The organism is Micromonospora sp. NPDC047620, from assembly GCF_043205005.1.
GTDB lineage: Bacteria > Actinomycetota > Actinomycetes > Mycobacteriales > Micromonosporaceae > Micromonospora.
This window is the reverse complement of sequence record NZ_JBIDDG010000005.1, coordinates 1-55760: the sequence shown is the minus strand read 5'-3', so window position 1 is coordinate 55760 and position 55760 is coordinate 1. Positions and strand designations below refer to the sequence as shown.

52 protein-coding genes, 3 pseudogenes and 2 riboswitches (1 of these 57 running past the window's edge) are annotated in these 55760 nt (G+C 72.7%); of the genes and pseudogenes, 35 read left to right on the top strand and 20 right to left on the bottom strand.

What is annotated here, in order from left to right; genetic code table 11:
• From ACGF5C_RS07385 to ACGF5C_RS07365, 5 genes are all read left to right on the top strand, one after another.
• Window positions 1–197, top strand: partial view of a WXG100 family type VII secretion target gene (locus tag ACGF5C_RS07385; RefSeq protein ID WP_091592956.1) — the 3' portion only. The gene continues 112 nt to the left of window position 1, outside the view; the window shows 197 of its 309 coding nt (coding positions 113–309); its start codon lies off the left edge, out of view; the stop codon is at window positions 195–197.
• 28 nt (window positions 198–225) lie between these two features.
• On the top strand, window positions 226–504 hold the full coding sequence (locus ACGF5C_RS07380; protein ID WP_393297776.1) for a WXG100 family type VII secretion target: 279 nt from the start codon (window positions 226–228) through the stop codon (window positions 502–504).
• 82 nt (window positions 505–586) lie between these two features.
• The gene (locus ACGF5C_RS07375) at window positions 587–2170 is read left to right on the top strand and encodes a S8 family serine peptidase (protein WP_393297773.1); all 1584 of its coding nucleotides are present in this window, start codon (window positions 587–589) and stop codon (window positions 2168–2170) included.
• Between the two features lie 33 nt (window positions 2171–2203).
• A complete protein-coding gene (locus ACGF5C_RS07370) occupies window positions 2204–2785 on the top strand; it encodes a hypothetical protein (protein ID WP_393297770.1) in 582 nt (193 codons plus the stop codon).
• Between the two features lie 17 nt (window positions 2786–2802).
• Complete coding sequence (locus tag ACGF5C_RS07365; protein WP_393297767.1) at window positions 2803–4101, top strand: WXG100 family type VII secretion target; 1299 nt, start codon at window positions 2803–2805, stop codon at window positions 4099–4101.
• Between the two features lie 170 nt (window positions 4102–4271).
• Here the strand turns inward: ACGF5C_RS07365 and mycP are convergent, their stop codons facing one another.
• Window positions 4272–5522 (bottom strand): type VII secretion-associated serine protease mycosin, encoded by a 1251-nt coding sequence (gene mycP / locus ACGF5C_RS07360; protein ID WP_393297765.1) that lies wholly within the window; start codon window positions 5520–5522, stop codon window positions 4272–4274.
• Window positions 5523–5572: 50 nt separating this feature from the next.
• The gene (locus ACGF5C_RS07355) at window positions 5573–5899 is read right to left on the bottom strand and encodes a helix-turn-helix transcriptional regulator (RefSeq protein ID WP_393297762.1); all 327 of its coding nucleotides are present in this window, start codon (window positions 5897–5899) and stop codon (window positions 5573–5575) included.
• 206 nt (window positions 5900–6105) lie between these two features.
• Between ACGF5C_RS07355 and ACGF5C_RS07350 the strand changes: the two genes are divergently transcribed.
• On the top strand, window positions 6106–6894 hold the full coding sequence (locus ACGF5C_RS07350; RefSeq protein WP_393297759.1) for a carbonic anhydrase: 789 nt from the start codon (window positions 6106–6108) through the stop codon (window positions 6892–6894).
• A 214-nt stretch (window positions 6895–7108) separates the two neighbouring features.
• Here the strand turns inward: ACGF5C_RS07350 and ACGF5C_RS07345 are convergent, their stop codons facing one another.
• Window positions 7109–8128 carry a coiled-coil domain-containing protein gene (locus tag ACGF5C_RS07345; RefSeq protein ID WP_393297756.1) on the bottom strand — a complete coding sequence of 340 codons (1020 nt, stop codon included), beginning with the start codon at window positions 8126–8128 and terminating at the stop codon, window positions 7109–7111.
• Between the two features lie 3 nt (window positions 8129–8131).
• A riboswitch (cyclic di-AMP (ydaO/yuaA leader) is annotated at window positions 8132–8263 on the bottom strand.
• Between the two features lie 166 nt (window positions 8264–8429).
• Window positions 8430–9782 (bottom strand): YibE/F family protein, encoded by a 1353-nt coding sequence (locus ACGF5C_RS07340; protein WP_393297753.1) that lies wholly within the window; start codon window positions 9780–9782, stop codon window positions 8430–8432.
• Window positions 9783–10217: 435 nt separating this feature from the next.
• Between ACGF5C_RS07340 and ACGF5C_RS07335 the strand changes: the two genes are divergently transcribed.
• Complete coding sequence (locus tag ACGF5C_RS07335; RefSeq protein WP_393297750.1) at window positions 10218–10784, top strand: hypothetical protein; 567 nt, start codon at window positions 10218–10220, stop codon at window positions 10782–10784.
• A gap of 77 nt (window positions 10785–10861) precedes the next feature.
• The gene (locus ACGF5C_RS07330) at window positions 10862–11491 is read left to right on the top strand and encodes a DUF305 domain-containing protein (RefSeq protein ID WP_393297747.1); all 630 of its coding nucleotides are present in this window, start codon (window positions 10862–10864) and stop codon (window positions 11489–11491) included.
• 53 nt (window positions 11492–11544) lie between these two features.
• Here ACGF5C_RS07330 and ACGF5C_RS07325 read toward each other — a convergent pair whose 3' ends face one another.
• Entirely contained in the window at window positions 11545–11847 is a 303-nt protein-coding gene (locus tag ACGF5C_RS07325; protein WP_350681148.1) for a metal-sensitive transcriptional regulator, read from the bottom strand.
• A gap of 146 nt (window positions 11848–11993) precedes the next feature.
• Here ACGF5C_RS07325 and ACGF5C_RS07320 point away from each other — a divergent pair, with 146 nt between their 5' ends.
• The 7 genes from ACGF5C_RS07320 to ACGF5C_RS07290 all read left to right on the top strand — a co-directional run bounded on the left by ACGF5C_RS07320 (window position 11994) and on the right by ACGF5C_RS07290 (window position 18563).
• Window positions 11994–12203, top strand: a complete 210-nt coding sequence (locus ACGF5C_RS07320) for a heavy-metal-associated domain-containing protein (RefSeq protein WP_393297744.1) — start codon at window positions 11994–11996, stop codon at window positions 12201–12203.
• A 29-nt stretch (window positions 12204–12232) separates the two neighbouring features.
• Complete coding sequence (locus ACGF5C_RS07315; protein ID WP_393297741.1) at window positions 12233–13234, top strand: hypothetical protein; 1002 nt, start codon at window positions 12233–12235, stop codon at window positions 13232–13234.
• A gap of 10 nt (window positions 13235–13244) precedes the next feature.
• Window positions 13245–15497 carry a heavy metal translocating P-type ATPase gene (locus ACGF5C_RS07310; protein ID WP_393297738.1) on the top strand — a complete coding sequence of 751 codons (2253 nt, stop codon included), beginning with the start codon at window positions 13245–13247 and terminating at the stop codon, window positions 15495–15497.
• 258 nt (window positions 15498–15755) lie between these two features.
• The gene (locus ACGF5C_RS07305; protein WP_393297735.1) at window positions 15756–15956 is read left to right on the top strand and encodes a hypothetical protein; all 201 of its coding nucleotides are present in this window, start codon (window positions 15756–15758) and stop codon (window positions 15954–15956) included.
• Window positions 15957–16221: 265 nt separating this feature from the next.
• Window positions 16222–16569 carry an ArsR/SmtB family transcription factor gene (locus ACGF5C_RS07300; RefSeq protein WP_393297732.1) on the top strand — a complete coding sequence of 116 codons (348 nt, stop codon included), beginning with the start codon at window positions 16222–16224 and terminating at the stop codon, window positions 16567–16569.
• A 5-nt stretch (window positions 16570–16574) separates the two neighbouring features.
• Window positions 16575–16844 carry a hypothetical protein gene (locus ACGF5C_RS07295; protein WP_393297729.1) on the top strand — a complete coding sequence of 90 codons (270 nt, stop codon included), beginning with the start codon at window positions 16575–16577 and terminating at the stop codon, window positions 16842–16844.
• 282 nt (window positions 16845–17126) lie between these two features.
• A complete protein-coding gene (locus tag ACGF5C_RS07290) occupies window positions 17127–18563 on the top strand; it encodes an alpha/beta hydrolase (RefSeq protein ID WP_393298389.1) in 1437 nt (478 codons plus the stop codon).
• A 53-nt stretch (window positions 18564–18616) separates the two neighbouring features.
• On the opposite strand, the gene ACGF5C_RS07285 is transcribed toward ACGF5C_RS07290, so the two are convergent.
• The 3 genes from ACGF5C_RS07285 to ACGF5C_RS07275 all read right to left on the bottom strand — a co-directional run bounded on the left by ACGF5C_RS07285 (window position 18617) and on the right by ACGF5C_RS07275 (window position 21593).
• The gene (locus tag ACGF5C_RS07285; RefSeq protein WP_393297726.1) at window positions 18617–19891 is read right to left on the bottom strand and encodes an RNA polymerase sigma factor; all 1275 of its coding nucleotides are present in this window, start codon (window positions 19889–19891) and stop codon (window positions 18617–18619) included.
• A complete protein-coding gene (locus tag ACGF5C_RS07280; protein WP_393297723.1) occupies window positions 19888–20256 on the bottom strand; it encodes a YciI family protein in 369 nt (122 codons plus the stop codon). Before ACGF5C_RS07280 ends, ACGF5C_RS07285 begins: the two co-directional genes overlap by 4 nt.
• 98 nt (window positions 20257–20354) lie before the next feature.
• Entirely contained in the window at window positions 20355–21593 is a 1239-nt protein-coding gene (locus tag ACGF5C_RS07275; RefSeq protein ID WP_393297720.1) for a DUF2786 domain-containing protein, read from the bottom strand.
• 240 nt (window positions 21594–21833) lie between these two features.
• Here ACGF5C_RS07275 and ACGF5C_RS07270 point away from each other — a divergent pair.
• Window positions 21834–22058, top strand: a pseudogene (locus tag ACGF5C_RS07270) (RNA polymerase sigma factor); the annotation flags it as partial.
• A gap of 170 nt (window positions 22059–22228) precedes the next feature.
• Here ACGF5C_RS07270 and ACGF5C_RS07265 read toward each other — a convergent pair.
• Window positions 22229–22684 carry an ATP-binding protein gene (locus ACGF5C_RS07265; RefSeq protein WP_393297717.1) on the bottom strand — a complete coding sequence of 152 codons (456 nt, stop codon included), beginning with the start codon at window positions 22682–22684 and terminating at the stop codon, window positions 22229–22231.
• Between the two features lie 46 nt (window positions 22685–22730).
• Window positions 22731–22868, bottom strand: a pseudogene (locus ACGF5C_RS07260) (membrane protein insertion efficiency factor YidD); the annotation flags it as partial.
• A gap of 476 nt (window positions 22869–23344) precedes the next feature.
• Between ACGF5C_RS07260 and ACGF5C_RS07255 the strand changes: the two are divergent.
• The 11 genes from ACGF5C_RS07255 to ACGF5C_RS07205 all read left to right on the top strand — a co-directional run bounded on the left by ACGF5C_RS07255 (window position 23345) and on the right by ACGF5C_RS07205 (window position 35634).
• Window positions 23345–24586, top strand: a complete 1242-nt coding sequence (locus tag ACGF5C_RS07255; protein WP_393297714.1) for a hypothetical protein — start codon at window positions 23345–23347, stop codon at window positions 24584–24586.
• A 457-nt stretch (window positions 24587–25043) separates the two neighbouring features.
• Window positions 25044–26636 carry an ABC transporter substrate-binding protein gene (locus ACGF5C_RS07250; RefSeq protein WP_393297711.1) on the top strand — a complete coding sequence of 531 codons (1593 nt, stop codon included), beginning with the start codon at window positions 25044–25046 and terminating at the stop codon, window positions 26634–26636.
• Complete coding sequence (locus tag ACGF5C_RS07245; RefSeq protein ID WP_393297708.1) at window positions 26606–27643, top strand: ABC transporter permease; 1038 nt, start codon at window positions 26606–26608, stop codon at window positions 27641–27643. The genes ACGF5C_RS07250 and ACGF5C_RS07245 overlap by 31 nt, the downstream gene beginning before the upstream one ends.
• Window positions 27636–28505 (top strand): ABC transporter permease, encoded by an 870-nt coding sequence (locus ACGF5C_RS07240; RefSeq protein ID WP_393297705.1) that lies wholly within the window; start codon window positions 27636–27638, stop codon window positions 28503–28505. Before ACGF5C_RS07245 ends, ACGF5C_RS07240 begins: the two co-directional genes overlap by 8 nt.
• Entirely contained in the window at window positions 28502–29560 is a 1059-nt protein-coding gene (locus ACGF5C_RS07235; protein ID WP_393297702.1) for an ABC transporter ATP-binding protein, read from the top strand. Before ACGF5C_RS07240 ends, ACGF5C_RS07235 begins: the two co-directional genes overlap by 4 nt.
• Window positions 29557–30270 carry an ABC transporter ATP-binding protein gene (locus tag ACGF5C_RS07230; protein WP_393297699.1) on the top strand — a complete coding sequence of 238 codons (714 nt, stop codon included), beginning with the start codon at window positions 29557–29559 and terminating at the stop codon, window positions 30268–30270. The genes ACGF5C_RS07235 and ACGF5C_RS07230 overlap by 4 nt, the downstream gene beginning before the upstream one ends.
• Window positions 30271–30355: 85 nt before the next feature.
• Window positions 30356–30539, top strand: a riboswitch (cobalamin riboswitch).
• Between the two features lie 28 nt (window positions 30540–30567).
• Window positions 30568–31578, top strand: coding sequence for an ABC transporter substrate-binding protein (locus tag ACGF5C_RS07225; RefSeq protein ID WP_393297696.1), 1011 nt, complete (start codon window positions 30568–30570; stop codon window positions 31576–31578).
• Between the two features lie 5 nt (window positions 31579–31583).
• Window positions 31584–32768: a FecCD family ABC transporter permease gene (locus ACGF5C_RS07220; protein WP_393297693.1), complete on the top strand. Its 1185-nt coding sequence runs from the start codon at window positions 31584–31586 to the stop codon at window positions 32766–32768.
• Entirely contained in the window at window positions 32768–33535 is a 768-nt protein-coding gene (locus tag ACGF5C_RS07215; protein WP_393297690.1) for an ABC transporter ATP-binding protein, read from the top strand. Before ACGF5C_RS07220 ends, ACGF5C_RS07215 begins: the two co-directional genes overlap by 1 nt.
• A 44-nt stretch (window positions 33536–33579) precedes the next feature.
• Complete coding sequence (locus ACGF5C_RS07210) at window positions 33580–33945, top strand: hypothetical protein (RefSeq protein ID WP_393297687.1); 366 nt, start codon at window positions 33580–33582, stop codon at window positions 33943–33945.
• An 87-nt stretch (window positions 33946–34032) separates the two neighbouring features.
• The gene (locus ACGF5C_RS07205; RefSeq protein ID WP_393297685.1) at window positions 34033–35634 is read left to right on the top strand and encodes a sensor histidine kinase; all 1602 of its coding nucleotides are present in this window, start codon (window positions 34033–34035) and stop codon (window positions 35632–35634) included.
• Window positions 35635–35857: 223 nt separating this feature from the next.
• Here the strand turns inward: ACGF5C_RS07205 and ACGF5C_RS07200 are convergent, their stop codons facing one another.
• A complete protein-coding gene (locus tag ACGF5C_RS07200) occupies window positions 35858–36685 on the bottom strand; it encodes an ABC transporter permease (protein ID WP_393297682.1) in 828 nt (275 codons plus the stop codon).
• Window positions 36682–37620, bottom strand: a complete 939-nt coding sequence (locus ACGF5C_RS07195) for an ATP-binding cassette domain-containing protein (RefSeq protein ID WP_393297679.1) — start codon at window positions 37618–37620, stop codon at window positions 36682–36684. The genes ACGF5C_RS07200 and ACGF5C_RS07195 overlap by 4 nt, the downstream gene beginning before the upstream one ends.
• A 278-nt stretch (window positions 37621–37898) precedes the next feature.
• On the opposite strand from ACGF5C_RS07195, the gene ACGF5C_RS07190 reads away from it, so the two are divergent.
• A complete protein-coding gene (locus tag ACGF5C_RS07190; protein WP_393297676.1) occupies window positions 37899–39188 on the top strand; it encodes an alpha/beta hydrolase family protein in 1290 nt (429 codons plus the stop codon).
• A 338-nt stretch (window positions 39189–39526) separates the two neighbouring features.
• On the opposite strand, the gene ACGF5C_RS07185 is transcribed toward ACGF5C_RS07190, so the two are convergent.
• From ACGF5C_RS07185 to ACGF5C_RS07175, 3 genes are read right to left on the bottom strand one after another with little or no spacing between them, the layout of a single operon-like run.
• Entirely contained in the window at window positions 39527–40708 is a 1182-nt protein-coding gene (locus ACGF5C_RS07185; protein ID WP_393298386.1) for an RNA polymerase sigma factor, read from the bottom strand.
• 56 nt (window positions 40709–40764) lie between these two features.
• The gene (locus ACGF5C_RS07180) at window positions 40765–41091 is read right to left on the bottom strand and encodes a YciI family protein (protein ID WP_393297673.1); all 327 of its coding nucleotides are present in this window, start codon (window positions 41089–41091) and stop codon (window positions 40765–40767) included.
• A gap of 22 nt (window positions 41092–41113) precedes the next feature.
• Window positions 41114–41764 carry a dihydrofolate reductase family protein gene (locus tag ACGF5C_RS07175; RefSeq protein WP_393297670.1) on the bottom strand — a complete coding sequence of 217 codons (651 nt, stop codon included), beginning with the start codon at window positions 41762–41764 and terminating at the stop codon, window positions 41114–41116.
• Window positions 41765–42245: 481 nt separating this feature from the next.
• On the opposite strand from ACGF5C_RS07175, the gene ACGF5C_RS07170 reads away from it, so the two are divergent.
• From ACGF5C_RS07170 to ACGF5C_RS07160, 3 genes are all read left to right on the top strand, one after another.
• Window positions 42246–45005 carry an ATP-binding protein gene (locus ACGF5C_RS07170; RefSeq protein ID WP_393297667.1) on the top strand — a complete coding sequence of 920 codons (2760 nt, stop codon included), beginning with the start codon at window positions 42246–42248 and terminating at the stop codon, window positions 45003–45005.
• Window positions 45002–45589, top strand: a complete 588-nt coding sequence (locus ACGF5C_RS07165; protein WP_393297664.1) for a hypothetical protein — start codon at window positions 45002–45004, stop codon at window positions 45587–45589. The genes ACGF5C_RS07170 and ACGF5C_RS07165 overlap by 4 nt, the downstream gene beginning before the upstream one ends.
• Window positions 45590–46047: 458 nt before the next feature.
• Window positions 46048–46203: a hypothetical protein gene (locus ACGF5C_RS07160; protein ID WP_393297661.1), complete on the top strand. Its 156-nt coding sequence runs from the start codon at window positions 46048–46050 to the stop codon at window positions 46201–46203.
• Window positions 46204–46372: 169 nt separating this feature from the next.
• Here ACGF5C_RS07160 and ACGF5C_RS07155 read toward each other — a convergent pair whose 3' ends face one another.
• Window positions 46373–46804 (bottom strand): HIT family protein, encoded by a 432-nt coding sequence (locus ACGF5C_RS07155; protein ID WP_393297658.1) that lies wholly within the window; start codon window positions 46802–46804, stop codon window positions 46373–46375.
• A 1006-nt stretch (window positions 46805–47810) separates the two neighbouring features.
• Here ACGF5C_RS07155 and ACGF5C_RS07150 point away from each other — a divergent pair.
• Window positions 47811–48108 (top strand): annotated as a pseudogene (locus ACGF5C_RS07150) (helix-turn-helix domain-containing protein).
• A gap of 832 nt (window positions 48109–48940) precedes the next feature.
• The gene (locus tag ACGF5C_RS07145; protein ID WP_393297655.1) at window positions 48941–49984 is read left to right on the top strand and encodes a fatty acid desaturase family protein; all 1044 of its coding nucleotides are present in this window, start codon (window positions 48941–48943) and stop codon (window positions 49982–49984) included.
• 51 nt (window positions 49985–50035) lie between these two features.
• Here ACGF5C_RS07145 and ACGF5C_RS07140 read toward each other — a convergent pair whose 3' ends face one another.
• Window positions 50036–50389, bottom strand: coding sequence for an AI-2E family transporter (locus tag ACGF5C_RS07140; RefSeq protein WP_393297652.1), 354 nt, complete (start codon window positions 50387–50389; stop codon window positions 50036–50038).
• A 40-nt stretch (window positions 50390–50429) separates the two neighbouring features.
• Complete coding sequence (locus ACGF5C_RS07135) at window positions 50430–50684, bottom strand: hypothetical protein (RefSeq protein WP_393297649.1); 255 nt, start codon at window positions 50682–50684, stop codon at window positions 50430–50432.
• A 421-nt stretch (window positions 50685–51105) separates the two neighbouring features.
• On the opposite strand from ACGF5C_RS07135, the gene ACGF5C_RS07130 reads away from it, so the two are divergent.
• Window positions 51106–51885: a transposase family protein gene (locus ACGF5C_RS07130; protein WP_393297646.1), complete on the top strand. Its 780-nt coding sequence runs from the start codon at window positions 51106–51108 to the stop codon at window positions 51883–51885.
• 27 nt (window positions 51886–51912) lie between these two features.
• On the opposite strand, the gene ACGF5C_RS07125 is transcribed toward ACGF5C_RS07130, so the two are convergent.
• Complete coding sequence (locus ACGF5C_RS07125) at window positions 51913–52380, bottom strand: alpha/beta fold hydrolase (RefSeq protein ID WP_393297643.1); 468 nt, start codon at window positions 52378–52380, stop codon at window positions 51913–51915.
• 361 nt (window positions 52381–52741) lie between these two features.
• Here ACGF5C_RS07125 and ACGF5C_RS07120 point away from each other — a divergent pair, with 361 nt between their 5' ends.
• A complete protein-coding gene (locus ACGF5C_RS07120) occupies window positions 52742–54508 on the top strand; it encodes a bifunctional metallophosphatase/5'-nucleotidase (protein WP_393297640.1) in 1767 nt (588 codons plus the stop codon).
• A gap of 426 nt (window positions 54509–54934) precedes the next feature.
• Here ACGF5C_RS07120 and ACGF5C_RS07115 read toward each other — a convergent pair whose 3' ends face one another.
• Window positions 54935–55411, bottom strand: coding sequence for a hypothetical protein (locus ACGF5C_RS07115; protein ID WP_393297638.1), 477 nt, complete (start codon window positions 55409–55411; stop codon window positions 54935–54937).
• Between the last annotated feature and the right edge of the window lie 349 nt (window positions 55412–55760).

Below are 55760 nucleotides of genomic sequence, written 5' to 3'. Positions count from 1 at the left end.
TGGCCATCGCCTGGAAGGGGCAGGCGTCCACCGGCTTCCAGTCGCTCATGCAGCGCTGGAACGAGGACACGGCCAAGCTGCTGACGGCGATGGACAACATCGCCGACCTGCTCGACAAGTCGGGTACGACGCACCAGGTCAACGACGAAGAGCAGCAGCAGATGCTGGACAAGTTCCACTCTGCACTCAACCCGTGATCCGCCGACACGAGCAGGGGAGGAACTCATGAGCATCAAGGTTGATTACGCCGTTCTCGAGAGCAGCAACCAGCAGATGCAGGCCATCTCGCGGACCATCGACGAGAAGCTGGACACGCTGCGTTCGATGCTGTCGAAGCTCCAGTGGGACGGTGAGGACCGTGCCGCCTACGAGCAGCACCAGTCGCAGTGGGATGCCGCCGTTCGGGACATCAACAAGATCCTGAACGAGATCGGTGGCGCGGTGGGCATCGCCCGCGAGAACTACGTCAGCACCGAGATGAGCAACGCCAAGGCGTGGAACTGACACGAACGCCGACGCGGCTCCGGTCCGGTTCGACCGGGCCGGAGCCGCGACGCGTTGTGCGCCGAGAGGTCCTGGGAGAGTCATGCGTACGGGGAAGCCTTCGCGGCCGTTGCTCAGGGTGGCCGTCGCCGCGGTGGCGTTGGCCGTCGGTGCCGGGACCGGTCCGCTGGTCGCGCCGGCTCCGGCACACGCCAACACCGTGCGCGGCCTCCAGTGGTACCTCGACTTTCTGAAGATCCCGCAGGCCCACAAGATCACCAAGGGCAAGGGTGTCACCGTCGCCGTCATCGACACCGGCGTCAACGCGAATTTGCCCGATCTGCGCGGCCAGGTCCTCCCAGGCAAGGGCGTGACGGCCGGCGCGGCCCCCGATGGCCGCCGCGACGACGATGCCAAGGTGGCCCACGGCTCGGCGATGGCGGGGATCATCGCGTCCAAGGGCGGTGGCGCGATGCGTCACCTGGGCATCGCCCCGGAGGCGAAGATTCTGCCCGTCTCCATGGGCGCCTCCTTCAACTCGGGTGACCTCGCGGAGGGCATCCGCTGGGCGGCCGACGCCGGTGCGGACGTGATCAACATGTCCGTCGGCTCCGACTCGCAGCCCACCCCGGCCGAGGTCGCGGCCGTCCGGTACGCCCTGGACAAGGACGTCGTGCTGGTCTCCTCGGCCGGCAACCGGAAGCAGGGCGCGCGTAGTGTCGGCAGCCCGGCGAACATTCCCGGCGTCATCGCGGTGACCGGCCTGGCGAAGGACGGCGGGCACTTCGCCGATAGCATCGGCGGGCCGGAGGCGGTGCTCGCCTCGCCGATGGAGGACATCATCTCCCCCCGGCCGAAGTCGGTCTCGCACAACGGCTACGGCCTCGGCAGTGGCACCAGCGACGCCGCCGCCATCACGTCCGGTGTGGCGGCGCTGGTCCGCGCGAAGTACCCGGACCTCGACGCGGCCAACGTGGTGAACCGGCTGATCCGTACCGCCCGCGACAAGGGCCCGGCCGGCCGCGACAGCCAGTACGGCTTCGGCGTGGTCGACCCGCTCGCCGCGCTGTCCAGGTCCGTGCCGGCGGTGGACGCGCACCCGCTGCTCGCCGGCGCCGCGACCCCTGCCGGTCCGTCCGCCGGCGCGACCAACCCGGCCGTGGACGACCATCCCGCCGTGGAGATCAGTATGAAGAAGGGACCGGGTGCGCTGATCCAGGCGGCGCTCTGCCTGGCCGTGCCCCTCGTCCTGCTGATCGTCGTGATCGTGCTGGTGCGCCGGTCCCGGCGGAAGACGACGCCCGCCGGCCCGCCCGGGTTCCCGCCACCCGCCGGCCCGCCCGGGTTCCCGCCACCCGCCGGCCCGCCCGGGTTCCCGCCACCCGGCGGCCCGCAGGCCGGCCCGCCCGGGTACCCGCCGCCCCCCGGTTACCCGCCGGCCGGCGGCGCACCGGGGATGCCACCCACCAACCCGCAGGTCGGCCCGCCTGGGTATCCGCCGCCTGGCGGCGTGCCGACGGGGATGCCGACCCAGGCGGGCCCCCCGTCCGGGTACGGCCCGACGCCGCCCGGCGGGCCTCACCCGTACGGCGTGCCTTCGGCACCCCAGACCGGTGCCTGGGCGCCGCCGGGTGCCGCACCGACGGCACCGCCACCTCCGCCGGCTCCCGGCGGGCACCAGCAATAAGCCAGATTGTCAGTCGGCGACGGGGAGGAACCGATGACGGAAGACCGGACGAGCCCACGGGTGGACAGGACGGAGCAGCCGGACGAGATCCGGGTGGACACCCCCTACATGCCCATCACGCCGCTGGCACCCACGGTGCACGTCAGTGGCATCACGATGGACAACGTCAACCGGGCGCAGACGCCCTCCGGCCTGGTGCCGGGGGCGGGCGAGAGCGGCGACAACACCGAGTGGGACGCGTCCAGCCTGGACAGCGCCATCGAGTGGCTCGAGTCGCACGCCTCGTTCCTGAACAAGCAGTCGTACACGATGGTCGAGATCCAGGACAAGATGGGCGGCACCGCCGGCGCCGCCGGCGTGAATGCCGTGGGTGGCGGTGGGTCGAGCCCGCTCGGCGGCTTCGACCGGGCCGGGGACCTCGCCCGCAAGCACTCCAGCCTGTTCACGACCACGCAGCAGAACGTCCGCAAGCTCGCCCAGGACCTCTACAAGGCGGCGAACGCGCTGCGTGAGGTCAAGGAGAACTACGAGACGGCGGAGAAGGCCAACGCCATGTCCGCGGCCGAGATGGAGCGCGCCTTCAGCGAAGCCTCCACCAGCGGATCCAACGGCTGAACGGGGAGGGTGACAGGATGCCGAGCTGGGAAGAGATGTGCCAGCAGGTCGTCATTGCGGGCCGGCCGGGCGACGTCGCCAGTGCCGCGCTGGGCTGGGACCAACTGCTGAAGAACCTGAACTCCGTCAAGGAGAGCCTGGAGAAGAACGTCAAGGATCTGGGTGAGGTGTGGAAGGGGCCGGCGTACGACTCCTTCAAGACCCACGTCGAGCAGATCGCGAAGGACACCGGCCGGATCGTCGAGGACGCCCAGAGCCAGAACGGCATCGTCCAGTCGCTCAACGACGCGGCCGACAAGCTGAGCGCCGCGCAGGCCGAGTTCCCGATCCCCGCCAGCTGCGTCAACGACGTGCTGGAGGCGCGCAACGGCCGCCTCGTGATCAGCACCGGCTTCTTCGAGATGAAGGTCAAGCCCGACTTCCTCGGCCTGCTCGACCCGCTCACCTCGCTCGCGGACTGGATCAACGACAGGTCGGACGAGGCGGCCAAGGTCTACAACCAGGTCAGCGGCGAGTACACGTCGATCGACTCCGGCACGCCCGGCCAGACCACGCCGCTCGGCGTCGAGACCCCGGGGGTGGAGACCCCGAACCTCAACGGTGGGCCCGGTGCCGGCAGCACCGGCAACGTGCCGAGCATGAGCGGGATGCCCTCCACCGGCAGCATGCCGGGCATGGGCGGCACGCCGTCGCTCAACTCGGCCGACATGCCCGGCACGGGGAACCCGGACATCGGCTCCAGCACGCACCCCGACCTCACCGGCGGCGGTTACGACCCGAGCGACGGCTACACGCCGAGCACCGACAGCCTCGCCGACGACTACGGCAGCGGTCTGGCCGGTGCCGCCCCGAGCACGTCCGGCCTCGGCGGCGGCGGGCTGCCGGGGACCTCGGGCCTCGGCGGCGGTGGGCTCGGCGGCAGCGGTGGCGGTGGGCTGGGTGGCGGCGGGGGCGTAATCCCCGGCGGTGGCTCGCTCGGCCGGCCCGTGACCCCCAACATGATGCCCATGATGGGCGGCGGCGCGGCCGGCGCCAACCGGGGCGGCGGCGGCCGGGGCGGCAAGCTCGGCATGGGCGGCATGGGCCCGATGATGGGCGGCGGCGCGGCCGGCAACGCCGGCCGGGGCGGCGCGCGCGCGGGCGCGGCGGGTGCGGGCGCCAAGGGCGCCGGCGTACGCGGTGGCGGCATCGCCGGGATGGGCGGCGCCGGTGGCGCCGGCTACGGCGACGAGGATCTGTCCCGCAACACCTGGCTGGAGGAGGACGAGGACGTCTGGGGCGCGGACAGCGGCGGCGCGCCCGGTATCCTGCGCTGACATCGTCCTACCGAGCGCCGTCCACCTGACGTGGTGGGCGGCGCTCGGCGCTGTCCGGCGTCCTGCGCGCCGTCGACCGGTGACGCAGGCTTCGCCCAGTCTCCACTGCCGCCGTGCTTCGGCCCGGCCTTCGTTTCCGCCGGCGTGGGTGCGGTGCGTCGGCGTGGGCGTCAGGCGGTGGGGGCGGTGTCGGGCCCGGCCGGGCGGCGACCCGGGCGCCAGCCCCGGCGCCGGCCGCGGATCAGGATCGGCTTGACGGCCAGCAGCAGCGTGGCGAGGAGCGCGCCGACAGCGGCGACCCAGAGCGCGACGGTGCCCTGCCAGGCCAGCGGGTCCGTGGTGGGGGGCGGCGCCGGCAGAGCGCCGGCTGGCGGGTCGGTGCGGGTGCCGAGCAGGCTCGTCACCGCCCGGTACGGGTTCACCACGCCGTGGCCGACCTCGGCGTTCCGCCCCTCGGGCGGGCTGTCGGCCGTCCGGATCAGCCGGTCCTTCACCTGAGCCGGAGTGAGGTTCGGGTGGGCGGACCGGACCAGCGCGGCCACCCCGGAGACGTACGCGGCGGCGAAGCTGGTGCCGCCCTCTGGCAGGAACAGGTAGCCCGTGCCGCCGGGCGCGGGACCGAGGATGTTCAGCCCGGGCGCCGCGATGGTGACGTAGTCCCCGGCCACCGAGCTGCCCACGTGCCCGCCCTGCTCGTCCACCCCGGCGACCGCGATCACGCCCTCGTACGCGGCCGGGAACGCGTCGCGGTCCTGCTGGTTCTCCTGCCGGTTGCCGGCGGCGGCCACCACGACGACACCCTCGCCGAGGGCGTAGTCGACGGCCGACTTGAGTCGCTCCGTGTCCAGGGTCACCAGCGACAGGTTGATGACGTCGGCGCCGTTCCGCACCGCGTATTCGATGGCCTCCGCGATCTGCTCGGGCAGGTCCTCGTCGCGGGTGGTCTTGGTGTCCTGCAGGACGCGTATCGGAAGGATCTTGGCCTGCGGTGCGACGCCGGTGAACGGCCCGCCGGTGTCCTCCCGCCCGGCGATGATGCCGGCGATGATCGTGCCGTGCCCGGCCAGGTCGCAGCGGCCCTGCTGCTGCGACAGGCCGTTGAAGTCCTGGCCCACCTTGACCTGGCCCTGCAGGACGGGGTGGCTGGCCGAGACGCCGGAGTCGATGACCGCGACGGTGACGCCGGCGCCCCGGGAGAGCCGCCAGGCCGATTCCGGTTCGAGCCGGTGCATCGGCCACGGTTTCTCGGCGGGAGCGGCCACGCCGGCAGGGCCACAGCGGGGGACCGCCGCCGAGGCGGGCGACGGAGCGACGACGGCGGTGCCGAGCAGGACCACGGCCGCTCCACAGAGGACGGCGCGGGCACCGCGCCCAGGACGGCGGGCCGGCTCGGTCCCGCCCGGTCGGAAACTGTCGCGCACGCGGTGAGATTACCGTCGCGCGTCGACGGCGGGGGCCGCCGCCTCCGGCGTCAGGGGTGCTCGGCGCTCTCGGTCGCCTCGTCGGTGAAGAGGGCGAGCAGGTCACCGACCTGCCGGTCGGCCTCGGCGGGGTGCCGGAACCGCCCGGCCGGGTTGATCGTGTACTCGTTGCGCCGGCCCACCCGGGTGCGGTTCAGGTAGCCGCCGGCCTCCAGGTCGGCGACGATCGCCTGGGCGGCTCGTTCGGTGACGCCCACCTCGTCCGCGACGTCGCGCAGCCGGGCGGTGGGGTTGCGGGCGATGGCGAGCAGCACGTGCCCGTGGTTCGTGAGGAACGTCCAGTTCCGGGTGCTCCCGTTCTCCCCTGTCGTCGCCATGTCGTCATCGTATGGCGCGCCTTTCGGGTTTTCCGCCGCGCCCTCGCGCGGGAGGCCCGCCCGGCGTCCGCAGCCGGGCGCGAACATATGAAATGCATATCACGCATCCCTTGACGTATCTTCGGGTGCGTGTGACCGTGGGGCTGCCCGCGTCCAGCGTCGGCCGGGATGACCAGGTCGTTCACGTGAGGGACGAGGTGAGGGAGATGAGTCGTCCCGGATCCCCCGGCGCGCAGCCGGGCCCGGAGCGGAAGTCGTCGGAGCCGGCACCGGGAGGCTCGACCGCCGTGCGGGACGCGCTCCCCACTCCGGGCGATCCGGAGCAGGCGTTCGCCGAGTTGCAGGCCGGCAACCGCCGGTTCGTCACCGGCACCCCACGCCACCCCAACCAGGACGCCGGGCACCGTGCCGCGGTCGCGGACGGGCAGCACCCGTTCGCGGTGATCGTCGGCTGCTCCGACTCCCGGCTCGCCGCGGAGATCATCTTCGACCGCGGCCTCGGCGACCTTTTCGTGGTGCGCACCGCCGGGCACACGGTCGGCCCCGAGGTGCTGGGCAGCGTCGAGTACGCCGTGACGGTCCTGCGCACGCCGCTGGTGGTGGTCCTCGGGCACGACTCCTGCGGGGCCGTCCAGGCGGCCCGTACGGCGGACGCCACCGGCACGCCCCCGGCCGGGCACCTGCGCGCCGTGGTGGACGCCGTGGTGCCCAGTCTGCGCCGCGCCGCCGCCGAGGGCGTGGACGACATCGACCGGATCGTCGACATCCACATCGCGCAGACGGTCGAGGCGATGCTGGACAGGTCGGCCGTGCTCGCCGCCGAGGTGGCCGCCGGGCGCTGCGGCGTCGTGGGCATGTCGTACCGGCTGGCCGCCGGCGAGGCGCGGGCGGTCACCGCCGTGCCAACCGGCGAGGCGCGGGAGATCGCCGCCGCGCCCACCGGGCCGGGCGCGGTCGACGGGGCACAGCCGGCCGCCAGCGCCGCCCTCGCCTGACCGGTTCCCGCGCTCGCCCGGCCCGGACGCCCTACGCCCCGGCGGCGAGAGCCACAGACGCCGGCAGGGCCGCGGGCAACCACAGGCCACAGACGCCGGCAGGGCCGCGGGCAACCACAGGCCATGGACGCGGCAGGGCCACGGACGCCGACACGGCGACAGACGCCGACAGGGCCGCCCCGCAGACGCGAGGCGGCCCTGTCGTTGGCTGCCGTCAGAGCAACGACACGTGCACGTGGTCCGTATGGTTCGACGGGCCGCTGTAGGACTTCCAGCCGGTCGCCGGGAACCAGATCTGCCGGTTCCAGATCACGTAGTAGATGCCGAGCCGGTCGGCGTTGCGGACCAGGAAAGCGGTCAGGTTGTTGCCGTACATGTAGGTGTCGTCGTTGTGCCAGGGGGAGAAGCCGCTCCTCTGCAGCGACCAGTCGCAGGCCCGGCCCTTCGGATGTTCGTACGGCCCGCCGGAGCGGTAACAGCCGACGAAGCGGTTGAAGCCGGCCCGTTTGACCTCCTTGTACATGTGCAGGGTGCGCGCGGTGATACAGCCGGAGGTGGTGGGGTCGTTCTCGGTGCAGGACAGGGGCTTCCAGTCGCCGTCGGCGGTACGACCCGGTGCCATCCGGGCCACCGGCGAGGTGGCGACCACCTTGCCGCCAGTCAGCCCCCTGCCGCCGACCAGGGCGAGCGCCTTCTCCGCCTCGCGCTTGCCGCGGGCCATCTCGTTGGTCAGCTTCGTCTGCTCGCGAACCTCGGCGTCGAGCGCCAGCTTGGCCTGCTCGGCGCGGTTCTTGACCGCGTTCACCTCGGCGAGCTTCTTGGAGTTGACCAGGTTCAGCTCGTCGAGGGCGGCGGCGCGCTTGACGAACGAGTCGGGGCTGGTGGTGTCCAGCAGCATCGACACCGCGCCGATCCGCCCGGTCCGGTAGGACTGGGCGGCGATCTGGCTCACCTGTGGGGCCAGCGCGGCCAGGTCGGCCTGCGCCCGGTCGACCTCCAGGGCCAGTTCCAGTTGGCGCTTCTTCGACTTCGCGAGCTTCGCCTTGGCTTGGACGTAGCTGCGGTTCCGCGTCTCGATCAGGTCGTTGAGCAGCTTGGGCTCGTCGTCCCCGTGGCCGGAGGGTTGGGCCGGTGGGGTGGGTGCGGCCGCCGCCGGGAGGGGCCCGGCGAAGACGGCCAGGGCGGCGATCACGGCCACCACAGGTGTCAACCAGCGGCGTAGGGGTGCCGTCACAGTTTTCCCTTCCGTCGACCGCCGACCGGGTTAGCTGACGGGTTCGGGGCGGAAGTGGCCCCTACCGCTGTCGCGGATTCACCCCATGTACCTGGGTCCCCGGCTCGCCTGGCGGCGATTGGGCGGCGGCACCGCAGGCGCCGCTGCGCGCCTTCGGCGGTGACCGGCAGCGAGGTTACCCGAGAGCCCTCCCGGGGATCTACGTCCCTATGCCGACTAAATGCGTTATTTCGTAACGGCGGAGGGTGACCAGTGACGCGTTTATCAGGCGGGACGCCCTGATCGGTCACGCTGAGGAGTTTCACCATGCGGTGTCCGTGCTCCCGTTTCGGTCGGACCACCCGGCGGGGGCGGCGGAGGGGGTGTTTCCGGCGCGCGGCCCGCTGAGGGCCTCCAGCGCCTCGGATCGGTCGGCCGCCGGCCGGGGGGTCGGCGGGGTCGGGGGTGCGCCGCGGTCGGCTGGCTCGCCGCCGCGCCGGCCGGCCGTGGTCACCACGGCCGCGAGCCCGGTGGTCAGCGGCACGGCGGCGATCAGGCCCAGGGTGGCGACCGCGCTGCGGACGATCTCCTGGGCCAGGAACTCGCTGGTCAGGATCTGGCTCACCGCCCGGGAGTCGGCGGTCAGCAGGAGCAGCACCGGCAGCGAGGCCCCGGCGTACGCCAGCACGATGGTGTTCACCGTCGAGGCGATGTGCGCGCGGCCGACCCGGGTGGCCGCCCGGTACAGCTGCATCCGGGACAGCCCCGGGTTGGCGTGCGCCAGCTCGGTGACCGTCGCGGCCTGCGTCACGGTGACGTCGTCGAGCACGCCGAGCGAGCCGATGATGATCCCGGCCAGCAGCAGGCCGTGCAGGTCGACGTCGGCCTGGAACATCGACAACGTGGTGGCGTCCTCGCTGCCGAACCCGGTCAGGTGGGTCGCCGCGGTGGCGATCGTGCCGAGCACGCCCGTCAGCACCAGGCTGCCCAGCGTGCCGAGCACGGCGACCGAGGTCTGCGCGGTCACCCCGTGCGTCAGGTAGAGCACCACGAACATGATCAGTGCCGCGCCGACGACCGCGACCAGCAGCGGTGGGCTGCCGGCGCTGATGCCGGGCAGCACGAAGGTCAGCAGGATGGCGAAGCTCGCCGCCAGGCCGGCCAGCGCCGCGAGCCCCCGCCACCGCCCGAACGCGACGATCGCGGCGGCGAACAGCACCACCAGCCAGAGCAGCGGCTTGCCGCGCTGGTGCTCGGCGATGTTGTAGGCGCTCGTCGAGGGGTCGGCGGGATCGGTGAGCTGGACCAGGATGATCTCGTCGCCGACCGCGACCGTCGGCGCCCCCGGCCCTGCCGGTACGGGCGTCTCCACCTGCTGGCCGGCGTCGGGGCCGTCGTCGACGCGTACGGTCACGGTGCCGCAGGGGCCCTCCGCGGCGTCCGGGGCGCCCTCCGGCGCCTCCGGGGTGGGCGGGCACGGTTCGGTCACCACCCGGGTCACCGTGCCGTGGTGGCGGGGCGGATCGGTGCCGGGTGCGGCGTCCGGGGCGTCCCACGGCCAGAGCAGCAGGGCCGCGATCAGGGTGGCGACGAACAGGGGCACCACCGTCGCGACGAGGATCCGTCGTACCCTCGGCGGGGCGGACGGTGCAGGACGGGTGTGGTCGGCGCCCATCGAGTGTCTCCCAACGAATCCAGGGCGGGGTACGTGCCGGCAGGCCGGTCGGTTCGGCGTGCCCGGGTGACCGCCGCGGCGGATCGCCCTGGGGTGGCGGGCCGGTCGCGCACCGCGACGGCCCGGCCCGGCCGGTCGCGGGCGCTCGATACCGCCGCCCGGTCGGGGCGGCGGCGCGGGCGGCGCGGAGTGCGGAGGGCCACCGGCCGAATGGTAGCCATCCCGACATCCGGCCGCAGGTTGTGAGGGCTGGTGTCGGCTGCGGGCCGTCCGGTCCGGCAACCGCTGGTCACCACCATGTCACTGCCGGGGACCGCCCGGTCGACCGTCCCGTGGCGGCCGGCACCGTGGTCTCGTCCCGGGCGGATTCGCCGCCGGGTGCGCCGGTCGCCCCCGGACGCGCCGGCCCCAGGGACTACCGTGGTCGGTGTGCGGGTGGCGGCGACAGTGACGGCGGGGCGATGGGCCCGGCTGCTGCTGCTCGTCGGCACGCTGTTCGGCCTGGCCGCGATGCACACCCTCGGCCACGGCTCGCACGCCGTGGGCCATCCCGCCGAGGTTTCCGCGCACCCCGTCGCCGCGGCCGGTGCGCACGACGGCGCGCCGCAGGTGCTGCCCCGTCACGACACCGCCGCGCCGGTCGGTCAGGTCACCGCCCTGCTGCCCCGTCACGACACCGCCGCGCCGGTCGGTCAGGACCCCGCCATCGCGTACGTCGTCCCGGCGGCGCTGTCCGGCGTGGTGGGCTGCCCGGGCGACTGCCCGCACGAGCGGTTCCTCCCGTCCGGCGGGTCGGGCGGCGAGCTGCCCTGGTGGGGCGTGTGCCTGGCGGTGCTGGGCGCGCTCGCCGCTCCGCTGCTGCTCGCCGTGCTGCTGCTGGCCGGCGTACCCGCCGGCGGCCCGGCGGGCCAGGGGTCGGGCGGGCCGGCCCGGTCGCCCCGTGCCCCGCCGTCCCGGCCGGTCGGCCTGCGGCTCGCCACGGTCTCGGTGCTGCGCAGATAGGACGCCCCGGCGCGGCCCGGTCAGCCGGTCCGCGTCCCCGTCCTGCTGCGTACGTTCCGATACCGAAAGGCCCAGAAGTGACCACTCGTACCATCGCGCGCCGTGCCGCCCTGGCCGGCGCCACCGTCACCGCCGCCCTCGTCCTGACCGCCTGCGGCGGCGACGGGCATTCGTCCCCGGGCGCCGGGCACGGCACGCCCGCCACCAGCGGGCCGGCGGCCACCGCGTCCGGCGCGGCCGCCTTCGGCGACGCCGACGCGATGTTCGCCCAGATGATGATTCCGCACCACCGGCAGGCGGTGGAGATGGCGGAGCTGGCCGCCACGCGGGCGGCGGACCCGGAGGTCAAGCGGCTCGCCGGGGAGATCAAGGCCGCCCAGGCGCCCGAGATCGCCACCATGAGCGGCTGGTTGTCGGCCTGGGGGCGGCCGGTGCCGTCGCCCGGCGCCGAGACGCCGCACATGGACCACGGCATGCCCGGCATGATGTCCGACGCCGACATGAAGAAGCTGGCGGCGGCCTCCGGGCGGGAGTTCGACCGGCAGTTCCTGACCATGATGATCGCTCACCACGAGGGCGCCGTCACCATGGCCCGGGACGAGCTGGCCCGGGGCGTGAACGCGGAGGCCAAGGCCCTGGCCCAGCAGATCGTCACCACCCAGCAGGCCGAGATCGACACGATGGAGAAGATCCTCGGCCGGCTCTGACCCGGGCCGCCCCGGCGCTCGCACCCTGGGGCGCCGGGGCGCCGCCGGCCGGGTCAGCCGCGCTTCATGAGGCGGCCGACGGCGGCCATCATCTCGGTGGCCATCTCGTCGGCCCGGCCCTCCGCCGCCCCTTCGTGCATGCAGTGCCGGGCGTGTCCGTCGAGCAGGCCGAGGGCGACCTTGTCCAGGGCGGCCTGGATCGCGGAGATCTGCGTGAGCACGTCGATGCAGTAGCGGTCGTCGTCGACCATCTTCTCGATGCCGCGGACCTGCCCCTCGACGCGGCGCAGCCGCGCGAGCAACTGGTCCTTGCTGGCGGTGTAGCCCCTGGTCGGGGCGGGCGTCGGTGTGGTCATGCGATCCAGGATAGCGTACCCCTCGGGGGTATGGTAGGGTCCTCCATGTCGATACCCCCACCGGGTATCGGTAGCGGAGCAGGCGTTCATCCGCCTCCCCATTACCCCTGGGGGGTATATGCTGGAGGCGTCGAGAGGAGAGTTCGATGGTCACCACGACGTACCAGGTGCAGGGCATGACCTGCGGGCACTGCGTCAGCTCGGTCAGCGCCGAGGTCGGCGCCATCCCGGGCGTCAGCGACGTCCAGGTCGACCTCGCCACCGGGCGGGTCACCGTCACCAGCGAGAGCCCACTGAACACCGACACCGTGCGCGCCGCCGTCGACGAGGCCGGCTACGACCTCGTCGGCGCCTGACGGCGGGCACGGGGAAACCGAGGCACACCATGAACACGGCGACGAAACTGAGCGGTTTCGTCCTCGGTCTCGCGGCGGTCTTCGGCGCGGCGTACGGGGTCGGCCAGGTGGCTGGCCCCGTTGCCCCGGCCGCCGAGACCGGCCACGACGCCGCGGACGGCCACGGGGACACCGGCGGGGCCGGACACGGGGGCGACGAGGGCGGCGCGGCGGCCCACCTGCCCGGTGGACTGCTCGTCTCCGACCGCGGCTACACCCTCCGACCGGTCGACGCCCCGGCCGGGCAGTTCGCCTTCCAGGTCACCGGCCCGGACGGCCGGCCGGTCACCGCGTACGACGTGGCGCACGACAAGCGCATGCACCTGATCGTGGCCCGCCGCGACCTGTCCGGCTTCCGGCACGTGCACCCCGAGATGGCGGCGGACGGCACCTGGCGGGTCGACTCGCCGCTGGGCGGGCCCGGCGTCTGGCGGGCGTTCGCGGACTTCACCCCCACCGGGGGCGAGGCGCTGACCCTCGGCGTCGACGTGACCGTTCCCGGCGCCCTGACCGAGCAGCCGCTGCCCGCCCCGGCGGCCAGCACGACGGTCGACGGCTACACCGTCACCCTCACCGGTGCCCCGCAGCCCGGCCGCACCGCCGAGCTGACCCTGACCGTCAACCGCGACGGCGCGCCGGTCACCGACCTGGAGCCCTACCTGGGCGCGTACGGCCACCTGGTGGCGCTGCGCCAGGGCGACCTGGCGTACCTGCACGTGCACCCCGACGGAGAGCCGGGCGACGGGCGGACGAAGCCCGGCCCCGAGGTGAGGTTCTTCGCCGAGGTGCCGTCGGCCGGCGCCTACCGGCTCTACCTGGACTTCAAGCACGGCGGCGTGGTGCGCACCGCCGAGTTCACCGTCGTCGCCGGCACCCCGACGGAGTCGGCCACGCCGGCCGCGACGGGCACCCCGGCGGCGCGCACGCCCGCCGCCACGAGCTCCCCGACCGCCGACGCCGGCCACGGCGCCCCCGGTCACGGGCACAACTGAGGGGACCGTGATGACCACCACCAAGCCACTGCTGATGGCACCCAACCAGATCGAGCTGGCGATCGGCGGGATGACCTGCGCCTCCTGCGCCTCCCGGATCGAGAAGAAGCTGAACCGGATGGAGGGCGTGACCGCCACGGTCAACTACGCCACCGAGAAGGCCAGCGTTCAGTACGCCGACGACGTCAGCCCGGACGACCTGATCGCCACGGTGGAGAAGACCGGCTACACCGCCGCCCTGCCGCCCCCGCCCGCACCCGCCGGCGTGGAGCCGGCCGCCGAGCCCGTGGACGAGCTGCGTGGCCTGCGTACCCGGCTGTGGGTCTCGCTCGTGCTCACCGTGCCGGTGATCGTGCTGGCGATGGTGCCCGCCTGGCAGTTCACCTACTGGCAGTGGCTGTCGCTGACCCTGGCCGCCCCGGTCGTCGTCTACGGCGGCCTGCCGTTCCACCGGGCGGCCTGGGTCAACCTGCGGCACGGCGCGGCGACCATGGACACCCTGGTCTCGCTCGGCACCCTGGCCGCGTTCGGCTGGTCGGTCTGGGCGCTCTTCCTCGGCACCGCCGGGGAGCCGGGGATGACCCACCCGTTCACCCTCGACATCAGCCGCACCGACGGCGCCGGCAACATCTACCTGGAGGCGGCGGCCGGGGTGACGGCGTTCATCCTCGCCGGCCGCTACTTCGAGGCCCGTGCGAAGCGGACCGCCGGGGCGGCCCTGCGCGCCCTGCTCGAGCTGGGTGCCAAGGACGTCGCGGTGCTGCGCGACGGCGTGGAGACCCGGATCCCGGTGGACCAGCTCGCGGTGGGGGACCGGTTCGTGGTCCGGCCCGGCGAGAAGGTCGCCACGGACGGGGTGGTCGACGAGGGCACCTCCGCGGTCGACGCGAGCATGCTCACCGGCGAGTCCGTCCCGGTCGAGGTCGGCCCCGGCGACACCGTCGTCGGCGCCACCGTCAACGCCGGCGGCCGCCTCGTCGTCACCGCCACCCGGATCGGTGGCGACACCCAGCTGGCGCAGATGGCCCGGCTGGTCGAGCAGGCGCAGACCGGCAAGGCGGCGGTGCAGCGCCTCGCCGACCGGATCTCGGGTGTCTTCGTGCCGATCGTGATCGCCCTCGCGGCGGGCACCCTCGGCTGGTGGCTCGGCACCGGGGCGGGCGCGACGGCCGCGTTCACGGCCGCCGTGGCGGTGCTGATCATCGCCTGCCCGTGCGCCCTCGGGCTGGCCACGCCGACCGCCCTGCTCGTCGGCACCGGCCGCGGTGCCCAGCTCGGCATCCTGATCAAGGGCCCGGAGGTGCTGGAGTCCACGAAGCAGGTGGACACCGTCGTGCTGGACAAGACCGGCACCGTCACCACCGGCCGGATGACCCTGGTGGACGTGCTCCCGGCGGCCGGCGAGGACCGGGCGGAGCTGCTCCGGCTGGCCGGGGCGCTGGAGGCCGCGTCCGAGCACCCGATCGCCCAGGCGGTCGCCGCCGGCGCGGCCGAGGCGGGCGTGCTGCCGCCGGTGACCGGCTTCGCCAACGTCGAGGGGCTCGGCGTGACCGGCACGGTGGACGGCCGCGAGGTGCTGGTCGGCCGGCTCCGGCTGCTGCGCGAGCGCGGCCTCGACGTACCGGAGGAGGTGGCGCGGGCGGCGACCACGGCGGAGGCCGAGGGACGGACGGCCGTGCTGGCCGGCTGGGACGGGCGGGCCCGGGGCGTGCTCGCGGTGGCCGACGTCGTCAAGCCGACGAGCCGGGCGGCGGTCGCGCGGCTCCGGGAGCTGGGTCTGACCCCGGTGCTGCTGACCGGCGACAACACCACGGTCGCCCGCGCGGTGGCCGCCGAGGTGGGCATCGACGAGGTGATCGCCGAGGTGCTGCCCGCCGACAAGGTCGACGTGGTGCGACGGCTCCAGGGCGAGGGGCGGACGGTGGCGATGGTCGGCGACGGCGTCAACGACGCCGCCGCGCTGGCCCAGGCCGACCTGGGCCTGGCCATGGGCACCGGCACCGACGTGGCGATCGAGGCGTCCGACCTGACCCTGGTGCGGGGCGACCTGATGGCCGCCGTGGACGCGATCCGGCTCTCCCGGCGCACCCTCGGCATCATCAAGGGCAACCTGTTCTGGGCCTTCGCCTACAACGTGGCGGCCCTGCCGCTGGCGGCCGCGGGACTGCTCAACCCGATGATCGCCGGCGCCGCGATGGCCTTCTCCTCGGTCTTCGTCGTCGCCAACAGCCTGCGGCTGCGCGGCTTCCGCCCGGTCGCCTGACCCTGCCCACCGCGCCGCCGGTCCTCCCAAAAGGGGGCCGGCGGCGCGGTCGTTCTCGCAGATCCCTGTTTCCTGACCGCCGTGGCCGACACGGACCCGACGCGGCTCGCCACGTCGACGGTGGGTGGCCGGGGCGGTTGGGCGGTGGCCGGGCGGGGTACCCCGAGGACTCGTTGGCAGGACGACGTCTCGCCGCCCGGCGTCGGTCGACCCCCGTGCCGTCCGCCGGACGGCCGAGACCCGCGAACGGGAGGTCACATGTCCCGATCCGTCGTGTACGCGCGGCGCGCCGCCGCCACGGTGGCGCTCTGGGTGCTGGCCGTGGGCTGCCAGGACGCGCCCCGGGAGAAGGCCGGCGCACCGACCGGCGCGTCGTCGGCGAGCCCGACCGCTCCGGCGAGTGCCACCGCGAGCCCGTCCCCGGTCGGCGGGCCGCCGACCCGCGGATCCGCGCCCTGATCGAGGACACCGCCGACCGGATCGACGCCGGCTCCCGGGCGTCCTGCCCGGCCGCCTGGATGAGCTTCACCTCCACCGGCATCCCGGCGCAGCTGACCCGCGAGTGCCGCGCCTGAGCCGCCCCTGAGCCGTCCCCCGCGCCGGTCTCCGGTGACTCCGGGGAGGAACAGGGGTATCCCCCCACCCGTCCCTGAGATCGACCGTCCACTGGTGACGCTCCGGACGCTGACCCGCTAGCGTCCGTTTGCATGTGCAAGGGCTGGTCATGAGCGCTGGTCCGACGGCCACCGGCGACGAGTTGGTGCGCGTACTGGCCACGTTGGCCAACCCGCACCGGATGCGGGTGGTCGCCGTGCTGGCGCGACGCCGCGCGTACGTCAGCGAACTCGCCCGCGAACTCGGCATCAGCCGGGCGCTGGTGCAGGTGCACCTGCGCAGGCTCTCGGCGGCCGGCCTCGTGTCCGCGCACCTGGAGTTGTCGGAGGACGGGAAGGCCATGAAGTACTACGAGGTGAGTCCGTTCACGTACACGCTCACACCTGCCGCCATCGCGGCGGCGGCCGACACGCTCACCGCCGGATCCGGCGCGGGGCCGGACGAGGACGAGAGATGACGGGCATGAGCGAGCACGACTGGACCGAGGTGGTCGGGGCGATCGGGATCTTCACCCTGCTCGTCAGCGTGATCACGGTGACGATCGTGCAGGTCGCCAAGACCCGGCGGGCCCGGGCGACGGGGGCCCGCGAGGAGGAGTACCGGCGGCTCGCCCAGACCGCCGTGGAGGCCCAGGCGGCCTCCGCCCGGGTGCTGGCGGCCCTCGACGGCCGGCTCGGCGGGATGGAGTCCCGGTTGGTGTCGCTGGAACGCGTCCTGAAGGACGTCGACTAGCGCAGGGGAAAGGCCCCGGGCCGTCGAGCGCCAACTCGACGGCCCGGGTGGAAGCAGCATCACCTCGCCCGTGGGCGAGTTCTCATCGCAACACTCCTTCGACCGAGAGGACAGCATCCCGTGCTGCGCTTACGCAACTCCGCCCCTCGCGGCAGCGACCGACCTCGGGTGCCCGACGTCGTGGGCGACGGGGCCCGACAGGACGAGGAGGGTGGACACCGGCGTCCGTTCCGGCTCCGGGCGCTGGCGCTCGGCGCGACCGCCGCGCTGCTGGCGACGGGCGTGCCGGCGCCCGCGCCCGCCACGGCCGGCCCACCGGCGCCGGCCGCCGCGTCCGCCGCCGCGTCCGCCGCCGCGCCGGGCATCGCCTGGCAGCCCTGCGCGGAGGACCGCACCGCCGAGTGCGGCACCCTGTCGCTCCCCGTCGACTGGGACCGGCCGGACGGCGACCGGTTCATGCTCCACCTGGCCCGCCGCGCCGCCACCGACCCGGCCGCCAGGATCGGTTCGCTGGTGTTCGGCCCCGGCGGGCCGGGGGACTCCGGCGTCATGCGGATCCTGCGCAACGACAGGTTCAGCGACGACCTGCGCCGCCGGTTCGACATCGTCAGCTTCGACCCGCGCGGCATCGGCCGGAGCAACCCCGTGCTCTGCTCGGTGGCGCTGCTCGACCGGCAGCCCCAGGTCATCACCGATGAGGCCCGGTTCGACGCCACCCTGGCCGACAACGCGCTGCTCCGGCAGGACTGCCGGCGGCGGACCGGGCCGCTGTTCGACCACGTCGACACCCGCAGCGCCGCCCGGGACCTCGACGCCGTCCGGGCGGCGCTCGGCGAGCCCCGGCTCACCTTCCACGGCAGCTCGTACGGCACCCTGCTCGGCGCGCAGTACGCCGAAGAGTTCCCGCACCGGGTCCGGGCCATGGTGCTGGAGAGCGTGGTCGACCACAGCCTCGGCACCCGGGCGTTCCTCGACACCCAGGCCGCCGCCGCGCAGGACTCCTTCGACGAGTTCGTCGCCTGGTGCGCCCGTACGCCGAGCTGCCCGTTGCACGGGGAGGACGTCCGGGCCGTCTGGGCGGGCCTGTTCCCCCGCGCGGAGCGGGGCGAGCTGGCGGACCCGGACCGGCCCGGGGCGGCGCTGACCCCGTACGACCTCAGCCGGCTCGCCCAGCGCGCGCTGTACGGCCCGGACTGGGCCGGACTGGCCCGGGACATCGTGGCCCTGCGGGCGACCCCGCCCGCTCCCACCGGGCTCCCGGCCGTCACCGCTGCGGGCGACGACGCCGTGCGGCCGCACCCCTTCGCGGTGTTCTGCGCCGACTGGCACCTGCCGGTCCGCGACCACCGGGAGTACGCCGCCCACCTGCGCCGGGCGGCCCGGATCGCGCCCGACCTGCGCTACCCGCAGGCGCTGCAGGCGATCGCGACGTGCCTCGGCACGCCGGCCCCGGTCGCCAACCCGCAGCACCGGCTGCGGGTCCGCACCGACGTGCCGCTGCTGCTCGCCAACACCCGGCACGACCCGGCGAGCGGCCACAACTGGGCGACGAACGTGGCGCGGCAGCTCGGCCGCTCGGGGGTGCTGCTGACCTACGAGGGTTGGGGGCACGGCAACTACACCCGCAGCGCCTGCGTACAGGACGCGGTCGACCGCTATCTGATCTCGGTCGACGTGCCCGCCCGCGACACCCGCTGCCCGGCCGTCCCGGTCGCCTGACGGAGAACCGGCCGGCGTGCGCCCCCGTGCCGCACGCCGGCCGGCGCGCCCGGTCAGCGCGGCTCTCGGCGGGGCACGCCGGGACTCGTCGGTGTCGCCAGCCGGGCGGCGCGCAGCTCCAGGTAGCGCTGCTCCGGCAGGCTCGTCGTGCCCCGGGCCCCCGCCAGGTACGCCGCCCGCGCCGCCTGCGGCTCGCCGGCCAGCTCCAGCAGGTGGGCGCGGACGGCGGCCAGTCGGTGGTGCCCGGCGATGCGGTCGTCGGCGTCGAGCGGGGCGAGCAGGGCCAGACCGGCGCGGGGACCGTCCACCATGGCCACCGCGACCGCCTGGTTGAGGGTGATCATCGGGTTCGGGGCGATCCGGGCGAGCAGCCGGTAGAGCGCCAGGATCTGCGGCCAGTCCGTCAGCTCCGCCGACGACGCCTCGGCGTGCACCGCGGCGATCGCCGCCTGGAGCTGGTACGGGCCGGGCGGCGACCACGTCAGCGCCTCGGTGACCAGGGCGATCCCCTCCGCGATGGCGGCGGCGTCCCAGCGGTCGCGGTCCTGCTCGGCGAGCGGGACCAGCTCGCCGGTCGGCCCGGTCCGGGCCGCCCGGTGCGAGTCGGTGAGCAGCATCAGCGCCAGCAGCCCGCTCACCTCGCCGTCGTCGGGGAGCAGCCGGTGCAGCGTGCGGGCCAACCGGATCGCCTCGGCGGTCAGGTCGGCCCGGTGCAGGTCCGGCCCGCCGGAGGCGGTGTAGCCCTCGTTGAAGATCAGGTAGAGCACCTGGAGCACGGTCCGCAGCCGCTCGTCCCGCTCGCTGGGCGAGGGCATGCGGAAGCGGGCCCCGGCAGCCTCGATCCGCTGCTTGGCCCGGCGGATGCGCTGGCTCATGGTCGCCTCGGGCACCAGGTGTGCCCTGGCGATCTGCGCGGTGGTCAGGCCGCCGACCGCGCGCAGCGTCAGCGTGACCTGCGCGGACCGGGCCAGCGCCGGGTGGCAGCAGAGGAACAGCAGGGTCAGGGTGTCGTCCCCGGCCGGCGGCTCCTCGTCGGCCGCGGGCGCGACCGTCGCGTACGCCGGCTCGCGGACGGCCACCGCGACCTCCCGGTCCCGGCGGGCCCGCTCGCTGCGCCACTCGTCGGTCAACCGGCGGCCGGCGACGGTGAGCAGCCAGGCCCGGGGGTTGTCCGGCACGCCCTGTTCCGGCCACTGCACGGCGGCGGCGAGCAGTGCCTCCTGCACGGCGTCCTCGGCCGCGTCGAACTGGCCGTGCCGGCGGACGAGCAGGCCGAGGACCTGCGGCGCCAACTCGCGCAGCAGGTCCTCGACGTGCCGTCCGCTCACATGTCCGTCCCGGCCTCGTTCATGACCGCCCGCACCTCCAGCGCGCCGAAGCCCAGCCGCACGTCCGGCCAGCGGCTGGCGATCTCGGCGGCCCGCTCGGGGCTGTCGCAGTCGACCATCAGGTAGCCGGCGAACTGCTCCTTGCTCTCCATGAACGGCCCGTCGGTCACCTCCGGCCGGTCACCGGCCAGCCGGGCCGTACGCGCCTGCGACGGGTCGGCCAGCGCCTGGCCGCCGACCAGCTCGCCGGACTCCGTCAGCTCGCGCATGATCTCGTCGACCTCGCCGAAGAGCGCGGCGCGTTCCTGCTCCGACAGTTCCTCGGCGAACCCGGGACGGTTCCAGATCAGCAGCATGTACTTCATAGGGTGCTCCTCGTCCGCTCGGCCGCGCCCATGGTGACGCGTCTCCGGTGAAGGGTCGGAGCCGACCCGCCGGATCCGACAGCGGTGCGGGAAGATTCTCAGCGCCGGCCGCGTACCTGGCGCTTCGGGCTGGGGCCCCCGCCGAGCGAGGCGCGGTCGGCGGCGGAGGTGCCGGACGACCAGCCGTCGGCGTCGCGGACGGTGAGCCGGGCCCGGGTGACGCCGGGGAAGAGCGTGTCGAGGCGTTCGCGCACCGCCTCGGCGCGGGTGGCGAGCACCGGCAGCAGCCGCTCCGGCCCGGCCTCGGTGGCCGCCTGCCGGTCCGCGTCCTCGGTGGCCGCCCGCAGCCGCTCGCCGATCCGCAGCGCGAAGGCGTTGAGGAAGGACTCGTCGTAGTCCCGGGTGCGGCGGCCGGCGCCCTTGGCCCGTCGCTCGCCCCGGCCGCGCAGCATCGCGGCGGTGGCCTGCACCAACAGCGAGGTGTAGAGCAGCTCGACCGCCTCCAGGTCGGCCGGCCAGCCCAGCACGGTGGTGAAGCCCAGGTCGTCGGACCACACCGCCTCGCAGCGGTTCGCCGCCGCCACCTCCTGCACCAGCAGCGCCTTGGCGCCCGCGTACGGGGGGTCGGTGCCGAGACGCACTCCGCCGGGCTGGTCGGCGCGCTCGGCGACGCCCGCCAGCAGCGCCTGGTCGATGCTGTGTCGGGCGATCAGCTCCTGGGCCTTGCCGGTCAGCGCCTCCGCCTCGGCCGGGTAGGTCGTCGACTCCGCCTTGGCCAGCAGCGCCCGCACCCGGTCGAGCATCCGCGACCCGCCGCCGGACCCGCCGCGCGCGGCGACCGCCCCGGTGGCGCCGGGCGGCGGGCGCAGCACGGCGACCGGCGGGAGCCCGTCGACCAGGGCCAACGCGTCTACCGCCGCGCGCAGCGCGGTGAACCTGTCCCACCCGGCGCGGGCCGACCACGCGGCCAGGTGGCCCCCGTCGGCGTCCCACCACACCCGCGCGCCCAGGTCGCGGAGCTGGTCGTCCCACCACGGAGGCACCGGCCCGGTCAGGTCGCGGCGGTGCGCCGCGAGCGCGTCGATCACCAGCCCGGCCGACCGGGCACCGAGCCGGCGGGTGGCGAGCCGGGCCAGGTCCACCGGCTGCCAGCCGCGGGGCGCCAGCCGGCCGACCCCGCGGACCAGGCGGCGCAGGAGCGCGGCGTCGACGGCCGTCGCGCCGTCCGTCGCGCCCGTGCCGATCATCAGCCGATCCAACTGCCGCTCCGCGAGGCGTACGTCGGTGCCGCGTACCGCCGCGAGGGCGTCGCTGATCAGTTCCTCGGCGTCCGGCACGGCCGCGTCCTCCTGGGGGTCTGCTCCGGCGCGCCCGGAAACGACCGTCGCCTGCCCGCCGAACGTACCCCCGGGCCCGCCCGCCGTCCGCCGGTCGTGACGGGTGCCACCGGAGCCCGCCGCGGCACGTGGACGCGCGGCGGTCCCGCCCGGCCGGCGCCGGCCGCCGGTCCGGCTGCCGGCGGGCGGCTCGGGTGGCGGCTGCCGCAACAACACCGGGCGACCCGGCCATAGTGGGGTGTGAAGACCGAGACACGGCCCTGCGACGAGGAGCTCTGGCCGGCCGTCGCCGCCGGCGACGAGGGCGCGTTCGGGCAGCTCTTCGACCGTCACTCGCGTGCGGTCTACAACCACGCCTTCCGGCTGACCGGCTCCTGGTGCACGGCGGAGGACGTCACCCAGGCCACCTTCCTGGTCGCCTGGCGGAGGAGGGACGCGGCCCGCCTGGTGGACGGGTCGGTGCTGCCCTGGCTGCTGGTGGTGGCGAGCAACGCCGTACGCACCGAGTGGCGGTCGGCGCGACGGTGGGCGGCGCTGCTGCGCCGCCTGCCGGTCGACCGGCAGGCGGTTGTAGGTCGTCGGGAGACGGGGGCCTGGGGGCCCGAACTGCCCGGCCGGTGCGGGCGGCCCGACGGTCAGGCGTGCCGCGCGCCGCCCAGCCGGGCGGTGCGGGGGAAGGACGCCCAGATGTTCTTGGTGGTGCCGGTGGCGTACCAGCCGACGTCGAGGGACAGTGCGCGGGCGAGTTGCAGACCGCGCCCGCCGGCACCCTCGTGCTGCGTGGAGGCGAGCTCCGGCAGGGAACCGAGGTCGTGGTCGGCGACGTCGAGGACGAGGTGGTCGTCGGTGGCGAGCAGCCGGACGATGGTCGGCGGCCGCCCGTGGCGCAGGGCGTTCGTGGCGAGTTCCGTGGCGATCAGCACGACCAGCTCGGGGACCTCCTCCAGGGCCTCGCCCTCGCCGAGCACGTCGCCGGTCAACTCCTCGTGCAGGGACGCCCGCAGGCCGCGCAGGTCCGCCCCCTCGGACAACGTCCACCGCCGCAGCTCGACGGCCTGCGGCGGAGGTGGCGAACTGCTGAGCTGACCCATGGGGGAGTGGTACCCGCCCCCGCCCGGCTCAAGCCGGGCAGGTCGGTCAGCGCACCGGGTCGTGTGTGCCGCGCGGCACACCGGGACGGCAGCGACGCACCCGCTCGGCCGCCATCCGGCCGCCCACCGCCAGACCGTACCGCTCCACCGCCGTCAATCCGTACGCTCCGCAGGTCGGGGAGAACCGGCACCGATCGTCCGATCATGGGCCAGTGCCGCCACCGGCCCGCCGCCGACCCCAGGCCCCGCTCGGCGCGGCAGGTCCGCAGACGGCTGCCCACCCCGACCGCTCCGACGCCGGTACGCGGCGGTCGCCTCGGTGTCACTCAGCCGAGGTCCAGCGGTCGCCAGTGAAGGCCGTCGTCGGACAGGTACACCGTCCGCTCGTCGTGGCGGATCCAGCGGTCCGGGGCCAGGGCCCGCGGCGCGTCGTGGTGCACGGGCCCGTCGACCGCCAGTGGCGCGTAGGTCCGTCCGTCCCGGCTGGTCAGTAGCCCGAACCGGGACTCAAGCTCAGCGAGCAGGACGTGGTTTCCGTCCGGTCGCCGGATCGCAGCCGCAGCCCTGCGGTTCGCACACCGCCACCTATCGGAACAATAGGAAGTATCGACCACCGTGCGTGTCCTGGACGAAAGGCGGGCGGTTGTACCGGGCGTGACGGTGGAACCACGCACCAACATCGTGATCCCGGCGGCGGGGGCCTGGCCGGCCTGGCGGGTCAGGTGGGCAGAGCGTGAGAGCGGGCGGCGGTCGCGCGCGTACGACGCCGAGGTCGAGGGCTGGCGCCGGCGCAACGACCACCTGATCCGGCTGCGGATCGAGGCCGCCGGTTTCCTCGGGTACGCGCAGCCGCGTACCGGCCTGCCGGTGGACCTCGGCGACGGCGAGGTCGTGTTCCGGGTGCTGCCGGCCGCGGAGCTGGTCGAGGCGGAGGCCCGGCACGTGCCCGGGCTGCCCGCGCCGGGGCTGACGGTCGCCACGGCCGAGGTCGCGGCGACGGGCCGCACGCTGCCGAAGGGGCTCCGGGTCGTCGACGCGGGCCCGGCCGTCGTGACCAACCGCCGGGTGGCCTTCGCCGGCCGCGCGGGGCGGCGCGAGTGGGCGTACGCGGACATGCTCGGGGCCGCGCACCACCCCGACGTCCCGCTCACCCTGCTGCACACCACCGACGGCAGTCGGCTCGCCGGGCTGCGGGTGCCGGCCACCGCCACGGTGAACTTCCGCTTCTACCTCGCCCTCGCCCTCGCCGTCGCCACCGGGGGGCGCGCCGCCGTCGTCGCGCAGCTCGACGCCGTGCTGGCCGCCCACCAGCACGCGCGGCCGGTCCCGCCGGCGCCGGCCGTGCCGGGCCGGGCCCCGCTGACCGCGCTGCGCCCCGATCGCCGGACGGCGCTCGCCGCCGCCGTCGCCACGCTGGCGTACGCGATGCTGACCGCCGGCACGTTCGGGTCGGAGCAGCCCGGCCCGTCGTACCGGGCGGACGGCGCCGGGAGTCTTCCCGCCGTGACGGCGGTGCCGACCGTCACCACGACCACTGCCGAGGAGCCGGTGGTGCCGGAGGAGGTCGGGCCGGGTGCCGGCGGGACGGCGGTTCCCCGGGCCCGCGCCGCGGGAACGCGGGTGCCGGTCGTGCGGCAGGACGTGGTGAGCACGGGCGGCCCCGTTCCGCCGGCCGCCCCGGCGAGGGGTACGGCGCCCGCCCCGCCGCCGGCCCCCGTCCCGGCCCCGCCTGCCGCCCCGCCCCCTGCCGCCCCGGCGCCGACGACCACGGCGCCGGTCGCCCCGGCGCCGGCCCCGACCACCGCGCCGCCGGCGTCGGAGCCCGCCGCGGTCGACCTCTGTCTGGACGTCCTCCGGCTGCCCCTGCTGGACCGGCTCCTCTGCCCGCCGAGCGGTTCCTGACGCGCGCCCGCCCACCCTGGCCGGCTGGCTGCGGCTTTCCGGCGCCGAGCGCGGAGACGCCCCGGTCCTCGGCCACCATGTCTTCGCAACCGACCAGGATCCGGCCCGCGCCGAGCACGCCTGGCAGAGCTGGGTGACGGCCCTGCCGACCGCCTGAACCACCGGCGGGCGCCCACCCGCGACCCGGCGGATGCCAGGAGTGCCCCGCCACGGGCGGAGGGCCGTTCCCGGGCGGCCCCGGATCCCTTCTTGCACATTCTTGGCAATTGCGGAATGCTGGCGGCAGCGGCACTGGAGATCATCTGACCGCGCGGCGGGACGCCCCCGCCGCGCGGCGCTGGTCCGGCCCGCCGCCGGCCAAGCCGCACGCCATACGCCGCGGTCACGGTCGGCCCACCTCAGGACCCCGGCGTGGCGAACGCCGGGGTCGTGCGACGAACAGACCGGGGAGCATCTGATGGGTACGCCGGTGTCCGTGCGGGTGGCGGCGATGGCCGTCGGCGCTGTCCTGGCCGGGGCGGGCTGCTCGTCCCCGACGAGCACGTCGACGGGCCCCGGCGCGGCCGACACCCTCGTCGTGGCGACGGCGGGGGAGCCGGAGGCGTTGAACCCCGTGCTCAACTACGGGGTCGACGGCGGCTCGCTGATCTTCGACGGGCTGGTCGAACGCGACGCGCGCAACCAGTTGGTGCCGGCGTTGGCGCGGGAGTTGCCGGCCATGTCGGCGGACGGCAGGACCGTCACCGTGAAGCTGCGCGACGGGGTGCTGTTCCACGACGGCAGCCCCCTGACCGCCCAGGACGTGGTCTTCACCTACCAGGCGGTGCTGGACCCGAAGGTCGACTCCACGCTCCGCTCCGACCTCGACATGCTCGCCTCGGTCACGGCGCCGGACCCGTCGACCGTGGTGTTCTCCCTGAAGTACGCCTACGCGCCGTTCCCGCAGCGGCTGGCGCTGGGCATCGTGCCGGCCAAGGCGCTGGCCGGGCAGGACGTCAACAAGGCCGAGTTCAACCGCAGGCCGGTGGGCACCGGCCCGTACCGGGTGACGTCGTGGACGCCGGGCGACCGGCTCGTGCTCGCGGCCAACGAGAAGTACTGGGGCGGCAAGCCCGCCAATTCCGGCGTCGTGGTCGCGTTCGTCCCCGACGACAACGTCCGCGCGCAGCGGATGCGGGCGGGCGAGTTCGACGCGGCGGAGCTGGCGCCGAAGCTCGCCGCCGGTTTCGACGGGCTGGCCGGCCACCGGGTGGAGCGGGTGCCCACCGCCGACTACCGGGGCGTGGTGCTGCCGATGGGCAACCCGGTCACCGGCGACCCGGCGGTGCGGCGGGCGCTGAACGCGGCGACGGACCGCGCGGCGATGGTCACCGGCCTGCTCGGCGGAGCGGGTGAGCCGGCATTCGGGCCGGTCCCGCCGTCGTCGGAGTTCGCCGAGCCGTCGATCGTCGGCAAGCCCGCCGCCGACCCGGCCGCCGCGACCGCCGCCCTCGACGCCGCCGGATGGAAGCCGGGCCCGGACGGCATCCGCGCGAAGGACGGCCGGCGGGCGGCCTTCGCGCTGATGTACCCGGCCACCGACAGCCTGCGCAAGGAACTCGCCCTCGCGGTGACCGCCGACGCGAAGAAGGTCGGCATCGAGATCACCCCGGAGGGCCTGACCTGGGACGCGATCACCCCCCGGATGAAGCACGACGCGGTGGTCATGGGCTTCGGCACCCCGTACGACCCGGACTTCCTCTCCTACAAGCTGTTCCGCTCCGACTTCGCCGGCCAGGGCTTCTTCAACCCCGGCTCCTACCGGTCCGCCGTCGTGGACAAGGCGTTGCAGGACGCCCGCGACAACGCCGACCCGGCCACCCGCAAGGCCGCGTACGCCACGTTCCAGAAGCAGCTCGCCACCGACCTGCCGTGGGTGTTCCTCACCTACCTCAAGCACACCTACGTGGTGAAGGACGGCCTCGCCGGGGTGACGCCGCGGGTGGAGCCGCACGAGCACGACGTGGCCAACAGCCTCTGGTGGAACATCCACACCTGGACGAGGAAGTGACCGCACCGGCCACCCGCGCCCGCCGCCGACGGCTGGCGGGAGTCGGTGCCGTGGTCCGCCGGCGTCTGCTGGTGGCCGTGCCGATCCTCGCCGCCACCAGCGTCGGCATGTTCGCCCTCGGCGCGGCCTCGCCGATCGACCCCGCCCACCAGTACGCGGGCGCGGCGGCGTTCACCACCAGCGAGGAGAACCTGGCGCAGATCCGCGCCAACTGGGGGGTCGACGACCCGCTGCCGGTGCAGTACCTCCGCTGGGTGGGCAACCTGCTCCAGGGTGACCTGGGCTGGTCGACCAGCCGGCACGAACCCGTCACCTCCGTGCTGGCCGCCCGCGCCGGCTGGACCCTGCTGCTCGTCGGCGCCGCCCTCGCCCTCGTCCTCGTGGCGAGCCTGCTGCTGGGCACCCTGGCCGCGTACCGGCGCGGCGGCTGGTTCGACCGGGCGCTGCGCGCCGGCGCGTACGCGGTGCAGTCCATGCCGGTCTTCTGGATCGGGTTGGCCGCGATCGCCCTGTTCGCCCTGACCCTCGGCTGGCTGCCGGCGGGCGGGCTCACCGACGTCACCGCCACCACCACCGACCCCGCCGACGTGGCCCGGCACCTGGTCCTGCCGGTGACGGTGCTGGCGGTCGCCCAGGCGCCGTGGTTCGTCCTGTTCATCCGCGACGCCGTCGCCGAGAGCCTCCGCGACGACCACGTCCTCGCGGCCCGGGCCCGGGGCCTGCCCGGCCGCACCGTCCTGTTCGGCCACGCCCTGCGCACCGCGCTGCTGCCGTTCCTCACCCTCGTCGGCACCCACCTGCCGGAGCTGATCGGGGGCGCCGTCCTGGTCGAGACCGTGTTCTCCCTGCCCGGTCTCGGCGCGGTGACGGTGCAGGGCGCGCTGGGCAGCGACTTCCCGCTGCTGGCCGCGACCACCCTCGCCACCACCGTCGTGGTGCTGGCCGCGAACCTGGCCACCGACCTCGCCTACTCCGCCGCCGATCCCCGGGTACGCCTCGATGACTGACCTCGCCCGCCCCGCCCGCGTCCGGCGGCCGAAGCCGCGTGCCGGCCGCGCCGGTACCGCCGTCGCCTGGGCCGTGCTCGTCGGCGCGGTCGCCGCCTGCCTGCTCGCCCCCGTCCTCTGGCCGCTCGACGAGAGCGCCGTCGACCTGGCGCGTACCCGGCTCGCGCCCTCGGCCGCGCACCCGGCCGGCACCGACGACCTGGGCCGCGACGTGGCCCACCGCGGCCTCTACGGCCTGCGTGTCTCCCTGCTCGTCGGCGCGGTCGCCGCGCTGGTGGCGACCGTGATCGGTGGCTTCGTCGGGGCGGTCGCCGGCACCCTCGGCGGCTGGGTCGACCGGGCGCTGATGCGGGTGGTCGACACCATCGCGGCGCTGCCGCACCTGCTGCTGGGCATCTTCATCGTCGCGATGCTGCGCCCCAGCCTCGGCGCGGTGATCGTGTCGATCGGGCTGACGCACTGGCTGTCCACCGCCCGCATCGTCCGCTCCGAGCTGCTCAGCCTGCGCACCCGGCCGTTCGTCGACGCCGCGATCGCCGGCGGCGCCAGCCGCGCGCGGGTGATCACCCGGCACCTGCTCCCGCACGTGTCGCCCCGGCTGGCCCTGGCCACCACGCTGATGGTGCCGCACGCCGTCTGGCACGAGACCGCGCTGTCCTTCCTCGGTCTCGGCCTGCCCCCGCACCTGGCCTCCATCGGCAACATGATCAACGACGGGCAGCGGTCCCTGCTCACCGGCGCCTGGTGGGCCAGCCTCGTCCCCGGCCTGCTCCTCGTCGTCGTCACGCTGGCCCTGGCCACCCTCACCGGCCGGTGGCGCGACCGCCTCGACCCGCGCGTACGAGCGGAGCTGAACCTTTGACCACCAGCCGCGAGCCCCGCACCGTCACGGCCGGCACCGCCGCCACCGGCGACGCCACGCCCGGCACGGCCGGCACCGCCGCCACCGGTCCTCGTCCCGCCCTGCTGGAGGTCGACGGGCTGACCGTCCGCTTCCAGCTCCGCGACGCCGTGGTGCGGGCCGTCACCGACCTGCGCCTGACCGTCCACCCCGGCGAACTGGTGGCCGTGGTGGGGGAGTCCGGCTGCGGCAAGTCCGTGCTCGCCCACGCCCTGCTCGGCCTGCTCCCCGGCAACGCCACCGTCTCGGGCCACGCCCGGCTGCGCCCGCCCGGCGGGGACCAGGTCGACCTGATCGGCTGCACCGAGCGCCACCTCGCCCGCGCCGTACGCGGCCGCGCGGTCGGGCTGGTGCCGCAGAGCCCCGCCACCGCGCTGACCCCCGTACGCACCGGCCGGCGGCTGCTGGCGGAGACCCTGCGCGCCCACGGGCACGTCCGCCGCGACGCGCCCTCGGTGGCCGAGCGGGTCGCCGCCGACGTCGGGCTCGACCCCGCCGACCTCGACCGCTACCCCCACGAGCTGTCCGGCGGCATGGCGCAACGCCTGGCCACCGCCCTCGCGCTCGCCCCCGACCCGCCGCTGCTGCTCGCCGACGAACCCACCACGGGCCTCGACCGGCCCCTGGTCGACCACACCCTCGACCTGTTGCGCCACCGCTGCGACGCCGGCAACGCCGTCCTGCTCATCACCCACGACCTGACCGCCGCCCGCCGTGTCGCCGACACCGTCGCCGTCATGTACGCCAGCCGGGTCGTCGAGCGCCGGCCCACCGAGGCGCTGTTCGCCGCGCCCGCCCACCCCTACACCGCCGGCCTGCTCGACGCCCTGCCAGAGCGGGCGTTCCGCCCCGTGCCCGGCCACCCGCCGATGCTCACCGACCTGCCCGCCGGCTGCGCCTTCGCCCCGCGCTGCGACCGCGCCACCGACACCTGCCGCACGCCGCCCACCCCGGTCGTGGACGGCTCCGGCCAGGTCGCCTGCCACCACCCGCTGCCCGTCGGAGCGCCGGCATGACCACGACCACGGCCACCCGTCAACACCTCGGACCGGAGGCGACCGCCACCGCGCTCGCCGCCCACCAGGTCACCGTCGCCTACGGTCGGCAGCGCGTCCTCGACCGCGTCGACCTGCACGTCGCCCCCGGCGAGACGGTCGGGCTGCACGGGCCCTCGGGCAGCGGCAAATCCACCCTGGCCCGGGTACTCGCCCTGCTGCACGCCCCCGACGCCGGGCACGTCACCCTCGACGGCCACCGGGTCGCCGGAGTCCGCCACCGGCTGCCGGCGGCCGTCCGTACCCGCGTCGCGATCCTGTTCCAGAGCCCACGCGCCGCCACCGACCCGCGGCTCAGCCTCGCGGACATCGTCGCCGAACCGCTCCGCGCGACCGGCGTACCGGCCGAGCAGGCCAGGGCCCGCGCGGCCGAGCTGGCCGACCTTGTCGGCCTCACCACGGACCTGCTCGCCCGCCGCCCGCACGCGGTCAGCGACGGGCAGTTGCAACGGGCCTGCCTCGCCCGGGCGCTCGTGCACCGGCCGGCCTACCTGCTCTGCGACGAGGCCACCGCCATGCTCGACGCCTCCACCCAGGCCCACCTCGCCGCCGTCATCACCGACTACCAGCGACAGCGCGGCGCCGGGGTCCTGCTGATCACCCACGACCCGGCTCTGATGGCCCGCTGGGCGACCCGGGTCGTCGACCTCCCGCCCCCGCCGGGAGCGTGAACCGCCCGCGCGCCGCACCGTCCACAGTGGCGAGTAAGGCCGCTCCATGGCATTCGTCACCGTGGCATTCGGGGCCGGGTGCAGGCTAGGGTGACGCTGCCGTGGTGTTCGGGAAGCCGGTGGAAGACCGGTGCGGCCCTCGCCACTGTGATCGGGAAGTCCGCGGCCCTCGTCGTCAGAGGTCACTGGGCGTGTCGCACGCCTGGGAAGGCCGGCCACGGACGCACCTCCCGTCAGCCAGGAGACCGGCCACGGCACTGCGATGACCCGTCCACGAGGTGCTGGAAGGCGGTCCCGATGCGCGTGCGCGCTGTGCGGTCCACCCTGTCCCGGCGCGTAGCCGCGCCCCTGTCCGTCCTCCTCGTCCTGCTCGGCGCCTGCGCCACGGACGACGACCCCGCCCCGGCGTCCCCCGGCGCGCCGGCCACCCTGACCAACTGCGGCACGCCGGTCACCGTCGCCGCCCCGCCCCAGCGGGCGGTCACCCTGAACCAGCCCGCCACCGAGATCATGCTGGCGCTCGGCCTGGCCGACCGCATGGCCGGCACGGCCTACCTGGACGACGCGATCCTGCCGGAGCACGCCGCCGCGTACGCCTCGGTGCCCGTGCTGTCCGGGAAGTACCCGGCGAAGGAGAAACTCCTGGAGGCGGCGCCGGACTTCGTCTACGCCTCGTTCCACAGTGCCTTCGGCGACGAGGGCGTCGGTGACCGGGCCGCCCTGGCGGGGCTCGGCATCGGCACCTACCTCTCACCCGCCGGGTGCCCGAAGCCGCACCGGCCCGGGAAGCTCACCGTCGAGGACGTGTTCGCCGAGATCCGGGACGTCGCGGCCGTCTTCGGGGTGCCGGCGCGGGCCGAGAGGCTCATCGCCGACCACCGTGCCCGGATCGCTGCCGCTGCCGCCAGGCTCGACGGCACGCGGGACGTCTCCGTGCTCTGGTGGGACGCCGGCACCGAAGCCCCGAGCGTGGGCGCCTGCTGCGGCAGCCCCAACATGATCATGTCGGCGGTCGGGGTCGGCAACGCCTTCGGCGACCTCACCGGCGGCTGGGCCGACACCAGTTGGGAGAGCGCCGTCGCGCGCGACCCCGACGCGATCGTGCTTGTCGACGCGACCTGGGACCCGGCCGCCGCGAAGAAGGCGTTCCTGGCCCGGCACCCCACCCTCAAGGACCTGCCCGCGGTGGCCGGGCAGCGGTTCGTCGTCATCCCGTTCTCGTCCACCACCGCCGGGGTGCGGGCGGTGCTCGGCGTCGAGGCGCTAGCCGCGGGGATGGCGCGGCTTCCCGACGGAGCGGGCCGCTGACCGCCGTGGCGCGCCGTACCGCCGTGGCCCGGCGTCTCGCCGTGGCGCGCCGTCTCGCCGTGCGCGGTCGGGCCGGCGCGGATCCCGGCGCCACCGCCCCCGGGGTCCGGCGCGGCCGGCCCATCCGTCCCGCCGGCACGGTCGCGCTGCTGGTCACGTTGCTGGCGGGTCTGGTCGTGTCGATCGGGGCGGCCGTCACCGTCGGGCCTGCCGACATCCCCGTGTCGACGGTCTGGGCCGTCGTGGCCGACCGCCTGGGCCTGGCCCACGCCGACGTGCCGCTGCTGCGCGAGCACATCGTCTGGCGGCTGCGCCTGCCCCGGGTGCTCGGCGCCGCGGTGGTGGGCGCCGGGCTGGCGGCCGTCGGGGCGGTGACGCAGACCGTCACCCGCAACCCGCTGGCCGACCCGTACCTGCTCGGGGTCTCCTCCGGGGCGTCGCTCGGCGCGGTCGCGGTGCTCGTCCTCGGCGTCGGCGGCGGGGTCGCGGCGCTCACCGGGGGCGCCTTCACCGGCGCGCTGGCCGCGTTCGCCGTCGTGGCGGCGGTGGCCGGCCGGCGGGCCGCGCTGGCGCCCACCCGGGTGGTGCTGGCCGGGGTCGCCGTCGCGCAGCTGTGCGGGGCGGCGACGTCGTTCGTCATCGTCTGGGTCGCCGACCCGCACGCCACGCAGAGCATCACCTTCTGGCTCTCCGGATCGCTGGCGCGCGTCGACTGGGCCGCCCTGGCCTGGGTGGTGCCGGTGCTGGCCGCCGTGCTCGCCCTCGTGGCGGCGTACGCCCGCACGCTCAACGCCTTCGCCTTCGGCGAGGACGCCGCCGAGACCCTCGGCGTGCCCGTCGCCCGGGTCCGGTGGCTGCTGCTGGTCGCCACCGCGCTGCTCACCGCGGCGCTGGTCGCCGTCAGCGGCGCGGTGGGTTTCGTCGGGCTGATCCTGCCGCACGCCGCCCGGTTCCTCACCGGCGCGGACCACCGGCGGCTGCTGCCCGTCGTCGTCCTCGCCGGCGCGATCTTCATGGTCTGGGTGGACACCGCCGCGCGGACCCTGTTCGCGCCCCGGGAACTGCCGGTGGGCGTGCTGACGGCGCTGCTCGGGGTGCCCGCCTTCGTGGTCCTGCTGCACCGGGCGCGGCCGGCAGAGTCGCGGCGACTCCGGGGACGGTGGGCCGGGCGCCGGAAGGCGGGCGACTGATGCTCACCGTCACCGGCGTGTCCTGGGCCGTCGCGGCCCGGCGGATCCTCGACGACGTCACCTGCGCCGTGCCGGCGGGCAGCCTCGTCGGGCTGCTCGGCCCCAACGGCTGCGGCAAGACCACCCTGCTACGGATCGTCGCCCGGCTCGCCGCGCCCGACAGCGGGCGGGTCACCGTCGGCGGCGACGACGTCGCCACCCTGCCCCGCGCGGCGCTGGCCCGCCGCGCCGCGCTGCTCGCCCAGCACGCCGACACCGACCTGGACCTCACCGTCGAGGAGGTGGTGCTGCTCGGCCGTACCCCGCACCGCCGCTCGCGATGGTCGGACAGCGACGCCGACCGTGCCGCCGCGGCCGACGCGCTGGCCCGGGTGGACCTCGACGGGTACGCCGACCGCCGCTGGCACACCCTCTCCGGCGGCGAACGGCAGCGGGTCCAGCTGGCCCGCGCGCTCGCCCAGCAACCGCACCTGCTGCTGCTCGACGAGCCCACCAACCACCTCGACATCGGCCACCAGTTGCAACTGCTGCACCTGGTCCGCCGCGCCGGGGTCACCACCCTCGCCGCGCTGCACGACCTCAACCTCGCCGCCATGTTCTGCGACACGGTGGTCGTCCTGGCCGCCGGCCGGGTCGTCACCGCCGGCCCGCCCGCCGAGGTCCTCACTCCCGGGCTGCTCGCCGACGTCTACGGCGTCCAGGCCGACGTGGCGACGCACCCGGTCACCGGGCGGACCACCATCACCTACCACCCGCCCGCGTCGTGACCCGGCACGTGCCGCCGGACTCGACCGGGACCAAGGAGTCGGACATGACCGTCGCACCGGGCTGTCTGGTCACCGTGTGCCGCGACTGCTGCTGTGGCAGCACCCGCAAACACCCCGCCGTCGACCACGACGCGCAGCTGCGGCGACTGCGGGCCGCGGTGCCGGCGCCGCACCGGGTACGCGTCAGCGCCTGCCTCGACCTCTGCGCGCAGTCCAACCTGGTCGTCGTCCACCCCGCGCCGTCGGCGCGACGGGCCGGCGCGCGGCCGGTCTGGTTCGGCCTCGTCCTGCACGACTCCGTGGTCGACGACATCACCGACTGGATACGCGCCGGCGGGCCGGGCGTCGCGCCGCTGCCCGCCACCCTGGAGCTGTCGGTGGTCGCTCCGACGCTCCCCACCGCCGGGTGAGATGGTCGGGGCCGCCTGGGCCGTCGTGCCGACGACCTGACTTTCGTGGGTGACGACGCAGGTGGTGGGCTTTGTAGCCTGGGCCGCGTGGCAGGTTGGTGGCGCGGCGGTCGGCGGCGGTGGCTGCCCTTTCTCCGGTCCGGCGGGCCGCCCTTCGGCGGGTGGGCCGGGTCGTGGGTGAAGGTCCTGTCCGACGTGTCGCTCTGGGCGGTCCTGTCGGTGCCGATCGGCTGGGACCTGGTCGTCGCCCCGACCGGCCCGTACGCCGGCTGGCGGCTGGCGGGCTCCCTCCTGCTGATGGCCCTCGCGGTGGCGGTCAGCCGGCACCACCCGGCGGTCTCCCTGCTGATCGTCGTGGTGCCGACCGCGTTCGAGGGCAACTTCGTGTTCGCCGTCCCGGTGATGAGCTACCTGGTGGGCCTGCGGATGCCCCGGGCCCGCCCGGCCGCGTACACGTTCGCCGTGATCGCGGCGGGCGGGACCGCGCTGACGGTCGGCGTCCTCGGCTCGGGCGTGACCACCTGGTTCTTCCTCACCACCACCCTGCTCTTCGTCGGGGTGTTCCCCTGGCTGGTCGGCCGCCACCGCCGCCAGCAGCGGGCGCTCGTCCACGCCGGCTGGGAACACGCCGATCTGCTCGAACGGCAGCAGCGCGCCGCCGCCGAGCGGGTCCGGATGCGGGAGCGGGCCCGTATCGCCCAGGACATGCACGACTCCCTGGGCCACGACCTGGCCCTGATCGCGTTGAAGGCAGGCGGGCTGGAGGTGGCAACCGATCTCGACGAGCGGCACCGGCGGGCGGCGGGGGAGCTGCGTGCCAGCGTCACCGCCGCGACCGAGCAGCTCGCCCAGATCATCGGCGTGCTCCGGGAGGACGGCGCGCCGGCTCCGACCCGGCCGGCCGCCGAGGGCGTCGCCGACCTGGTGGGGCGGGCCCGCGACGCCGGGATGACGGTCCGGCTCAGGTGGGAGGGGTCCGAGGCGCCGGCACCGCCGATGGTCGAGCGGGCGGTGCACCGGGTGGTCCAGGAGGCGCTGACCAACGCCACCCGGCACGCGCCGGGCGCCGCCGTGACCGTCCTGTTGACCCGCTCGGCCGAGCAGACGGTGGTGAGCGTGGTCAACGAGCCCCCGCCGGGCGGTCTGCCGCCCGGTGTGACCTCGACGGGTTCCGGCCTGCTGGGCCTGCGGGAGCGGGTACGGCTGGCCGGCGGCGCGCTGAGCGTCGGGCCACGAGGCGGCGGTTTCGAGGTCACCGCCCGCCTGCCCCACGCCGCCGGCGCCGTGTCGGTCGACGCCGACGAGGGCGTACGCCCGGTCCGCCCGGCGTCGGCGACCCGGTTGCGTGAGGCGCGGCGGCGGGTGCGGCGCAGCCTCGTGGTGGCCGTGGCCGCCCCGGTGGTGGCCGCCGGCGTGCTGTCACTGGCCTACTACCCGTTCGCCACCTTCGACGCGGTCCTCGAACCGGCGGACTTCGACCGGATGCGGATCGGTCAGCACCGCACCGAACTGCGGGGCCTGCTGCCGGAGCGTCAGGTCGTCGAACGGCCGGACCCGACGGACTGGCCGCTGCCCCCGGGCGCCTCCTGCGAGTTCTACACCGACGGCAACTTCCCCCTCGGCCAGGCCGCCTACCGGCTCTGCTTCGCCGAGGGCCGGCTGCTGACCAAGGACCGGATGTCCGACTGACGGCGGCCGGCGGCCGGCGACGACCTGGCTTGGCCGCCGGGCTCGTCAGTCACGCGACGCGTTCCCGCGCGGGCCGGATGCCGTCCGTGCCCGACCCTGAAGGATGCGGTGATCCCGGTCCTGCTGGCCGACGACGCCGGGTGACGGCGGTCCGCCTCGGACCGCCGCCACCCTGCCCCGGCTCAGACGTCCCGAGGCTCCAGCGCCGCCACCCCGCCCCGGATCAGGCGTCCCGGGACCGCAGCACCGCGTAACCGGCGAGCATCGCCGCGAGGGCCCACGCGGCGAGCAGGGCGAGGCCGGCCGCCGGCGGGTACGGGTCGGTGTCGCCGCTCATGAAGTGGGATCCGGCCACCCCCGGCAGCCCGTCGACGAGCCGGTTGACGAACTCGATGTCGAGGGCGCCGAGCGAGATCGGCACCACCATGAGGATCATGAACACGGTGGTCAGCGTGCCGACCGCGCTGCGCAGCACCGTCCCGAGCCCGAGGGTGAAGACGCTGATCAGGGACAGGTACGCGGCCACCGCCAGCACGTCGCCGACGGTTTCCGCCGCCCGGAACCGGCCCCACTCACCGAGCACCGGGTCGGCGACGACGGAGCCCAGCGCCCCGAGCAGTGCGCCCACCACGAACGTGACCACGGCGACCACGGCGGTCTTGGCCAGCAGCAGTCGGCCCCGTGACGGGGTCCACTGCAGCGTGCTTCGGATCGTGCCGGTCGCGTACTCGGCGGTGATCACCAGCATCGCCAGCGCGAGCACCGTGAACTGTGCCAGAAGGACGGAGCTGATCGCGACGGTACCGACACCGACCACCCCCGGGTTATCGGCGGGGTCGGAGTTGGTGTTCTCGTTGACCACGTAGATGGCCTCCTGCCCGGCCGCCGCCGCCATCAGCAGGGCGCTGGCGAGCAGGTTCCACCAGACCGAGCGCACCGACCAGAGCTTGGTCCACTCGCTGGTGACAGCACCGGTCAGGCCGCCGCCGGTCGGGTCGCCGCGCCGGGTCGACCGGTCGGCGGCGGGCAGGGTTGTCTCGGCCGTCGTCATCTCCGCGCCCCCGATCGGGTGGTCGCCAGCGCGCCGTACTCGACGTCGTCGGCGGTCAGTTCCATGTACGCCTCCTCCAGTGACGCCTCGCGCACGCTCAACTCGTGCAGGCGTACGCCGATCTCGTACGCCAGGTCGCCGACCTGCTCGACGCCGGCTCCGGCGACGACGAGCGTGCCGTCCGCCTCCTGCTCGACCGCGACGCCCGCCGCGACGAGCCGGCGCCGCAGCTCGGCCAGGCCGGCCGGTTGTGGGCTGCGCACCAGCACCGCCGTCGACGAACTGCCCCCGATGACCTCGGCGATCGGGGCGTCGGCGAGGAGCCGGCCCTTGCCGACCACCACGAGTTGGTCGGCGGTGAGCTGCATCTCGCTCATCAGGTGGCTGGAGACGAAGACGGTCCGTCCCTCGGCGGCCAGGGACCGCATGAGCTGGCGGACCCAGCGCACCCCGTCCGGGTCGAGTCCGTTGACCGGCTCGTCGAACATCAGCACCCCGGGGTCGCCGAGCAGGGCGCCGGCGATGCCGAGGCGCTGGCCCATGCCGAGGGAGTAGGTGCCGGCCCGCTTGCCGGCGACGGTGGTCAGGCCCACCGTGGCGAGCACCTCGTCCACGCGTCGGGTGGGGATGCCGTTGCTGCGGGCCATCGCCAGCAGGTGGTTGCGTGCGCTCCGCCCCGGGTGCACCGCCTTGGCGTCGAGCAGCGCACCGACCTCGCGCAGCGGGTGCCGCATGGTCGCGTACCGCCGGCCGCCGATGAGCGCCTCGCCGGTGGTGGGCCGGTCCAGACCGACGATCATGCGCATCGTGGTGGACTTCCCGGCCCCGTTCGGGCCGAGGAAACCGGTGACCCGGCCCGGGGCGAGGTCCAGGGTCAGGTTGTCGACGGCTGTCGTCGCGCCGAAGCGTTTCGTCAATCCGCGTAATGTGATCATTGTTCTCCCGGTGAAGGTGCCATCTCGGCGTCGACGCTAGGAATCGGCCGGGCGGGGCACAGCCGCCGATCGGCATCGGCCGGCCCTGACGAAAGTCAGGACCGGGGTGCGCCCGTCGTCGAAAAGCGCGGGGCCGGGACGGTGGCCCGTGACCGGCCCGACCGCCGCCCACTGTGGTGTCTCTCGGCCCGAGGCACGCCGTCCCTGAGATTTCTCAGGGGCGACATGGTCACTTTCGGCAGATGCCGTCGGCGAGCGCCCCGGGCGAGCCTTGCCGCATGCGAACGATTTCTCGACGACGGCTGTTGGGCGGCGCCGCGGTCGCGGTGTCGGCGGCGATGGTGTCGACCGCGCCGACGGCTCTCGCCCTGGCCTCACCGGACCCGGGACCAGGCTCGGCCCCGCCGCCGGCCACGAGCGCGCCGCTGCGGTTGCGTCTCCCCGCACCGACCGGCCCGCACCCCGTCGCCGCCACCGAACTGCATCTGGTCGACCACGGCCGGCCCGATCCGTGGGTGGCCACCAAACCGCGAGAACTCATGGTCACCGTCTTTTATCCGGCTCGCCCGGCGGGCGGCGAACCACTCGCGCCGTACCTGCCGCCGCTGGCCGCGCAGCGGTACGGCGAGAATCTCGCCGGCATGCTCGGCATCCCCGCCGGGCAGGTCGACTGGGCGGGCATCACCACCCATGCCCGGGCCGGCGCGCCCGCCCGCGCCAAGCGCGGAGGATTCCCGGTGGTCGTGTACTCGCCCGGCGGCGAGCGGCCCCGCGCGGAGGGCACGGTCCTCGTCGAGGAACTGGCCAGCCGGGGCTACGTCGTGGTGACGGTCGACCACACGTACGAGGCGCCGGTCGTCGAGTTCCCCGGCGGACGCGTGGAGACGCAGCGCCTACCCGACCTGGAACCCGCCGACCTCATGCGCGCACAGGTCCGCACCCGGATCCAGGACACCCGGTTCGTCCTCGACCAGCTCGCCGTCCTCGCCGCCGGCGGCAACCCCGACGCCGGCAAGCGCCCGCTTCCGCGCGGCCTCGGCACCGCGCTGGACCTGTCCCGCGCCGGCATGTTCGGCCACTCGGCCGGTGGCTTCACCACCGCCGAGGCGATGCTCGCCGACCGGCGGTTGGACGCGGGAGCGGACCTGGACGGCAGCATGGCGTACGGCAGGGACGACCTCGGCGACGTGGCCGAGCGCGGGCTGGACCGCCCGTTCCTGCTGATGGGCGCCGGTCTCGTCGGCGGCAGGCCGTACACCCACCTGGACGCCCCGGACTGGCGGTCGTTCTGGGCGAACTCGACCGGCTGGAAGCTCGACCTGTACGTCCCCGAGGGCCAGCACTTCACCTTCACCGACCACCAGGTGCTGCTGCCGCAGCTCGACGCGGCGTTCCCGCTGCCGGAGGGACTCGTCGCCGGCCTGATCGGCACCGTCGACCCGGGCCGGATCGTCACCTCCCAACGCGCCTACCTCACCGCCTTCTTCGACCAGCACCTCCGCCAGCGACCCCAGGCGCTGCTCGACCGCCCGTCGCCGAGGCACCCCGACGTGACCTTCGTCCGCTGACCAACCGTCGAGGACGCCGCCGGCCCGTCAAGGCGGGCCGGCGGCGTCCTCGGGCCCTACGCCCCAGCGCCTGCCAGGCGGGAACGGCGTTGTCCGTCGTCGCTCAGGCCCGACCCAGGCGAGGCCCGGAACGAGGACCACCCCCGGTTGCCGTACGGGCGTCCGGGAGCGGTCGACGGGAGAGGTTCAGACGATGATCTTGTACATGTTCCAGCCGGTGCCGCCTTGACCCGGGTGGCGAAGGAGCCGTTGCCGAGGCCGGCGTAGTGCCAGAGGACGCCGCTGGCGTCCCGGGCGACGGGCGCTGTGCGCGGGGTTTCGATCGGGATCCGTGGGCGTTACCGCAGTTGGTCGCGGCGGCGTGTCAGGTAGGCGGTCTCGGCGGTGTTGCCCGCCAGGCCGATGGCTTTGTCGTAGGCCGCGCGGGACTCCTGGCTGCGGCCCAGCCGGCGCAGCAGGTCGGCGCGGGTGGCGTGGTAGGCGTGGTAGCCGGCCAATCTGCACTCAAGGCGGTCGATGGCCGCGAGTGCCACCTCCGGGCCGTCGAGCTCGGCGACTGCGATGGCCCGGTTGAGGGCGATGACCGGGGAGGGGTCGAGGCAAACGAGTTGGTCGTAGAGGGCGAGGACCTGCGACCAGTCGGTGTCGCGCATGTCGCGGGCGGAGGTGTGCACGGCGTTGATCGCCGCGAGAATCTGGTAGCGACCCGGAGCCACCCCGGCGGCGGCAGCGGCGAGGCGCTCGCGCACCAGCCGGTGGCCCTCGGCGATCAGCGCCGCGTCCCAGGCCCCACGGTCCTGCTCGTCGAGGGCGACCAGTTCGCCGCTGGCCGAGACCCGGGCGGCGCGGCGGGCCTCGATGAGCAGCATCAGCGCCAGCAGCCCGGCCACCTCACCGTCGCTCGGCAGGAGGGCACGGATCAGGCGGGTGAGCCGGATCGCCTCGGCGGTCAGGTCGTGGCGCACCGGATCGGTGTCGGGGCCGGTCGCCAGGTAGCCCTCGTTGAACACGAGAAAGAGGACGGCGAGTACGCCGGAGACGCGTGCCGGGAGATCCTCGGCGGACGGCACGCGATAGGGGATGCCAGCCGCTTTGATCTTGGCCTTCGCGCGGGTGATCCGCTGCCCCATGGCACTCTCGGCCACCAGGAAGGCGCGGGCGATCTCGGGCACGGTCAGACCGCCGACCATGCGCAGCGTCAGCGCCAGGCGGGCTTCCATCGCCAGTGCCGGGTGACAGCAGGTGAAGATCAGCCTGAGCCTGTCGTCGTCGATGGCGCCGAGAGGCTCGGGCGGGTCGTCGTCGTACACCATCTGAGCCTCCTTGTGCTTGTCGTCGCGCTTGTTCTCGCGCCGGATCCGGTCGATGGCCTTGCGGTTGGCGGTGGTGGTCAGCCAGGCGCCGGGGTTGGGGGGCACGCCGTCGGCCGGCCACCGCTCGACGGCGGTCGCGAACGCCTCGGCGGCCGCCTCCTCGGCGATGTCGAGGTCACCGAAATGCCTGGTCAGGGCGGCGACCATCCGGGCCCACTCCTCGTGGTGGGCCCGGGTGACCGCCTCGCGGACGTCGACCCTGTTCACAGGAACGGCCGCACCTCGACCTTCCGATTGCAGGCCTTCGATCCCTCGGCGGCGAGCTTGAGCGCCACGTCGAGGTCGGGGGCCTCGATGATCCAGAAGCCGGCGAGGTACTCCTTGGACTCCAGAAAGGGCCCGTCGGTGACCAGCGCCTCCCCGCCCCGGTTGTCGATAACGGTGGCCGTACCGGGCGAGGCGAGGCCGCCGGCGAAGACCCAGTGGCCCTCGGCCTGGAGCCGGTCATTGAACACGTCGATCGCAGCGTCCTCGTCCGGGGTGGCGAGACCATCGGTGTCGTTGAAGATCACGGAAATCAGGTACTGCATCTGAAGATCACCTCCTGTGGTGTCAAGACCGGGTGGTGGAGCGGTCAGGTGCCTCAGTCGGCGCATACTGCGGGCGCCCGGCCGGCCGGAAGACCTGGATCGTCACGCCCTTCGAGTCGACGCGCGACTCGACCAGGTCGAGCGCAAGATCCGGGCCGGTCTCCGGGAACAATCGCGCGCCCTGACCGAGAACCACCGGAACCACGATCAGAGTCATCTCGTCGACCAGATCGTTCTCCAGCAGCCACCGGGTCAGCGCGCCACTGCCGTGCACCTGCAGTTCACCCCCCGACTTAGCCTTCAGCTCTCTGACGGCGGCCGCGACGTCTCCGGACAGGACGGTGGTGCCCGACCACGCCGGATCGGCGAGTGTTGTCGACGCCACGTACTTGGGCTGTGTGTTCAAAGCCCGCATGACGGGCTCCCAGCCAGGGACATCCTGGACCCTCAAGGACCCCCACGAGCCGGCGAACAGCTCGTAGGTCCGCCGGCCGAACAGGAACGCGTCGGCGCGCTGGTAGGTCTGGTTGATGAACGCGTGGGTCTCGTTGTCACCCTTCCCCCGGGCCCATCCGCCGCGCTCGAATCCGTTCCTGCGGTCCTCATCCGACGCGTGGCCGTTTCCCTGCATCACTCCATCGACGGTGACCTGAGTCATGGTCGTCAGCTTCATGAGCCCCGGTTCCCTTCCCTTGGGCCGCCCCTCGTGGCCTCACCCCTGCTACGAACACCACTGCCCCGATCCGACACCGCCTCCCGGATTTCCTTAACAGAACTTTCCGGACGCCGACGGTTAGGACGTCGACCCTGGAGTCACCGGTGACCACGCCGGGCGTGTCGGCCACACCGGCCGGCGCAGCACGAGGCGTCCGATTCCCGACTCGAATCGTGATCCGGATCATGTACGTCAGTACGATCCGGTGGTCCGAGCGGTCCAACTGTCCGGGATCTCGGCTATCCGAGGTTCTGGGACGCCTTGACCGCCCAACCGCATCGGGTGCGGAACGAGGTGATCTGGAGGAGGCGCCATCGTGTCGGTTGTCGCGCATTGGTAGGCCGGCGAAGCACGGGCCAGTTGCTCCTCCTCTTCGGTACGCGATGCCGAGGATCTGATGCGGCCGTCAGCCCACGTGGTTTTCGAGGGAGCTTCCCTTATGATCAACTCCTCGGATCAGGTGTCCTACGAGCAATCGCCGCTGTGGCGTCGAACGCTCGGTGAGGTTCCCGGGGACTGTTGGGCAGCACAGCGGGCGGCGTTGCGGGCCGCGTATCAACAGTTCCGGTCGGTGGTGGCTCCGCTTGCCAACGAGATCGTGCTTTCGATGCCGATGTTCACCGACCACTCCATCTCCCACATCGACGCCCTGTGGGACACCGCGTCTATCGTCTGCGGCGACGACTTTCCGCTTAATCCCGCCGAAGCGTTCGTTCTCGGTGGCGCCTTCCTGATGCATGACCTCGGGATGGGGCTGTGCGCCTATCCCGGCGGCGTGGACCAGGTGATCGCCGATCCTGCCTATCCAGGGCTCCTGGTCATCGCGACCGAGCGGCTGCAGAACCTGGAACCGGCTGCGGATCCGGCGGCGGCGGCTGCGGTCGCGCAGAAGCAGGCGCTCGTGGAGCTGCTGCGGCGGCGTCATGCCGAACAAGCCCAGCAACTACTGCGAACGCCCTTCACCGGACCGGACGGCAGCGACAACTACCTCCTGGCCGATCTCAGTCTCCGACTCGACTACGGCAGCATGATCGGCGAGATCGCCGAGAGTCACTGGTGGGACGTGGGCCGACTGCGCGAACTGGACCGGGTGCAGGGCTCCCGCCCTGACCACCCGCCAGCTTGGACCGTGGACCCGCTCAAGATCGCCTGCATCCTGCGTCTGGCCGATGCCGCGCACATAGACAACCGACGTGCGCCGAGCTACGTGCACGCGTTTCGACGTCCGAGCGGCGTCGCTGAGGACCACTGGGTTTTCCAGGAGCGACTGACCCGTCCCCAGCTTGACGACGACCGTCTCGTTTACACCTCGACGCGACGGTTCGCCGGTGTTGAGGCACCTGCCTGGTGGCTGGCCTACGAGACGATCCAGATGATCGACGGCGAGTTGCGTCGTGTCGACGCACTCTGCGCCGACCTGAAGCGCCCACGCTTCCGTGCCCGCTCGGTCGCTGGTGCCGACGCTCCCGATCGTCTCGCCGGCTACCTACAGACCGACCGGTGGCGTCCCATCGACGCGCGGATCAGGGTCACCGACGTCGACAAGGTTGTGGGCAATCTCGGCGGCGAGAAGCTGTACGGGAAGCGGCCGGATGTGGCCTTGCGGGAGTTAGTCGCCAACGCCTCCGACGCGACGCTGGCTCGCTCCGCCCGGGAAGGCGCGCCGCCGGGCACCGTCACGATCATGCTCACCATGGAGGGCGGTTCCTGGTGGCTAACGGTCGCCGACCAGGGAATCGGTATGCAGCCGGACACGATGGTGTCGGCGCTGACCGACTTTGGTTTCTCCCGATGGCGATCCGCCGACACCTTGACCGAGTACCCGGAACTAAGCGGATTCCAGCCCACCGGTCGCTTCGGTATCGGCTTCTTCTCGATCTTCATGGTCGCCGATGAGGTGACTGTCCGTAGCCTGGCGCTGGAAGAAGCCGCGCGCGACACCTACGTGCTGGAGTTCGCCAACGGTGTGTCGGTTCGACCGCTGCTGCGTGCCGCCGAGCGTTCCGAATGGCTCCGCCAGCCGGGAACCGTCATACGAGCCCGCCTCAGAGTGGACCCGCGTTCCAGCAACGGCCTGTTCCGCAACTCGAGCCGGCGACTCACCCACACCGAGTACCTGCACGCGATGGTGCTGCCGATGTGCGCTTTGGCTCGCGTGCACATCGACGTGCAGGGCCCCGACGACCCGGTGCCGATTCGCCTGGTCAACGCGAACGACTGGGTGGCAATCTCGGACTCGGAACTGTTCGAGCGCGTCTATCACCGACCCGACGACACCTATGGGCACCGGCTGGGCCTCGAGGTCTACCGTCAACGCTTCCTTGAACGGGCCGAGGAGATCCATGACGAGCAGGGGCGTGTAATCGGCAGGGCGATGATGACGTCGGTGTGGGAGGGGACCAGCGGAGCGGGATGGTGGGGAGGCTGCCAGTCGCACATCTATGTGGGCGGCCTAAAGTCCGACATTCTCCGGGAGACGATGGGCGTCTTCGTCGGCAGTCCCCTCACCGCGGACCGCCTTCGATCATTTCCGGACGCCAACCCCGACCAGCTCACCCGATGGGCGGAGTCGCAGGCCGATCGGGTCAGCCGCAGCTCGCGCATGGGATCGGCGCAGCGGCAGATAATCGGAGACCTGGGCAGGGCACTTGGGGCTGTGGCACCGCAACTGCCGTGTGCGCTGTCGAACGGCAGAGCGCTCGACGTGGCGGCCCTGCGTCGTTGGCTGGGCGGCCGGAGCTGCGTTCTCTTGGTCGATGATCGATTCTACGTGCACTACCGGCCAGACGACACGCCGTGGTTCATCTCCTACAGTGGCGGCGAACTACGGTTCCCCGAGGATTGCCTCGTCGTCAGCTTCTACTCCGAATGGATGTACCCGGAAGAGGTGCTGCCGCGGCCCAAGGACGAACGCTTCGCTGACACGGAGACGCAGGGACTGAAGTGGAATGCTCGCAGTTGGTGGTACGACACCGGCAATTTCGGTTCGGTCGGCATCGTGGTCCGCACCATCGCTGAGGCGTGGGACCTTGACGTGGCTGAGCTGCTCGATTTGGTGGAACCGATGCACCTAGACGAGGACGGCGACGACCGATGCCCGGTGCCGCTCGTCGGGGGCGGTGTCGAGCGCGTCGAGATGGTGCGGCTACAGCGTCCAGGTGTCGTGTCGGAGCAGGCGACGGCGGCGGTCGGCGGATGACCCGACAGTCTCGGCTGGCCCGCTCCGGACGACTGCCGGTCTTGCGCGGCGGGGGCCCGCGACGACGGGCGTGGCAGCCCGGCGAGCGTTGGCCCCAGGGCACGTACCGCGCGCGGAACCCGCAGGACGACGCCGTCCAGGTCGAGTTTCACCTGGAGCGGTACCGCTACATCCTGCAGCAGATCCAGGCCGCCAACGAGAACGTTCACCGCTTTCTCGGCATCTACCAGGCGCTCGCCACCGCACTGGTCGGCGCCGCGTTGGCGCTCTTCGTTGGCTACCGGGACTGGGGAGTTCCGCCGGCGACCGCGAGGGCGGGAATCGTCGCCCTCTTGTGGCTGGTGACCGTCGTCGCCGCCTTCACCGTCCTGGTGGTGATCGTCGGTGTGTTGACCTGGCTCGACTATCGCAACGAAGAGTGCCAGCTGTTGTCGGACGTTTTGCATCCGGAATTCCGGGTGCCACCGACTCTCCGCAACTTCTACCGGTGGTATGAGACCTACATCATTGCCTTCATCGCGGTGACGGTCGCCGCGATGTGGTGGTTTGCATTTGAGTTGGTCATCCCTGTCATCCGTGTATAGGACCCAGCGGTGTCATCGTCGGTGCTTAGGTGACCCGGGGCCTCTCGCCCGGCACCCACGTCCGCGCCTGCCGCTCGGCGATGTCCCGCAGCCGGTCGAAGGCGTCCCATACGTTTAAGAAACCGGATGTGCAGCGGTGCCGCCCCAGCCGCAGCCGGTCCGGGGCGCGGTAGTCGCCGACCACGCCCGCGTGGCTAGGCACGGGAGATCCGCAGCGCCTCCGGACGGTGAAGCGGTACGTCGCTGCCCCCGCCGCGCGGCCGGCCTCCCGCGGTGAAGTCAGGGGTGAAGCCGTACGAGGACAGCCAGGCATCGGCCAGAGGAGACGCGAGCCGATGCTGGCAGAGCTGATGGTGGACGTTATCGGTGTCGATACCCACCAACGACACGACGCCGGGAGCCGGAGCTCGGACGGCTGCGGCAGGACATCCAGGAGTTGACCGGCCGTGGGTGGTCGCATGATCTCTGCGGCTTGGAACTTCGCGCGGCCACTGGAGCTCGAAGCTGACGAGCAGGCGCTGAGGCGCGAACACCCCCAGCAGCCGCCGGACATCGAACAGTCGTTTTCGCTGCGGCTGGACTGGATTGGACTGACCTTGGCCGAGCTACGGTAGTACATCAAGCGGGTCCTGACCTGCACCGTTGTGCTGTCGCCTAGTGGCGGGGCCCGAGGCAAGTGGAACCCGACCGCCTGCAGCCGGCATTGGCGCACGGAGTAGCGGCGTGGCTCGTCTGGAAGACCGGGTAGAGCGAACGGGTGCGGTGCTGTTTGCCGGCGACTGATCACTTACGGACCCGGGCCGAAGCCCGTCTGACAAGGTGCTGGCCAAGCTTCGCCGTGAGCTGCAAGCGTTCGCTCAGGGGCACCTTGGAGGACTTGGCGGTGTTGAAGTCATCGCCCACGTACCGCGGAATGATGTGCCAGTGGAGATGGAAGATGTCTTGAGCGGGAGGTCCCAGGTTGAGGCGCACCGTCGTCCCGCTGGCACCGAACGCAGCCTTCACCGCCTGGGTCGTTACCTGAAGCGCGGCCAGCATGGGTGCCGCCTTCTCGGGCGGCACGTCGGCGATGCCGCCGAAGTGACCTGCCGGAACGAGAAGCATGTGACCTCTGTTGTTCGATCGCTGGTGCAGTGCCGGAAAAACAACGAACTCGTTATTGACGGCAAGACAGACCCCAGGATCGGTAACGCCGGCCGTCACCGAGCAGAACATGCACGACAGATTCAAGATCGCGATCGCCTCTCGGGGCGAAGTTTCGCACCATCCTCCCCGATGAGTTGACGTGCGCGGCGGATGGATGCGCGTGTCTTGGTGCCCGAGGGGCAAATGCGCTGGCCAACCTCGTGGAACAAGCTGCGCACCGTTTGCCTGACCCGCAGTGCGAGCTCACTGCCTACGGCGTCGGGGCCCTCAAACGTGTCACCCGTATCGACTCCGCCGCCTACGCCGCGAACGGCTACACGCTCACACTTCCGACCGCTTCGACGGATGGCAGGGCTCCGACGCCCGGCGACTTCATCCTCGCCCTCGGCCGTGCACCACGGCTGCAGTACTGTCCGCGCAGGTCTCCGGAACCACGGGGTCAGTTGTAAGGCGGAGCCGACAACGGCCACTTCGTGGTGGCCGACCTGAGCGTCACGGGACTTGCCGACCACACCGCAACTCGGCAAGCTCCATTGATGCGTTGCAGTACGCCCGCGAGGGGACCGCAGCCGCTGTCGAAGCGCGGCGCATCCTGCGTCCCGGAGGCAGCGAGGCCGGGCGTGCCCACCGGCCGGACGCGTACACGGCCCGTCACTCGGCGGGTGAAGTTGCAGCGGCGTTGACATCTGACCTGGATTAGGACTGCGGCGGGCGCGTCGCATGCCTCGCGGTTCAGTGTCTCGCCTCGCCGACGCCTGAGCGCCGGACGGTTGTTGATCTTTGATGATGTGCGCGTTGTCGTACGACAGCAAGGGAAAGAAGTAGCAGAGGAAAGGGAGGGCCGTACACCGTTGGATCGCCCGCCGTCGGCCGTCATGTTAGGCCGGGCGGACACCGCAGTTTCCATCGAACGAGAGGTGGTCTCCGGTCACGCTTATGCGATCCTCGCACCCGAAGCCGTCAGTTGCGGCTGGTGCGGATATGACAAGCCGACGTTCCTGTCGGCAGATGGTGGTCTGACCCGTAACCCTGGGCCCCGGCGCTTATGCGCCGGGGCCCTCGACGTGGAGGTGACATGGGGCAAAACCCCGATGACATGTTCGGCGATGAGAACTACCCGGCCTACACCATCGGCCAGGCCGCGGAGATGCTCAGCACCACGCAGGACTTCCTGCGCCGCCTGGACGAGGCGAAATTGATCAACCCGCACCGCTCTACCGGCGGGCACCGCCGCTACTCCCGCTACCAAACTGCGCCTGGCAGCCCGGGCCCGGGAAATGGTCGACCAGGGCACCGCCCTGGAGGCCGCCTGCCGGATCATCATCTTGGAAGACCAACTCGAGGAAGCCCTCCGGCAGAACGAGAAGAAGTAGCGTGGGCCGCAGCGGCAGGACCGGCCGGCCCGCTCTCGTGTGAGGTCGTCGGCGGGCGGTGAGCCGGCCGGCCTGCCAGCGCGAAGTCCCCGTCCCCGCCTCGGTCCTGGCAGCCCGTACTCCCGCTCGTCACACCTCTTCACATCCCGGCCGGCGGCCGGGATGCTGCGAGACCGGCAGTCCGAGGCGCCGCCATCGGACGCCGGCCGCCGTGCCCGGGCGCGTTGCACCCGTGCCTGCGTCGTGGCCTCCTCGACGAGGTTGCGCGCCTGTCGGCGGGTCTCGGGGGTCACCTCCCCGCGCTGTTCCACAACCTGGTGCGACACCTGGCCACCGGCCCGTGCCGCGTCGTGGCCGACGCCGACGGCTGCGTCCCGGGCCTGACCGGCCTTGCCGCCCGGCCCGCCCGGGCAATGTTCCCCGCTCGTCATCCGCCCCTCGTCGGTCAGGCCCGTGTAGGCGGCACGGGCGCTACTCCCGCCTACCGGCTCCATGCCACGCCGACAGCGGGTCCCGGTGGCGTTCGGCCGTAATCCGCGCAATGCACCCTAGCCGGCCCGACGATCGGGCCAGACTGAACGTGAAGAGGCACGAGAGTCAGCCGGAAACGGCCGGCCAGGAGGGAGTGCACCGTGACGTCGGGTTCGGTGAGCGAACGGATCAAGGGCCTGATCAACAGCCGCGGGGCGTGACCTGATGCGGCGTGGCCGCCGCCAGGCGGCCGAACCCGGCATGCAGCAGAAGCTTCAACAGCTCATGGCCCGGCTGACCGGCTGGTCGGGCCGGCGCCGCTGAGACAGCCGGCGGACGAGGGCGAACGGGAGCAGTCAGCGTGAGCGACACCAGCCTTGGCGCCGACCGCCAGCGGGGCAGCGACTACGCCGACCTGTCCCGGCAGGTCCGCGCGGCGGGTCTGCTCGGGCGGCGGCGGGGCTACTACGCGGTGCGCATCGGTCTCGTCGTGGGTTCCTTCGCCGGACTGTGGGCACTGTTCGCCTGGTTGGGTCAATCGTGGTGGCAGTTGGGTGTCGCGGTGGCCCTCGCGGTGGTCTTCGCCCAGGCCGGGTTCGTCGGCCACGACGCGGGACACCGGCAGATAGCCCGCTCGCGCCGGGCGAACGACCTGATCGGCATGGTGCACGGCAACCTCCTTACCGGGATCAGCTACGGCTGGTGGCTGGACAAGCACAACCGGCACCACGCTCACCCGAACACCGAAGGCAAGGACCCCGACATCACCGTGGCGCCCCTGTCCTTCACCACCGACCAGGCCAGCCGGCGGCGTGGCGTCGGCGCACTGGTGACGTGCTACCAGGCGTACCTGTTCTTCCCGCTGCTCCTGCTGGAAGGCCTGCACCTGCACGCCAACAGCGTGCGGGCCGTCCTCGGCCCGCGCCGCGTCCCCCGCCGGCCCGCCGAAGCCGGACTACTGACCCTGCACCTGGGCGGCTACCTCGCCGCCGTGCTCCTCGTCCTGAGCCCCGCGCAGGCGATCGCGTTCATCCTCGTCAACCAGGGTGTGCTCGGTCTCTACCTCGGCTGCTCCTTCGCCCCCAACCACAAGGGCATGCCCATCCTCGGCGCCGAGGACACCGTCGACTACCTGCGGCGGCAGGTCCTCACCTCCCGCAACGTGTGCGGCGGGCTGTTCGTCGACACCGTGCTCGGCGGCCTGAACTACCAGATCGAACACCACCTGTTTCCCAGCATGCCGTGTCCCAACCTGCGCCATGCCCGGCCATTGATCCGGCGGTTCTGCGCCGAGCGCGACATCGACTACCACGAAACCACCCTGGGCCGCTCCTGGGCAGAGGCACTACGCCACCTGCACCACATCGGATCCCGCGAACCGCGAACGGACGTCACCGTTCGCTGACGCTGCCACGCCGCCTCGATAACAGGATGCCGAGGCGGCTCTACCCGGCCGTCAGTGTTCCTCGGCAGCGTGAGCGGGGCGCTGGTCGTCGATGTTCCCACGTACCTCGTCGGCCCGGTCCCCGCAAATGTCCGCCGGTGGCGGCGCGGCCGGATCGCCGCGCTGATCGGCCCGGTCGGTCGCTCCTCGATCCCGGCCTGCCAGCCGACGGTGGGCTGGGTGCCCGGCGGGCGTCCGGTCGGGAGTCTGCTCCCCTCCGGGACGATGGGCCAGGTATCGGCCGGCGGTATTGAACACGGCGAGCAGCGGTACGGCCACCAGACCGCCGACGATTCCGGAGACAAGGACGCCGGCGGCAATCGCGAGGATCACGGCGAGCCAATGCAGGGCCACCACACGCCCCATGATCAACGACTGGAGCGCACGTGTCCTCCGACCTGCGGGATCAGACGCGCTGCTCCGGGTTGTCGCCCCCAGTTGCCGTCGGCCGCAGCGATGGACGGGCCGGGTTCACCGCGAACGGATGGCGTAGTCGCCGCATCGCCTCCTCGCTGCCGTCGAAAGTCATGCCCGGGTCGTCGAGCCCGTCGGCGGCCGGCATGGCGAGAAACAACGCCGGACGATCATTGCCGTTCAGAATCATGCAGCAGTCCGAATCTTCGGGAGAGGAGTGCCTTGGGTCGCGGGCAATTCTTGCCACGCCGTCTTCGTGACAGGCCCGCGTTCGCGCTGGCACCCGGTGGCGGTGCCTGGATCGCGGGCGACCGCCCGCCGACACACACCGCACCATACCTGGCGTCGCCATCCGTCGTGCGCCGCAGCACACTGTTGGAGCTCTGTCGGGTGGACATCGTTCGCGACAACCAGGCATGGTTTCTCGTCGTTTGCCGGGGTGGACCCGGAGGGCCGGGTGACTTGTCTGGGTGTGTGCTGCCGAGATCATGGCCAGCTTGAAGTAGGACGAGCAGTTAACGGCCGGGACGAGGATCCTCGTCGACGGCTGCCTTGATGGCCAGCAGCAGCCCCGGAGCGCGTTGGATCTCGTCGATGACCAGGAGCTCGGTAGAGTCCACGAAGCCGACCGGATCGGCGGCCGCCGCCGCCCGGTGGATCATGTCGGGGTGCAGGTGATCTCGGCGGCCCGCCCGGAGTGGATCTTTCCGTTCACCGGGCTGCAGCCCGCCCAGTTCCGCAGGCTGGTCCGGCTGGTCGCCGAACGTGGCGGTGACGCCATCGCTGACGGTCGTCCGGGCCGGCAGTGGTCTCTTGACCTCGCCGACCGGGTGTTGCTGGTCGCGGCGTACTGGCGCACGAACCTGACGATGCGGCAGATCGGCCCGCTGTTCGGGGTGTCGCACTCCGCCGCCCACCGGGTCATCGACACCGTCGGTCCCCTGCTCGCTCTGGCGCCGGGACGCCGACGTCGGGTCGACCAGATCACCATCGTCGACGGCACCCTCATCCCGACCCGGGACCACCGCCTGGCCGCCCCGAGCAAGAACTACCGCTACAGCGCGAACCTGCAGGTCGCCATCGACGCCCACACCCGCCTCGTCGTCGCCCTCGGCGATCCGCAACCCGGCAACCGCAACGACACCATCGTCTACCGCACCAGCGGCATCCAGCAGAAACTCGACGGGCGGCCGGTCATGGCCGACGGCGCCTACCGCGGCAATCCTGAGGTGATCATCCCGTACCGCAAGCCCGCCGACGGCAGCGAGCTACCCGCGTGGAAGGCGGACCTGAACAAGCAACACCGCACCGTCCGAGCGCAGGTCGAACACGTACTGGCCCGCATGAAGTGCTTCAAGATCCTGCGCGACTACCGCCGCGCCGCCCACACATTGACCGACACCGCTTCCGGCATCGCCCACCTCCACAACATTATCCTCGCCGGGTGACAGCAGCACCGTTGCCGGGCAACGCCTTCACCGAGTTACGAGACGTCCTTTAGCCATCCGCTTCTGCTGTTCGTCAGTCATACGCTTTAGCCGCTCTTTGCGGTAGACGCTGTGCCAGTCCCCAACTCCGACACCGTTCAGATATCCCATGGCGACAGCGCGTTCGGGATGGGCGACGGCGTAGGCGAAGGCCAACGTGGCCCCGAACGAGTGCCCCATGACGATCCAGGCATCATGCCGCCAGTGCTGACGAAGGGCTTCGATGTCGGCTACGTAACGGGCAACAGTGTGCTCGCTGGATGGATCGGAACCTCCACATCCGCGCTGGTCGAACCGGTGCACGACCGTCAACGGTTCGAGCATCCGGGCGACCGGCTCCAGGTAGTCCCACATCCCCGGCCCTCCGTGAAGCAGGACGACCGGTGGAAGCCTGCTGCGCCTACCGGTCGTCCACGTTCTCACACGCGTGCTGTCATCTACCTCGACCAACTGCATTCGGGGAATCTATGCCCTGTCGAGCGCACTGTCATCGACAAATTCGGGCATCGGCAGCGCTGGTGGTCGACCGCGCGACTGGCGGCAGATGCGGACACCGCGGAGGCAGAAAGGTCTGCCCGCGCTGGGGGGAGACGGCTGTGCCCGCCCGCCCTTGGTGTGGGCGGACGGGCACAGCATGAGGGGTCGAGACCGGGGAGGGCGTTACCTCTTCGGCTCCCTGGTACCGCTTCTGCCTTGCGGCCGGTCGAGTTTCAGCGTGCCTTCACGTCGTCTTTGAGCGATCGCAATCGGCGGGCCACGCCTGCACAGCAGATTGCCCTGTCGTTGCACTGCTCTCTTCCCGGAAAAGGGTCCTTGCATGCCCAAACGCCTCGCAGGCGTAGTCCTGACCGCCTTCCTCTCAGCGACATTCGTCGCTCCGACCGCTACAGCAGCGGCCAGCGACCCAACTTATGACCCCACGAATCAGGCCAATCCGATCGATGTCCAGGTCCTGGCCATCACCGATCTCCACGGCTACCTCGCGCCGACAACCGGTGCTGATGCAACCTTGCCGACGGCTGACGGGCAGACCCTGACCGTCGGTGGCGGCGCCTTCCTGTCCGCGCACCTTGACCGCGCGGCGAGTGGCCAGGCCAACTCGATCCGAGTGTCGAACGGCGACAACTTCAGTGGATGGCCCTGGCAGGTCATGTTCAGCCGGGACGAGGCGACGATCGAATACCTCAACCACATCGGCCTCGACGTGAGCTCCGTCGGCAATCATGAGGTCGACGTGTCGCTCGACTTCCTGACTCCGCACATGACCGATGGTGAGTGCCTTGGCGAGCCAGGTGTCGACAGCTGCTTCCCGACGTCGACCGGCGAGCCATTCACGGGAGCTCGGTTCCCCTTCCTGGCGGCGAACCTGCGCACCGCTCCGACCGGGCAGCGGCCGCTGGCGTCCTCATGGGTGGACACCGTCCGCGGGGCCGACGGGTCCGAGGCTCGAGTCGGCTTCATCGGTGTGATGCCGCCGGACACAGAGCGCGTGTTCTCCTCCTATCAGGTCGGAGGGCTCGTCACAACCGATCTGGCGGCCGCGGTCGACAGCGCGGCGGCCGAACTGCAGGAGGACGGCGCGGAGGCGATCGTCCTCCTCGCACACGAGGGCGCGACGAACCGCGCGACGTACGAAGCCTGCGACACGGCCGGTGGACCGATCATGAGGCTCGCCGAGCAGGTCACCCCAGCAGTTGACGTCGTCATCGGCGGACACTGGCATTCCGCGGCGACCTGTACCGTGACCGACCCAGCTGGACAGCAGCGCCCGGTGCTCACCCCGGGCCACCACGGCCGAACGTTCGGGGACATCCGGTTCCAGATCGACCCTTCCACGGGTGACGTCCTCCGTTCGTCGCTGAACGCGCGCAACGTGCCGGTAACGCGGGACATCGCGCCCGATCCCGAGGTGGTTTCAATGGTGCAACACTGGGAAGCGTGGGCGGCCCGACGCTGGGCCGAGCCCATCGGAACGGTAACCGAGGACATCACGCGGGCCCGCGACGAATCGGGCGAGAGCGCCATGGGAAACTTGGTGGCGGACGCCTATAGGGACATCGGGACGTGGTCGTCGCCAGGCGGCGCGGATCTGGCCTTGACCGATCCTTCTCATGTCCGCAACCCGCTGACGTATGCCGCCGGGACGAACCCCGCAGACAGCAACGGTACCGTCCTGTTCGGCGAGAGTTGGTCGGCGACGGGGCGCGCGGGCTCCATCGTTACCGTGTCGGTCTCCGGGCACGACCTGCGCGAGGCCTTCGAGCAGCAGTGGCAGGGCTCGACCTTTGTGCCGCTGTCGGTCTCCGACAACGTAGAAGTCAGCATCGATCCCTGGCTGCTAGCCGGTGAGAGGGTCGTGCAAGTGACTGTCGACGGCAAGCCCATCAAGCCCAACCGCAACTACCGCGTGGCCATGCCCTCCCGGCTCGCCCTCGGACTCGACGGCTTCCCCGCCCTCAAGAGCGAGGTCAACCCGACACGCAGCGACATGGATTACTGGGCGTTCCAGCAGTGGATGGAGCGTCAGGACACACTCAGCGCCCCAGCAACCGATCGAGTGCACACCACCACACCCGTCGGCTGACCCGTCGCGGAGCGGGCCCGACCTGCCGAACTCGGGCCCGCTCCATCGACCGTCCTGCCGAATCAGCGCGCGGCGCACCGCCAAGTAGAGGAGCGAAGGCAGCTGGGAGGAGCGGACCAGCGTCGGCGCCAGGAGTTCGTGTTCGTGGGTGGTCGCGTCGGTACGGTCGCACTAAAAGACCCATACACCGGTCCTCCTGATCTCACCAACCGTTCCCCGTCAGCCTGACACCGCCGGTGGACAACATCGGTGAGGACATCGGTGAGGACAAGCCGGCTGCCGGCTGCCGGCGATGTCGGATCTCAGGACCTCCGACAGATCAGTCTCAGGACGTGGGTGACACGTCCGCCTAAACGATCTAACGGTGGGGTCACCCGACGGTGAAGCCGCCGTGGCTGACGGTCTGCCTCAGCCAGTTGAGCCAGGTCACCCACAGGTCATCCCCCCCTCCATCTCTGCATGCAGGCTGGGTGATGAAGCCTGGTAGAGGACCAGCGCTTGCTCAATCTCCCTCGCACCTACGAGCCAGGGGCCGTTACTCGTCAGCTTGAACTCCGGGATGCCAACCATTCCAGCGACCGTCTGGGCCGACGCCGCCCGTTCGGCCTCGAAGTAGGCGTTACGCCGGCTCTGATCGGCAGACCGCCAGTCGTCGATGTCATCGAACGGCCAGTCGGGGAAGGGCTGCGCGGTTGCCTGGTAGGTCATGCCCGTGCGGCGCATACCGTCACGGCAGAAGGCCATGCCAGCGATGTTCAGATGGAAGTGATAGGCAGCCGCAAGCGAGTGGTACTTGTCCGTGCATACTCGGCACAGCTCCCCGAGCTCGATGTGCGCTTGGTGGCGCGAGCGAGCTGTCGTAGCAGGTTCGGGCAGATCAGCCCACTCGAAGCTGTAGCCCATGGGACCTCCTTCGTTGTCGGCCACAGCAGCCAAGCGCTCAGCGCGATGACATTTTGCCGGGCAGCGCAGGCGGGCGGGACGTGGGCATCGACGACTTGGCGAGCCCAGGGCAGCATCACCCTCGGTCACGCTCATCTCCACCAGCACCCGGCGGAGCTCACGCAGGTCCTGATACCGATCTGTCATGCAGGTCCCGAGACCGGACAGCCGGCGGCCGGCGATGCCGGGCCCCACTTGATCCGTTACACATCGACTGGGCTGTGTCAAGGATCTTGGACAGGTCTTCGTGGATTTGCTGGTCAGGCTGCTATCAGGGTCTGGTGTTCGGTGAGGGCTTCGGCGGGGGTGC

Coding starts and splice junctions, on each gene's coding strand:
- ACGF5C_RS07355 (WP_393297762.1), bottom strand. CDS start 5,899: ATGGCGACGACAGGGGAGAACGGGAGCACCCGGAACTGGACGTTCCTC.
- ACGF5C_RS07170 (WP_393297667.1), top strand. CDS start 42,246: ATGATCAACTCCTCGGATCAGGTGTCCTACGAGCAATCGCCGCTGTGG.
- ACGF5C_RS07300 (WP_393297732.1), top strand. CDS start 16,222: ATGAGCGCTGGTCCGACGGCCACCGGCGACGAGTTGGTGCGCGTACTG.
- ACGF5C_RS07215 (WP_393297690.1), top strand. CDS start 32,768: ATGCTCACCGTCACCGGCGTGTCCTGGGCCGTCGCGGCCCGGCGGATC.
- ACGF5C_RS07120 (WP_393297640.1), top strand. CDS start 52,742: ATGCCCAAACGCCTCGCAGGCGTAGTCCTGACCGCCTTCCTCTCAGCG.
- ACGF5C_RS07350 (WP_393297759.1), top strand. CDS start 6,106: ATGAGTCGTCCCGGATCCCCCGGCGCGCAGCCGGGCCCGGAGCGGAAG.
- ACGF5C_RS07180 (WP_393297673.1), bottom strand. CDS start 41,091: ATGCAGTACCTGATTTCCGTGATCTTCAACGACACCGATGGTCTCGCC.
- ACGF5C_RS07115 (WP_393297638.1), bottom strand. CDS start 55,411: ATGGGCTACAGCTTCGAGTGGGCTGATCTGCCCGAACCTGCTACGACA.
- ACGF5C_RS07310 (WP_393297738.1), top strand. CDS start 13,245: ATGACCACCACCAAGCCACTGCTGATGGCACCCAACCAGATCGAGCTG.
- ACGF5C_RS07190 (WP_393297676.1), top strand. CDS start 37,899: ATGCGAACGATTTCTCGACGACGGCTGTTGGGCGGCGCCGCGGTCGCG.
- ACGF5C_RS07200 (WP_393297682.1), bottom strand. CDS start 36,685: ATGACGACGGCCGAGACAACCCTGCCCGCCGCCGACCGGTCGACCCGG.
- ACGF5C_RS07295 (WP_393297729.1), top strand. CDS start 16,575: ATGAGCGAGCACGACTGGACCGAGGTGGTCGGGGCGATCGGGATCTTC.
- ACGF5C_RS07320 (WP_393297744.1), top strand. CDS start 11,994: ATGGTCACCACGACGTACCAGGTGCAGGGCATGACCTGCGGGCACTGC.
- ACGF5C_RS07225 (WP_393297696.1), top strand. CDS start 30,568: ATGCGCGTGCGCGCTGTGCGGTCCACCCTGTCCCGGCGCGTAGCCGCG.
- ACGF5C_RS07315 (WP_393297741.1), top strand. CDS start 12,233: ATGAACACGGCGACGAAACTGAGCGGTTTCGTCCTCGGTCTCGCGGCG.
- ACGF5C_RS07185 (WP_393298386.1), bottom strand. CDS start 40,708: ATGGTCGCCGCCCTGACCAGGCATTTCGGTGACCTCGACATCGCCGAG.
- ACGF5C_RS07155 (WP_393297658.1), bottom strand. CDS start 46,804: ATGTTCTGCTCGGTGACGGCCGGCGTTACCGATCCTGGGGTCTGTCTT.
- ACGF5C_RS07340 (WP_393297753.1), bottom strand. CDS start 9,782: ATGGGCGCCGACCACACCCGTCCTGCACCGTCCGCCCCGCCGAGGGTA.
- ACGF5C_RS07210 (WP_393297687.1), top strand. CDS start 33,580: ATGACCGTCGCACCGGGCTGTCTGGTCACCGTGTGCCGCGACTGCTGC.
- ACGF5C_RS07375 (WP_393297773.1), top strand. CDS start 587: ATGCGTACGGGGAAGCCTTCGCGGCCGTTGCTCAGGGTGGCCGTCGCC.
- ACGF5C_RS07195 (WP_393297679.1), bottom strand. CDS start 37,620: ATGATCACATTACGCGGATTGACGAAACGCTTCGGCGCGACGACAGCC.
- ACGF5C_RS07325 (WP_350681148.1), bottom strand. CDS start 11,847: ATGACCACACCGACGCCCGCCCCGACCAGGGGCTACACCGCCAGCAAG.
- ACGF5C_RS07280 (WP_393297723.1), bottom strand. CDS start 20,256: ATGAAGTACATGCTGCTGATCTGGAACCGTCCCGGGTTCGCCGAGGAA.
- ACGF5C_RS07265 (WP_393297717.1), bottom strand. CDS start 22,684: ATGGGTCAGCTCAGCAGTTCGCCACCTCCGCCGCAGGCCGTCGAGCTG.
- ACGF5C_RS07125 (WP_393297643.1), bottom strand. CDS start 52,380: ATGCAGTTGGTCGAGGTAGATGACAGCACGCGTGTGAGAACGTGGACG.
- ACGF5C_RS07365 (WP_393297767.1), top strand. CDS start 2,803: ATGCCGAGCTGGGAAGAGATGTGCCAGCAGGTCGTCATTGCGGGCCGG.
- ACGF5C_RS07240 (WP_393297705.1), top strand. CDS start 27,636: ATGACTGACCTCGCCCGCCCCGCCCGCGTCCGGCGGCCGAAGCCGCGT.
- ACGF5C_RS07160 (WP_393297661.1), top strand. CDS start 46,048: ATGATCTCTGCGGCTTGGAACTTCGCGCGGCCACTGGAGCTCGAAGCT.
- ACGF5C_RS07140 (WP_393297652.1), bottom strand. CDS start 50,389: ATGGGGCGTGTGGTGGCCCTGCATTGGCTCGCCGTGATCCTCGCGATT.
- ACGF5C_RS07175 (WP_393297670.1), bottom strand. CDS start 41,764: ATGAAGCTGACGACCATGACTCAGGTCACCGTCGATGGAGTGATGCAG.
- ACGF5C_RS07305 (WP_393297735.1), top strand. CDS start 15,756: ATGTCCCGATCCGTCGTGTACGCGCGGCGCGCCGCCGCCACGGTGGCG.
- ACGF5C_RS07250 (WP_393297711.1), top strand. CDS start 25,044: ATGGGTACGCCGGTGTCCGTGCGGGTGGCGGCGATGGCCGTCGGCGCT.
- ACGF5C_RS07230 (WP_393297699.1), top strand. CDS start 29,557: ATGACCACGACCACGGCCACCCGTCAACACCTCGGACCGGAGGCGACC.
- ACGF5C_RS07380 (WP_393297776.1), top strand. CDS start 226: ATGAGCATCAAGGTTGATTACGCCGTTCTCGAGAGCAGCAACCAGCAG.
- ACGF5C_RS07165 (WP_393297664.1), top strand. CDS start 45,002: ATGACCCGACAGTCTCGGCTGGCCCGCTCCGGACGACTGCCGGTCTTG.
- ACGF5C_RS07370 (WP_393297770.1), top strand. CDS start 2,204: ATGACGGAAGACCGGACGAGCCCACGGGTGGACAGGACGGAGCAGCCG.